The following is a 57302-nucleotide window of genomic DNA, read 5'->3' on the forward strand; positions in this document are numbered from 1 at the left end:
CCAGCGCGCAGGCGTTGCAGGAGGGCCTGAACGGCTTCGCGGGAACGGTGCTGGCGGTCACGCACGACCGCTGGTTCGCCGACGACCTGGACCGCCACCTGATCTTCGGCGCGGACGGCGTGGTGCGGGAGAGCCCCGAACCTCGCTGGGACCTCTAGCCGGCGCCGGCCAGGCCGCGCTCGCGGCGCAGCGTCGAGACCGTCATCGTCTCGTCGACCGCCTCGGGCGAGAGCACGTGGTCGAGCACCATCACCGCGCAGCCGCTGATGCCCGCGCCCGCGCCGAGCCGGCTCGGCTCGATGCGCAGCCGCCGGGTGGCCAGGGCGGTGGAGCGGCGGTAGACGACCTCGCGGATGCTCGACACCAGCGGGCCGAACGCCTCGGCCATGTCGCCGCCGAGCACCACGACCGAGGGGTTGAGGATGTTGACCGCCCCGGCCAACACCTCGCCGATGCGGCGGCCGGCCGTGCGCACGATGGCCATCGTCTCGGCGTCGCCCGCGCGGACCAGGGCGGTCACGTCGGCGATGGTGCCGACGTCCTTGCCCGCCTCGCGCAGGTCACGCAGCAGCGCGGTGCCGCTGGCGACGGAGTCGACGCAGTCGGTGTTGCCGCAGCGGCACAACACGCCGCCGCCGTCGAGCACGGGGATGTGGCCGATCTCGCCGGCCGCGCCGAGCGCGCCGCGCAGGATCTCGCCGCCGGCGATCACGCCCGCGCCGATGCGGGTGGAGACCTTCACGAACATCAGGTCGCCGAGGTCGGGGTAGGCGCCGCGGTGCTCGCCGATGGCCAGCACGTTGACGTCGTTGTCGACGAGCACCGGCACGGGGAACCGCTCGCGGATGATCGGCGGGATGACCACGCCGGTCCAGGAGGCCATCACCCGGGCGCTCTCGGTGCGGCCCTGGGCGAACTCGACGGTGGCGGGCACGCCCATGCCGACCCCCCTGACGCAGGAGCCGGGGCGGTCGCCGAGCAGCTCGTCCCAGGTGTCCATGAGCAGCGGGAGCACGACGTCGGGGCCCTGCTCGACGTCGATGAAGAAGTCGCGGCCGGCCAGCTCGCGCCCGGCCAGGTCGCACACCGCGACCCGGGTGCGGCTCGCGCCCAGCGCGGCGACCAGGACGACGCCGCCCCCGGCGTTGAACTCCAGCCGGACCGGCGGCCGCCCGCCGGTCGAGGGGGCGTCGGTGCGCTCGACGACCAGGCCGCGGTCGAGCAGCTCGCCGACGCGCAGTTGCACCGCCGGGCGCGACAGACCGGTCACCCGGCCGAGGTCGGCGCGCGTGACGGCCTCACCCGTGCGGATGAGGCGGAGCACCTCGCCACTCGTGGCGAGGGTCGCGGCGGTACGTCGAGGCATCGGCCAAGTGAATCACATGGGCTTCGGTAATGAAAAGTGAAGACTTTTTCATCTCAGATGCCAAAACCCTGCTTGTGCACGACCCAAACTCTCGTTAGTGTCCGTTCTGTCCTTGCTTGGTAGATCAACGGAGCTTCGCCTTGTCCCCCCTCTCGACCGCCAGCCCCGCCCATACCGCCGATCTCGTCGTCTTCGGCGGCACCGGCGACCTGTCCATGCGCAAGCTGATCCCGGCGCTCTACCACAGCGACAGGGACGGCCGGCTGTCCCCCGAGACCCGCGTCATCGCCATGTCCCGGGGCGGGCTGACCGACGCCGACTTCCGCGGCAAGGTGGACGCCGAGGTACGCGACCAGGTCCCCGTGGACGACCCCGCCGTCTGGCAGCGCTTCCTGGGCCGCCTGCACCACGTCTCGGTGGACGTCGGCGGCGAGGACAAGTCGGGCTGGGGCGCGCTGACCAGGCTGCTGGCCGGTCACGAGCAGCGCGACCGGGTGTTCTACCTGGCCAGCCCGCCGATGACGTTCGGCCCCTTCTGCCGCGAGCTGGAGGAGGCCGGCCTGGTCACCCCGCTGTCGCGGGTGGTGCTGGAGAAGCCGCTCGGCCGCGACCTGCCCAGCGCCCAGCGGATCAACGACGAGGTCGGCGCCATCTTCGACGAGCGCCAGATCTTCCGCATCGACCACTACCTGGGCAAGGAGACGGTGCAGAACCTGCTGGTGCTGCGCTTCGCCAACGCCTTCCTTGAGCCGATCTGGAACTCGTTGTGGATCGACCACGTCCAGATCACCGCCGCCGAGACCGTCGGCACGCCGGGACGGCGCGGCTACTACGACCACGCGGGCGCGCTGCGCGACATGGTGCAGAACCACCTGCTCCAGCTGCTCACGCTGACCGCGATGGAGCCGCCGTCGCGCAACGACCGCGAGTCCATCCGGGACGAGAAGGTCAAGGTGCTGCAGTCGCTGCGGCCGATCGTGGGGACCGAGGTGGACCGGTTCACCGTGCGCGGCCAGTACACCGAGGCCGGCGGCATGCCGTCCTACCTGGACGAGCCCGCCTCCACGCCGACGACCGAGGCCTCGCGGCGGGTGGAGACGTTCACCGCGATCCGGGCCGAGATCAAGAACTGGCGCTGGGCGGGGGTGCCGTTCTACCTGCGGACCGGCAAACGCATGCCGTACCGGCGGTCGGAGATCGTGGTGCAGTTCAAGGACGTGCCGCACTCCATCTTCCCCGGCGGCACGCCGAACCGCCTGGTGCTGCGGCTGCAGCCCGAGGAGGGCATCGAGCTGCACATCATGGCCAAGGAGCCGGGCGCGGGCGAGGTGACGCTGAAGCCGGTGCCGCTGTCGCTCAGCTTCGGCAAGACGTTCACCGCGCGGGTGCCGGAGGCCTACGAGCGGCTGCTGACCGACGTGCTGGCGGGCAACCCGACGCTGTTCATGCGGCGTGACGAGGTGGAGGCGGCCTGGCGCTGGATCGATCCGATCCTGGCGGCCTGGGAGTCCTCCGCCGACCTGCCCGAGCCCTACCCCGCAGGAACCACCGGCCCCGCCGGGGCCCACGAACTGCTCGGCCGCAGCGGTCGCGCCTGGCACGAGGAGGAAGACCTGTGAATTCCGTCATCCAGGAGATCACCGATCGGATCGCCGAGCGCAGCGCGGCCAGCCGTACCGCCTACCTGGCGCGCATCCGGCGCGACGGCGAGGCGGCGCGGGCGAAGGGCCCGGCGCGCGCCCACCTGGGCTGCGCGAACCTGGCGCACGGCTTCGCCGCCGCCTCCGACGAGGACAAGCTGATCTTGCGCGGTGCCGGGAGCGCCGCCAAGCCCGGCGTGGCGATCGTGACGAGCTACAACGACATGCTCTCCGCTCACCAGCCGTACGAGACCTACCCGCCCGAGCTGAAGGCGGCGGTGCGCAGGGCGGGCGGCGTGGCGCAGGTCGCCGGCGGCGTGCCCGCGATGTGCGACGGCATCACGCAGGGCCGCGCCGGCATGGAGTTGTCCCTCTACAGCCGCGACGTGATCGCCATGGCGGCCGCCATCGCGCTGTCGCACGACATGTTCGACTCGTCGCTGCTGCTGGGCGTCTGCGACAAGATCGTGCCGGGCCTGTTCATCGGGGCGCTGCACTTCGGGCACCTGCCGGCGATCTTCGTGCCGGCCGGGCCGATGACCTCCGGCCTACCGAACAAGGTCAAGGCACGCACCCGCCAGCTCTTCGCCGAGGGCAAGGTCGGACGGGCGGAGCTGCTGGACGCCGAGGCCAAGTCCTACCACTCCCCCGGCACCTGCACCTTCTACGGCACCGCCAACTCCAACCAGGCGCTGATGGAGGTCATGGGCCTGCACCTGCCCGGCTCGACGTTCGTCAACCCGCACACCGAGCTGCGGCACGCCCTGACCGAGGCGGCCGGCCGCCGCGCGGTGGAGATCACCGCCCACGGTCCGGAGTACACGCCGATCGGCGAGCTGGTGGACGAGAAGTCGATCGTGAACGCCTGCGTGGCGCTGCTGGCCACCGGTGGCTCCACCAACCACACGCTGCACCTGGTCGCCATGGCCGCCGCCGCGGGCATCGTGCTGACCTGGGACGACCTGGCCTGCCTGTCGCGCGTCGTGCCGTCGCTGACCAAGATCTACCCCAACGGCCAGGCGGACGTGAACCACTTCCGCGACGCCGGCGGCATGCAGGTGCTCATCGGCGACCTGCTGGACGAGGGCCTGCTTCACGGCGACGTGCTGACCGTCGCCGGCCCCGGCCTCGACCGCTACCGCGAGGCGCCGTCGCTGGTGGACGGCGAGCTGGTCTGGGAGCCGGTCACGGGCGGCAGCAAGGACCGCGACGTGCTGCGCCCGGTCGCCGAGCCGTTCTCGGCCGACGGCGGGATCCACATGGTCGAGGGCAACCTCGGCCGGGCCGTCAGCAAGGTGTCGGCGGTCAAGGCCGAGCACCTGGTGATCGAGGCCCCGGCCAAGGTCTTCGACGACCAGCTCGACCTGCTGCGCGCCTTCGAGGCCGGCGAGCTGGACGGGCAGGACTTCGTGGCCGTCATCCGCTACCAGGGGCCCAGCGCCAACGGCATGCCCGAGCTGCACAAGCTCACGCCGCCGATGGCGGTGCTGCTCGACCGCGGGCAGCGGGTGGCGATCGTCACCGACGGCCGCATGTCGGGCGCGTCGGGCAAGGTGCCCGCGGCCATCCACCTGTCGCCCGAGGCCGCCGACGGCGGGCCGATCGCGATCGTCCGCGAGGGCGACGTGATCAGGCTCGACTCGGCCGCCGGGACGCTGGAGCTGCTGGTGCCCGCCGAGGAGCTGGCCCGGCGCACGCCCGAGGGCCGGCCGCTGAGCGACGCGGAGTGGGTCGGCACGGGACGCGAGCTGTTCGCCACGTTCCGCCGCATGGCCGGGCACGCCGAGCAGGGCGCCGGGATCTTCGGGGTGAGCGGCGCCGAGTCGCCGCACCACGGCCCCGGGCTGGGCTTCCCCGCCGAGGCGGGCGCCTCGCACCTGGAGAGCGGCGCGCCCGTGGGCACGCGGGCCGCCGGGCTGGGCCGGTGAGCGTCCGTGGCATCCTTCCGGTGGCGACGGCGTGCGATCTCGGCCCTGTCGTCGTGGGCATCGGAGGCGTGAGCATCGGAGGTGTGGGATGAGTGCCTTTGACCTTCCCTGGCTGGTCGCCGACATCGGGGGGACCAACGCCCGGTTCGGGCTGGTCACCTCGCCGCAGGCCCGGCCGTCGAACGTCGCGGTGCTGGCCGGCTCCGCCTACCCCACGCTGCCCGACGCCGTCGACGCCTATCTCGCCGAACACGCGGGCGGGGCGCGGCCGGGCGCGGCGTGCCTGGCGCTGGCCGGGCCGATCGACGGCGACCGCTACCGGCTGACGAACTCGGCGTGGGCCGGGTCCGTACGCGACCTGGGCATCCCGTACGCGGTGCTGCTCAACGACTTCGAGGCGCTGGCCGTGTCGCTGCCCCACCTGGAGGGCCCCGACCTGGTGTCCCTGGGCGGTCCCGAGCCCTCCCACGGCGTCAAGGCCGTGCTGGGCCCCGGGACCGGGCTCGGCGTCGGCGGGCTCGTGCCCACGGACCGGGGCTGGACGCCCGTCCCGGGCGAGGGCGGGCACGTCACGGTACCGGTGATCGACCGGCGCGAGCTGGAGATCGTCCGGGTGCTGCAGGCCGAGGGGCTGCCGCACGTCGTGGCCGAGCACCTGCTGTCCGGCCCCGGCCTGGTACGCCTGCACCGGGCGCTGACCAAGGTCAACGGCGTGACCGCGCCCGACCTGACCGCCTCCGACATCGTGGCCCGGCTCGACGACTCGCTCTGCGCGGAGACCGTCGAGGTGTTCTGCGAGATGCTGGGCAGCTTCGCCGGGAACGTGGCGCTCACCCTGGGCGCCAGGGGTGGGGTCTACCTGGGCGGCGGAGTGCTGCCCCGTATCGTGGAACGGGTGCGCACCAGCGGCTTCCGTGCCCGGTTCGTCGGCAACCCCGACATGCCCGGATATCTGGAGGCGATCGCCACCACGCTGATCGTCGCGCCCCAGCCGGCGCTCGCCGGCGCGGCCGCCTGGCTGCGCGCGCGGGCCACCACCGAACTCGTGGGCTGAGGCCCACCCTGATCACCACTAGACGGCCGTGACCCCGGCCGATGAGGAGAAGACTCTGATGAGCTTGCTCGACCTCGCCCCCGTGATCCCCGTCGTGGTGATCGACGACGTGGCGACCGCCGTGCCGATGGCCGAGGCTCTTGTGGCGGGCGGGCTGCCCGTCATCGAGGTGACGCTGCGCACGCCGGCCGCGCTCGGAGCGATCGAGCGGATCGCCGCGGAGGTGCCGGGGGCCACGGTCGGCGCGGGCACGATCCGCACCACCGCTGACATCTCGGCGGCCGTGGCGGCCGGTTCCCGGTTCCTGGTCTCGCCGGGCACGACGTTGTCGCTGGTGGAGGCGCTGGAGTCCAGCGGCGTGCCGTACCTGCCGGGCGCGGCCACCGTCTCGGAGGTGATGGCGCTGGCCGAGCGCGGCATCAAGGAGCTGAAGTTCTTCCCGGCCGAGGCGGCGGGCGGCGTCGCGTACCTGAAGTCGCTGGCCGGGCCGCTGCCGGACGTGCGTTTCTGCCCGACCGGCGGGATCCGGGCCGAGAGCGCCGCCGACTACCTGCGGCTGCCGAACGTGGGCTGCGTGGGCGGAAGCTGGCTCACCCCCGCCGACGCGCTGGCCGCGGGCGACTGGGCCCGCGTGGAGAAGCTCGCCGCCGCCGCAGCGACTCTGCCCCGGTAGCTTCCAGGGCCGCCTCGGCGGCCCTGTGCTTTCTGGCGTTCGTTCACGCGTGACGCGCCTTGGCGTCGCTGTGGCTTCTCGCGCTCGGGGACGGGCGTGCGCGTGTTGCAGCCCGCGTGGACGGGTGCGCGCGTGCAGCAGCCCTTGCGGCGGGCGATCTCGGCACCTCCGGCCGTCCGCGTCCGGCAGGCGTCGCAGCCGGGGGCGGCGTCGCGACAGAACGCCCCGCCGCCCCGCTGGACGCAGGCGCTGCACACCGCCGGGCGCTCGCACCGGCGGTCCGTCCCGCCGATGCACCGGCGCGCCCGTACGACCGTCGCGGACGACGGCATCCGCGACGGTCCACCAGGATGGCCACCGCGGCGACGGCGTGGATCACCAGCGTCATCCTGGCGCCCTCCTCCGCGATGCCCTCGAAGCCGCCGACGTGCGGCTGGTGGGCGCATATGCCGCAAGTCTGGACTTATATCCCAGAACCCCCGCCGAACTGCCCCTTTCCGGGCGCTCGGAGATCATCAGCCTGCGCCGAACCGGGTATTCGGACGCGTGACGGCGGGGTAGGGCAAGGAATGCCAAGCCGTAGCCCCGGGAAGCCCCATCCGCTCCTCGGAGAGCGAAAGGGAGCACCATGCCGCTGGAAACGGCCCGTCAGGAACACCTCACGCGTCCGGTGACGCCGATCGGGAGCCTGGAGCGGGGCATCGACATCCTCCTCGCACTGAGCGCCGCGCCCCGGCCGGTCACCCTGGCCCAGCTCAGCCGGAGCACGGGCCTGCCCAAGTCCACGGCCCACCGGATCCTGGGCGTGTTGTGCGCACGCGAGCTGGCCCGGCGGGTGGGCACCGGCTACCTGCCCGGCCGGCAGCTGGAGACGATGGCCGGCATCGCCCGCAACCGCATCCCCGGGTCGCGGCGGGTGGTGCTGCCGTACCTGCTCTGCCTGCAGGAGACCACCCGCCAGACCGTCAACCTGGCCGTGACCGCCGGCCTGGAGGCCCGCTACGTCGAGCGCCTGTACGGCCACGACCGCGTCCGGTCCCGCTCCGACGGCACCGACCTGGCGCCGCTGCACTGCACGGCGACCGGCAAGGCGCTGCTGGCCTTCGACACCGGGCTGCGCGAGGAGGTGCTCGGGCGGGGTGGCTTCGAGCGGCTGACCAGCCGCACGATCACCGGCGTGGCCACGCTGGAGCGGGAGCTGGCCCAGGTCCGCCGGTACGGCGTGGCCTACGCCCAGGAGGAGTACACCGAGGGCGTGTCGTGCGTGGCCGCGCCGGTCTTCGGGCCGGGCGGCGGCGTGTGCATGTCGGTGGGGGTGGCGGCGCCGGGCCCGTCCGCGCCACTGGCCCGGCTGGGCCTGACCGTACGCGGCGCGGCGCAGGCGATCTCGGCCGCGCTGGTGGTGGCCTGAGGTGTTCCGAATCATGGAACGCTCCACGGGGCGCGTCCCGAAAACGTTCCGCCCAGCGAGACCCCCGCTTGCGCACCCGGCAGACGGGCGATCGCATGACCCCATGGATTTCCTTCCCGTCCCGGCCACTGAGAAGGCGCCCGCGACCCGGCCAGATCAGGCCCGGACGACCCCAGGCGCGCGGGCGCCGGCCGAAGACGGGAAGACCGGGACGACCCCGATCACGCGGAAGCCGACCCAGCCCATCCCAATCACGCGAAAGCCGACCAGAGACGGGGAAACCCGGACCATCCCGGACACCCGAAGGCCGACCGGAGACGGGGAGGCCACGCGTGCCTAGAGGCCTGCACAGGGCCACCGTGCTGGAGACCCTGCGCCTGGCCGGCGCCCTCCTGCCGCCGGGCACGCCGCACGCGACCGCCGGCCTCGACCTGCTGCGCTCCCGCTCCCTGCTGACCGGCCTGCACGTCCGGTACGGCGGCCGTCCGGTGCTCGTCCGCGGCCCGCACCGCACGGCGCTGGTGGTGCTGTCCCAGCGGGACGCCGAACGCGTGTTGTCCGAGCCCGCCTTCGTCCCCACCGTGCGCGAACGGGCCGCCGGCCTGCCCTACGACGTGCTGCGGCCGGCGTTCGCGGAGGTGGCCCGGCAGGAGGCGGCCGCGCTGACGGACGGCGTCATCGACTACGCCCGGCTGGAGTCGTGCTGGCAGCGGGTGGCGCGGCGGTGCGTCTACGGCGCGGGCGCGGCCGGCGACGAGGAGCTGAGCGCCCTGCTCGCCCAGGTCAGACGGGCAGGCAGGGGGCGGGCCAGACGCCGTCAGGAGATCCTGTCCGGCCGCTACGACGCCCGCATCCTCGACCACCTGCGCCGCGCCGAGCCCGGCACCCTCGCCGGTCTGCTCGCCGAGACCAGCGGCCCGGAGGCGCGCGGCCTGCGGCAGGCGGCGTTCTGGCTGCTCGGCTTCAGCGTGACCGCCGCCAGCCTCATGCGCACCCTCGCCCTGCTGGCCACCTACCCCGTCCAGCGCAAGTGCGCCCGCGCCGACCCCGACTACCTGCGCGCCTGCCTGCGCGAGGGCCTGCGCCTGTGGCCGCCGGTCCCGGCCCTGTCCCGCCTCACCACCGAGGAGACCGACTGGTACGGCGTCCCGGTGCCCGCCGGCACCCACGTGATCCTCCCGTTCGCCCCCCACCAGCGCAGCCCCCGCCTGCACTACGCCGACTCCTTCTCCCCCGAGATCTGGCTCGACGGCACCGCCGCCGGCGAATGGTGGGCCCTGCCGCGCTGCGACGGCGTGCACCTGATGCTCGGCGTCGGCACCGCCTTCCTGGGCGGGATCCTGGCCTCGGCCCGCCCGAAGGCGACCGGCCGGCCGCTGTCCCCGCACCGCCCGCTGCCCCAGACGCTCAACGCGGCCCGCCTGCGGGTGACGATGCGCCCGCTGAAGCGGCGTCCAGGCCAGAGCTGACCGGGCTTCGTCGCCACCGGGCGGCGGCTTCTCCGTTAGAGTCTGGGGTGGAAAAAGGCGTACCGGCGGAAGAAACGGTTCGGTTTGCGACGGGATGACGACGGCGAGAGGACGGCGACCGTGGGGCGCTCGGCAGGCACTCCGCTGAAGCCTGAGGATCCGCCGGCGATCGGCCCCTACGAGCTGTTGAGCCGTCTCGGCTCGGGGGGCATGGGCACCGTCTACCTCGCCAGGGGCGCCGACGGGGTCAAGGTGGCGCTCAAGGCCATCAGGCGTGACTTCACGGCCGACCCGGTCTACCGGGCGCGTTTCCACGAAGAGGTGTCCAACGCGCGCAAGGTGGCCTCGTTCTGCACCGCGCGAGTGCTCGACCACGGCGAGGACCGCGGGGTGCTCTACCTGGTCACCGAGTACATCGACGGCATCTCGCTGGAAGACCAGCTGATCGAGCACGGCGCGCTGCCGCCGTCGGTGCTGCACTCGGCGGCCGTGGGCGTGGCGGCGGCGCTGACCGCCATCCACGCCGCGGGGCTGGTCCACCGCGACCTCAAGCCGGCCAACGTCATGCTGACGCTGGCCGGGCCGCGGGTGATCGACTTCGGCTTGGCGCGCTCCACGCACGTCGAGTCCCGGCACACGAACGCCGGCATGGTGATGGGCACGCCCGGCTGGATCGCTCCCGAGCAGGTCTTCGAGGGGCACACCAGCCCGGCCGGCGACGTGTTCGCCTGGGGCTCGCTGATCGCGTACGCGGGGCTCGGCGGGCATCCGTTCGGCGAGGGGGACGCGTACGTGATGGCGGCGCGGGCCCGTACCGCGCCACCGGACCTGCGCGGCCTGCCCGCCCCCCTGGACCGGCTGGTCGCCGCAGCCATCCACCCCGACCCCGCGCGCCGGCCCGCGGCCAAGCAGCTCCTGCTGGAACTGGTCGGCGCGGCCGACGAGCCCGCAGCCCAGCTGGCGGCCACCGAACACCTGACGAACGCCTGGAACCCCTCGGAGTTCCGCCCCCTCGGCCACATGCCCCCACCCGCCGAACGCACCGGCCCCCCGCACCCGCCCCCACCCGCCGAACGCACCGGCCCCCCGCACCCGCCCTCACCCGCGGAACGTACGGGCTCCCCCCATCTGCTTCCTCCTGCGGAACGCACGGGTCCCCGCCCTCCGATGCCCTCCGCGTCGGGCTCCCGCCCCCCGGTGCCCCCGTCCCCCGACCGGACGGGGTCCCGCTCCCCCATGCCGCCCGCTGCCGAACGCACGGGATCCGCCGTTCCGATGCCACCCGCACCCGAACGCACGGGGGCGGGCTCCGCGATGCCGCCTTCCGCCGAGCGCACGGGCCCGCGTCCACCGCACGCGCCCTCCCCGGCCGAACGCACCGGCCCCCGCCCGCCCATGCCCGCCGCCGCAGAGCACCTGGACCAACGCTCCTCCATGTCTGCCGGCCCGGACCATGCCGACCCACGTCGCCCCATGCCTTCTGGCCCGGACCACATGGACCAGCGGCCACACATGCCCTCCGGCGCGGAGCACATGGGGCACCGGCCCCCGATGCCTTCGGGCATGGAGCACCCCGGGCAGCAGTCCCCCATGCCGTCGCCCGCCGAGCGCACCGGACCGCGTCCGCCGCAGATGCCCTCCCCGGCCGAACGCACGGGCCCCCGCCCGCCCATGCCCGCCCCCACGGAGCACCCGGCACCTCGCGCACCGCAGATGCCGCCCCCCGTGGACCGGACCGGGAACATCCCGCTCCCCCACCACCAGACCACCGGCCAGGGCCCCCTTCCACCGCACACCACGGGCCAGGGACCGCTGCCCGGGTACCCGCCTCCGCGCCGCAAGCGCGGCGTGTTCACCGGCTGCATGACCGCGCTGGTGATCGTGATCGTCCTGTTCGTGGTGGTCCTGGCCACCCTGGCCTGGATCTTCCGCTCCCCCGCCATAGGCGAGGAGGGCCCGGTGCAGGACGGAAAGCTGAAGTTCGCGGTAACCGGCACAAAGTGCCCCAAGCCTGCGAAGTCCGCCTCCCGTCGCACCTGCCAGGTCACGGTGAAGGTGAACAACGTCGGCCCCGACGCCCGCGTCCTCTACCCCGGCCAGCAGAAGCTGATCGACGAGGACGAGGCCCTGCACGGCGGCAGCAAGCTCCTGGACAAGAGCGGCACGGAGATCACCCCGGTCCGCATCGCCCCCAGCCAGTCCTTCACCGGCACGCTGGTGTTCGACCTGCCCAAAAGCGCCGAGCCGGCGGGCCTCGAAGTACACGACTCAGGCCTGAGCGCCGGAGCCCGAGTAGCCCTGAGCTGACCAGCGACTCAGGCCTGACCGCCAGAACACAAGCAGCCCCGGGCTCACCAGCGACTCCGCATGAGTGGCTGCGCGGATGGGGGAGGTTGGGGAGACTGGTGGCGGAGCGGGTACGAGTCCTGGCGATCATGGAGTGGCGACACTGTGTGATCGTTGGGGAGACTTGTGCCTGTTCTGCCGTCCTGGCTGACCGAACCGCTGCGGGCGCAGTTCGCGGCCCTGTTGTCAATGCGGCCGGAGTTCCACCCGGGCCATCCGTTGGGCTGTCATCGCAGGCGTACCGGTGACTGGGTCGTCTTCGACAAGCTGCTGCAGCTGCTGCGTTTCGGCTGTTCCTACGAGGCGATCGTGGATGCGACGTGCTCGGCCACGACGATCCGCAGCCGTCGTGACGAGTGGATACGTCTGGGTGTCTTCGCGCAGTTCAAGCGGATCGCGCTGGAGTCCTACGACCGGATCGTCGGCCTGGTCCTGGACCGGATTGCTGTGGACGGCTGCATCACCAAGGCGCCTGGTGGCGGTGAGGTGGCGGGGCGTTCCCCGGTCGACCGCGGCAAGCAGGGCTTGAAGCGTTCCGGGATGACGGACGATTACGGCATTCCGCTGGGCCGTGTCCTGGCCGAGCGAACCTTCACGACTCCCCGCTGCTCGCCGCGACCCTGAACCTGCTGGACGACCTCCGGCCCCTGCCCGACGACATCACCGTGCACCTGGACGCCGGCTACGACTCCGACAAGACCCGCGCCCTGCTTGCCGAACGTGGCCTGGACGGCCGGATCGCGCACAAGGGCGAGAAGGCACCGGTCCAGGCAAGCGACAGGTGGCATGTGGAGCGTACCCATGCCTGGCAGAACGCCTTCCAGCGCCTCGCCCGCTGCCACGAACACCACGCAACGGTCATTAACGCGTTCTTCGATCTCGCCGACACCGTCATCGCCGTACGCAGCCTGATCTCCGGGCCTGGACAACCCACCGCTGGGACAACCGACCCAACCGCCCCCCCATGAACACACGCCCGATGGCGCGTCGAGCGGTTCATTGCTCGTCGTCGAGGCCCTCAACGTCGACAGGCTGCCTTCCGTTGAACGTCACGAGGATTCCGCAGGGGTCCGCCAGCCGGAGCCTGCTCTCCGTGAAACGGATTGCCCAGGTTTGGTCGGCCCACACGGTTACTTCGGGAACTGCCAGTGGCAACTCCGGAAGGTCGAGCCAGCTCAGTTCCTCAGTTGAGAGTTCGAAGTGCGATTCCCGGAGGCGGGTGCGGCAGTACTCCAAAGCTTGGTCGACGAAGACATCGAAGTGGCTCACGACGTCGTGAGCGAAATGGAGGGTGGCCTTTTCTGGCGGGGCGGCCGGCTCGATCACCAGACTCATCCCGGTCTCGACCGCGCCTGTCGGCTCCGGGAAGTAACCGGTCCAGCAGGCCAGCGATGGAGGGCTCTCCATCCTTCTCAACACCACCCCGGCGATACGCACGGTCGCGGGCAGTTTCGCGTCAACGCCAGACTCTTCAGCGCCCGAGCTTCTCGTGGGGGCGCCGTTGTCGGTCATTGGCTCAGCATAGGCCAAGCCCGGTCACGATGATGATCGACAGCCGAGGCACGTAGCCCCTTGTGCCCTCCGCCCCAAGCCCTGTTCGCGCGATCTGTAAGCCCGGACTCCGACCAGTTCTGAGGTAACCACCGACTAGCAGCTCACACATAAGCCCCAGAGCCCAAGTAGCGGTGGGCTAACCAAGAACCAACCCCTCACATCCCAGCAAAACGCCCCTCTCTGGACTGCCGCCCCAGCACCACCCCGCACAGACCGGCAGCCCCACGCCAAGCCCTCTCCACCGGGCCTGCGTCCATTGGCGGCGTGATGGCGACGTCAGTCGAAAAGGCAGGTCTCCGGACACAAGGCACGGCTCACGACAAGGGCACTGCCCCGTTCCGATACCCAGGGCTCTGCCCCCTCAGAACCCCTGCTCCGGCGACACCACCCCTTCCATCGGGGCGCCGTCGGCGAAGTGGCGCACGTTCGCGGCCACGCGTTCGGCCAGGCCGCGCCAGTAGGACGACGGCGGATTCGCCGTGTGCGGCGTGATCAGGACGTTGTCCATGTGCCACAACGGGTGCCCGGACGGCAGCGGCTCCGGATCGGTGACGTCCAGCGCGGCACCACCGATCCGGCCCTCGCGCAGCGCCGTCACCAGGTCATCGGTCACGACGAGCGCACCCCGGGCGATGTTGACCAGCCACGCGTCCGTACGCATCAGGTCAAGCTCGGGAGCACCGATCATGCCCTTGGTGCTCGGCGTGGTCGCAGCGGCGAGGACGACGTACGCGGCCTCCGGCAGCGCCTCCCGATAACGGGCACGAGGCAGTATCCGGTGCGCCCCGGGCGCCCGGCCACTGTCGGTGACCGCGATCACCGGACAGCCGAACGGCTCCAGCATCCTGATGAGCGCCCGCCCGATGCCCCCGCAGCCGATGATCGCGACCGTCGAGCCGGCGAACTCCCTCGACTCGTTACTCCCCCACTCAGTGGCCCTGGCCAGCCGGGGCAGGTTGCGGGCCGCGGCCAGCATGAGCGCGAGCGCGTGCTCGGCGACGGGCACACCGTAGGAGCCTGTGGCGGCGGTGAAGACGGGCTCCTCGGTGATCACTCCGGCCTCGGCGTACCGCTCGACTCCCGCCGCGGGCAGCTGCACCCACCGGATGCCGTCATGGATCATGGACCGCAGCTCCTCGGGGCCGCCGCGCCCGTAGTAGACGATCGCCTCGGCCTCCTCCAGCGGCACGACGCTGCCGCCCGACCGCCGTACGGCGTCGACCAGCATGGGGACCGGTTCAGGGCCGACGTGGACGGCGACGCTCATCGGGGTACCTCCGTGACGTGCTCTCGGCTGTCTGCCAGGATCTGCTCGACCTCGTCGCGGGCCCGTCCGACGATGTCCGCGGCGGCCTGTGCCGCCTCGGCAGCCCGCCCGGCGGCAACCGCTTCGGCGATCTCGTGGTGGAGTCCGATGGCGGTCGTCTCCAGGCGTTCGGGCAGGAGCAGCAGCTCGCGTCTGGCTTCGAGCAGCACTTCGGTCACCTCGGCGAGCTGGGCGAACATGCCGTTGCACGACGCGGTCAGCAGCACCCGGTGGAAAGCGGCGTCTGCCGTGACGTAGGCCTGGCTGTCACCCTCACGAGCGGCGGCGTCCATGGCACGAGCGTGGGTGGCGAGCTCGTCCGGCACGCGGAGGTCGGGCCTGGATGCGGCGAGCGCGGCGGCGGCAGGCTCGACCGCGGCCCGCAGCTCGGCCAGCTCACGCAACTGCGCCTCACGCCCCGGCGAGGCCAGCCGCCAGCGGATCACCTGGGGATCATAGAGGTTCCAGGCGCTCATCGGCCGTACGGTGACCCCGACACGAGGACGGCTGGTGACCACGCGCTTCGACTCCAGCACGCGGACGACCTCGCGCGCGACGGTCCGGGAAACCCCGTACCGCTCCTGGACGTCCTCCAGGCGCAACACCTGCCCCGCACGGATCTCCCCGCCCGCCAGCGACCTGCCGACCGCGTCGAGCACCTGCCCATGCAGGCCCCGTAGTGTCTCCACACTCATCGGGCCCCCGCCAGCCCGGCCAGCAACGCCGCAACCCGTTCAACCGCGGCACCCGGGCCGCCCGAAGTCAGCGCCGATCCCATGCCGCAGGCCACGGCGCCGGCCGCGATCCACTCGGGCGCATCGTCCACGGTCACACCGCCGGTGGGGATCGCGGGCGCCTGCGGAAGGGCAGCCCGCACGTCGCGCAGCCAGGCGGGGGAAACGCCCGACGCCGGAAAGATCTTGACCGCGTCCGCCCCCTCTTCCAGGGCACGAACGATCTCGGTCGGGGTCGCCACCCCCGGGAAGACCGGGACGCCGTAGCGGTGCCCGGCGCGGATCACCTCAGGGTGCAGGCTGGGTGAGACCAGGAAGCGCGCGCCGGCCTCCACGGCGGCCCTGGCGGCGGCCGCGTCGAGGACGGTCCCCGCCCCGACCATCGCGTCGGGCCGCTGCTCGGTGAGCCTCGCCACGGCGCTGAGGGCGCGGGGCGTGGTGAGCGCGACCTCGACGGCACGCAACCCGGCATCCAGCACGGCCTCGGCCGACGTCAGCGCCGCCTCGGGCGTGGCGGCCCTGACGATGCCGAACACGCGTTGCTCTGTGACAGCCTGGACGATCTCCCAGCGGTACATGACTTCCTTCCTTGGTTTCCTCACCAGCGAACAGCTACGGCGAGCCGCCCTCAGTGGCGACGCACCATCCCCGCCTGACCACCCAACGCCCTGCCCGCCTCCTCCCGAACCGCCTTCACCCCGACCTCGTCAGCTAATGGACGGACTCGTATCTCGCCTGCCCATCACAGCTCCGACCTCGTGAACCCACGAACGGACCGCCTCACGCATGCCCACCTCCGCCCGAAATCGTCGGCTCCCGGACGGACCGCCTCTCACCTGCCCACCCCAGCCCCGACCTCGTCAACCCATGAACGGACCGCCTCACGCATGCCCACCTCCGCCCGAAATCGTCGGCTCCCGGACGGACCGCCTCTCACCTGCCCGCCCCAGCCCCGACCTCGTCAACCCATGAACGGACCGCCTCTCGCATGGCCACCTTCAGGCGAACCCGCTTCCACCGCACTTGCCGGTCTACCGTCGAAATGTCCTTCAGTCGCCTCAACCTGGAACAGGTCCCTTCGCCCGAGGCCCGCATCCTTCGATGGCCGCTCTCGCATGCACCCTCTTCGAACCAGCAGCCCTCCACGGGCTTGCCGTCTTCGGCATACCGTCTTCGGATCCCCGGGTTCGTCGAGGAGACCGACATGGCCGCCTGCACCATCCGGACCAACCCCCACCAGCAGACTCGCAATTCACGTTCGCTCGTCCTCAACGGGCTCATACTGCGCGAGAGGCCAGTTAGCGCAGGCCCCTCGTCGCCATGCACATCATCAGCAGACCGGCATCAGCGTCACGAACCTCCGGCGGCGACGGACTCAAGGCCCGTACTCGGCCGCCCTCGACAGGCTCCTACTTGGTAGCAAAACGACTTCGATGAATCAGTGATCGGCAGTGGCGGTTCGTCGGCAGCGATCGCGCTCTTGGCGGCGGAGAATCTTCGGGTGGTTCGCGGGCTATCGATGGACCGTTTCGGCGTGCCCCGTGAAGGCGGCCAAGGCACGATCCAGGCCCGGCCGGTCCGGAAGGCCGTCGGTGTCGGCGGCGCACTGGACGACGAGTGCCGCCACCGCCGCCGCCTCGCGCAGGCACACCTCGTACGACTCACCGCGCAACATCCCCGACAGGAACCCGGCGGCGAAGCCGTCCCCTGCTCCCACGGGATCGGTCACCGGCACCGTGAACGCCTCCTGCCGCAGCCCTGCGCACGTGGCGGACTTGTCCCGGTGCCTGACCACGGTGAGGCCGGGCAGCGTCGCCGGGTCGAGGTGAAGCAGGTCGAGTTCGTCCTCGCCGGCCAGCACCACGTCCGCCCTGGACAGGAGCGGCGCCACCCGCTCGCGCCACGCCGCGGGTTCGCCCAGCTTGTATCGGATGTTCGGGTCGATGGAGACGAGCGCTCCGGCCTGCCCGGCCAGCTCCAGCAGCCGCAGGGTCGCCAGGTGCGCGGAATCCGACAACATCGGAGTGATGCCCGTGACGTGGACGATCTTCGCACCGTTCACCATCTCCGGCGTCAGCTCGTCCGGCCTCAACCTGGACGCGGCAGCCCCGGAACGGTAGTACTGCACGTCGATGGCCCGGAAGGGATGACTGTCGCGGACCAGCAGGCCGGTCGGCGCACCGGGGTCGATGACCGCGTGCCGGGTGTCGACCCCCTCAGCTCTGAGCATGGACAGGACCGCCCGGCCCGCCGGGTCAGCGCCGACCCGGCCGAGCCAGCGCACGTCATGGCCCAGTCTGGCAAGCCCAGCGGCCACGTTCGACTCCGCGCCCGCGATGGAGCGACGGAACACCGTGGCACGCTCCAACGGGATACCGGGCTCGGCCAGCATCAGAAGCATGGCCTCACCGCACACCACGACGCTCATGACTCGCCCATCTCCTGTCGTTCCCGATCCGTCAACGGTGCTATCACGTCATGAAGGACAAGAGAAGGATCACTCAGGTCGTCTTGTAGGCGGAGGGCTGAGAGATGTCGATCCTGGATCGGTCGGGCAGAGCCAGCGCGGCGGCGAACCCTACCACCGCACCGACGATCATGAAGATCGCTATCGCCTGCCAGCCGTAGTCGTGCAACAACCATGTCGCAATCAGCGGCGCGGGGCCGCCGGCGATGATCGAGGCGAGCTGATAGCCGAGACCCGCGCCGCCGTACCTGAGGCTGGTCGGGAAGCTCTCGGCGATGAGCGAGGCCTGCGGGCCGTACTCCATGGCGTGCTGGATCTGCGTGATCATGATCGTCAGGAAGACCACCAGCACGACGCCGGTGTTGAGCAGCACGAAGTACGGGAACGCCACCACCGCCAGCAGCGCCGCGCCGGTCGCGTAGACGAGCCGGCGGCCGACACGGTCGCTCAGGTGCCCGAAGAACGGGATCGCGACCAACTCCACCGCCGCCGCGCACGTCACCGCCGACAGCGCGACCGTCCGGGACAGGCCGAGCTGCTGGGTCGCGTACGTGATGGCGAACGTCGTGTAGAGGTAGAACGGCATCTGCTCCGACACCCGCAGCAACGCGCTGAGCACCACCTCCTTCGGATGCCGGCGCAGCACCTCGATGACCGGGAGCCTGACCACCTGCCGCCGTTCCAGCACCCGCGCGAACATCGGAGTCTCCAGCACCTTCAGCCGCACCCACAGCCCGACCGCCACCAGCGCCAAACTGGCCAGGAACGGCACCCGCCAACCCCAGTCCTTGAAGGTGTCGCCCGTCGTGGCGGCCAGCAGCGACATCGCGCCGGTGCCGAGGATCAGCCCGATGGGCACGCCCACTTGCGGCCAGCTCGCCATGAGCCCGCGCCTGCGCTGGTCGCCCCACTCCATCGACAGCAGCACCGACCCGCTCCATTCGCCGCCCACCGCGATGCCCTGCAGGACGCGCAGGACCACCAGGATGATCGGCGCGGCGATGCCGATGCTGTCGGTGCCCGGCAGCACGCCGATGAGCGCACTGGCCACGCCCATCGTCAGAAGGGTGACGATGAGTGTCGCCTTCCTGCCGATGCGGTCGCCCCAATGCCCGAAGATCGCCGCACCCACGGGCCGGGCCGCGAAGCCCACGGCGTTGGTCGCGAAGGCCGCGAGCGTGCCCGCGTACGGCGTGGACTTCGGGAAGAAGACCTCGGCGAAGACCACAGCGGCGGCCGTGTTGTAGAGGAAGAAGTCGTACCACTCGATGGCGGTGCCGACCACGCTGGCCGTCGCGGCCTTGCGCACCTGGGCTCTGTGCTCGGCGGTCGTTAATCCGCTGCTGCTCTCGGTCACGCTGCACCTCGAAGGCGTTCCTGGGCCGCGTCCGCGCCAACGGTTGCCTTACCCCGCGCCCGCGCCTCGAACCACCTCCGGCCTCCTCCCCCGGCGGGAAACCTCCGGCCATGGTCACGCCTCCTCTCATCGGGACGCCCCCTCCCCCTGACTCCGCCCGGGCTGGATGCGGAGCCGAGCAGAACTCTAACACTCGTTAACTCGTGCGGCTACCGGCTTCCCAGAGCGGCCACATCGCGTGAGGGCATGCCCCAAAGGCCGTCAAGCAGGGGATTCACCTTCATCGCTCGGGTCGGGCAACCCGGCGAGGACGGCGTCGAGCGCGAACTTGAAGTGTTCGACCTGATCGGCCCGCAGGCGGGCGGCCTCGACCGCGTGATAGTGCGGATACCTGTCGGCGGGCAGCTCGGTCCAGTCCCGCGCGGCGGCCTCGTGCAGGACGAGATGCCCGACGCACACGCGCAGCACCGCCCCCTTCACGTGATCCGCCTGGTCAGGAGGGAAGCCCGCATCCAAGAGGATCCCGAAGATGGCCTCGTGAAGGCTCATCACGGGCGCGCGCCGGGCGTACGTGGTGATGGACCAGACCGACGCTCTGGGATGCTCCAGCGACTGCCTGACCATCGAGGCCATGAGCCCGCGCAGCTGATCCTTCCACCCCCCTTCACGAGGGGCCTGAGAGACGATCTTGCTGCACACCTCGTCCACGATGGCCTCCAGCAGCGACTCGCGCCCGTCGAAGTAGTGATAGATCGCCGTCGCCGTCACATCGAGACGTTTGGCCAGCTTACGCATGCTGATCCCGTGAGCGCCGTCCGCCTCGAGGACCTCCAGGCCGGCTTCCAGGATCTTGTGACGGGTGAGCATCAGAATTGACCTCGCGCTTAACACATGTTAGAAATCTAACGGCCGTTAACTCCGGACAGCTTATCCGAGGGGAGAGGGATCCTTGGCTGCCGTTCTTACGTGCCGTCCAGTCATCCATCAACGATCAGCCGCTCACCGGGAGACACCCCCGTGTCCACGACCTCCGAAGTGACAGCGCCGGCGACGGCCCCGCGCCGCCCAAGACGCCGGATCCTGATGCGAGCCCTGCTTGTGCTGCTCCTGCTCATGGTCCTCGCGGTGGCCGGCGCGGCCTACGCGGTGAACCGGGGCGGAGCCCCGCAGACAGCCGCCCACTTGGGCGCTGAGCCCCAGCTCGGGGAACGCGAGACGTTCCCCATCCCCAAGGTCAACGCCCCCGACGTGGTCGGCTGGCCCTCCGGCAGAGCGCCGAAGGCACCGGCCGGGTTCATGGTCACGCGGTTCGCGGGCGAGTTGGAGCATCCCCGCTGGCTCTACGAGTTGCCCAACGGCGATGTGCTCGTGGCCGAGTCGGCCACTCTGCCCAAGGCCCCGGAGTCCCCCGTCATGGGGCTGTTCTACTGGCTGCGCCGCAACGACGGCTCGACCAACGAACGCAGCGCCAACCGGATCACGCTGCTGCGCGACACCGACGGCGACGGCGTGGCCGACTTCCGCAGCGTGTTCCTGGAGAACCTCAACCAGCCGTTCGGGATGGCGCTGCTGGCCGTGTCCGCGCCGTACTCGCTCGGCCCGGCGGCCCCGAACGGCACCCAGGCGGCCTTCTACGTCGCGGGGACGGACGGCGTCTGGCGATATCCGTACAAGCTGGGTGAAACCCGGGTCACCGCCCCCGGGAAGAAGATCCTCGACCTGCCGGCCGGCGGCTACAACAACCACTGGACCCGTAACCTCTTCGCCGCTCCTGACGGCAGCAAGCTTTACGTGACGGTCGGCTCGTCCAGCAATGCGGGCGAACATGGCCTGGATGCCGAACGACGGCGCGCCGCCATCCTGGAGATCAACCCTGACGGCAGCAGCGAGCGCATCCTGGCCTCCGGCCTCAGAAACCCCAATGGCCTGGCCCTCGAACCGCAGTCCAGGACACTCTGGACAGTCGTCAACGAACGCGATCTTCTGGGCGACGATGCCGCACCTGATTACCTCACACGTGTGCGCCCGGGTGACTTCTACGGCTGGCCGTGGAGTTATTGGGGGCAGCACGTAGACGAGCGGGTCCAGCCACGGCGTCCCGAGATGGTGGCTCGTGCGCTCCGCCCCGACTACGCCCTCGGCGCTCACACGGCTCCCCTCGGTTTGGCCTTCTCCGAGAGCCTCACGTTCCCCGAGGCCTACCGTGGCGGCGCCTTCATCACCGAACACGGCTCCTGGAACCGCGGCGATCCGGTTGGCTACAAAGTCGTGTACGTCCCCTTCAAGAACGGCATGCCGAGCGCCAAGCCCCAGGACTTCCTGACCGGCTTCAAACCGGCCCCCGACGAGAGCACCACGTACGGCCGGCCGGTCGGCGTGATCACGGGCAAGAACGGCCGCCTACTGGTCGCAGACGACGCAGGAAACACGATCTGGCACATCACGCCCCGATCGTGACCTCAGGCCAGGCCAGACCGGAAGACGGGAGGGGTGGTGGGTTCACGTCGGGGGAAGGAGAGCGCGTTGCCAGCACTTCGCTGTGAGGCCGAGTTCTGTGAAGAGCTCCGTCGCTCTGCGCGCGTCGCAGGCGTCGTCGCTGATGCGGGCCCGCAGGGACGATGCCGGGCCCTCGTGCAGGCGATACCCGGCGGCACGGGCCAGTGCCAGGGCCAGCCCGGCGTGGCGGAGCGCTGGTTCGCGTGCGCCGCGCACGCTCTCGCCGGCGACGAGGCCGAGCAAGGCCTTCGTCTCCGAGTGGCCATTGCCCGCCGCCCTGGTCAGCTCTAACGCCCGCATGTGGTGGTCGAGCGCGGCGTCCACGTCGCCGACCGCGAGGCGCACGAGGCCGAGGGTGTGCAAGGCGTCGGCGACGAGCCTGCGGTGTCCGGCCTGGTGGGAGGCATCGAGTGCCGTGACAACCAGATTGAGCGCCCAGTCGAGACTGCCGGCGTCACGCTCGACCGCAACCAACTTCAGCGCCCAGTCGAGATTGCCGGCGTCACGTTCGACCGCGGCCAGGTTACGCACGTGTCCGCCTCGTTGCCGCGGTTGTCCACCTGGCGGTGCAGGTGCAGCGCGGACAGGAGAGTGTCGCGGGCCTCGGGCAGCCGGTCCCGGCCGTGCAGGACCTCGCCCATGATCACCAGGCCGTTCGCCTCGCTGGCTCGGTGTTCCAGCTCGCGGCACAGGGCCAGCGAGCGGTCCAAACTGGCCTCGGCGTCGTGGAGGCGTCCCACCTCCAGGTAGAGGCAGCTGAGGTTGCCCAGGTTGACGGCCTGGGCTGGGGTGCGGGCGATGGCCTCGTTCAGCATGAGGGCGCGTTCGAGGTGATCGACGGCCTCGCAAAGCATGCCCAGGTCGGCGTACGTGGCGCCGGCGTTGCACAGGGCCGTGGTGAGCGCCTCGTGCCAGCCGGTCTCCTCCGCCAGACGCAGGGCCTCCGCCAGCCCCAGGGCCAGGCGCACGACCTCCGCCAGACGCACGACCTCCGCCAAGCGCACGACCTCCGCGTGGTGGTGGAGGCCGTGCGGCGGCCCGCCGCCGCACGGCCTCAGGCCGTTCGAGCAGGCCGTTCGAGCAGGCCGGTCGAGCAGGCCGGTCGAGCAGGCCGTTCGAGCAGGCCGGTCGAGCAGGCCGGTCGAGCAGGCCGGTCGAGCAGGCCGTTCGAGCAGGCCGGTCGATCAGGCAGCCGAGGACCCCGAGGGCGTCGAAGGCGTCGAGGACAGGCGTTCCTCGCCAGGAGCGTCCCCCAGCGGGATCCCGCGGACGCTGAGCAGGAACAGCAGCGCGCACCCGCCCGTCAGGGCGATGTCGGCGACGTTGCCGACGAACAACCCGCCGTAGTCGATGAAGTCCACCACGTGTCCCTGGGCGAACGCGGGCGGGCGGAAGAGGCGGTCGAGCAGGTGGGAGGTGGCCCCGCCGAGCAGCGCGCCCAGCCCCACCCCCCAGGCCGGCGAACGCAGCCGCCGGGACGCGTACAGGATGCCGGCCACCGCCCCGGCGGCGGCCAGCGCGAACACCCAGGTCACGCCCTCACCCAGGGAGAACGCGGCGCCGGAGTTGAGCAGCAGCCGCAACGAGAGCAGCCGCGGGATCACCGTGATCTCCTCGCCGCTGGACAAAGCCGACACCGCCCAGAACTTGGACGCCTGATCGACCAGGAGCACCACCGCGGCCAGCACGATCATCCATGCGCGAGGCCGCCTTCCCCGGCTGGTCTCCTGCGGGCCGCGTTCTTCCGACACTCTTGCCTCACAATCCATGGCTTCTCGCCCCGAATCTACCGAACCTTGGTCGCGGCCACGCTCGCTCAGAGCTGGGACGCCCTGCTGAGCAACAGTTTCTCGGTGATCGGGGATTCGTGGGTGCCCTCGACCGTGCACGCGTGCGCCCCGGCGACCGCGCCCAGTGCGACGCACTCGGGGATGGTCCGGCCGTTCAGGAGGCCGTACAGGAAGCCGGAGACGAAGGCGTCGCCCGCGCCGTTGCTGTCGGCCACCGGGCCGGGCAGGGGCGCGGCGGGAAAGGCGCGTACGTCGGCCGAGTCGCGGGTCAGGACGAGGCAGCCGTCCGCGCCCCGCGTGCAGACGACCGTGTGGGCGCGGCCCTCGGCGAGGATGTCGCGCATCGTGGCCGCCGGGTCGGCCAGCGCGGTGGCCGACAGGAACACCAGGTCGGAGCCGTAGGCGAAGTCCTTCTGGTAGTCGGCGACGCCGTCCCAGTCGTGCAGGTCGGTGGAGATGGGGACGCCGTCGAGGTCGGGGTAGACGTGGCGGCAGAAGTCCATGATCGAGATGTGCGCGTGCCTGGGGCGCGGACCGGCGTACAGCTCGGAGGGCAGCCGCTCCCCCGGCGTGACCTTGGGATCGTGCAGGGAGGTGCGCCGCCCGTCGGGGCCGACGAGCAGCACGCTGCGCCGGGTGCCCGCCTGCGCCATCCCCCACCTGCAGTCGATGTCGCGCAGGGCGTGCCTGATCAGCGCGCCCTGCGGGTCGTCGCCGACGAGGTCGGCGAAGGCGACGCCGAGCCCGAGCGCGTGGCAGCCGAGGGCGACCCCGGCCCCGGTGTTCCCGACGCGGTCGACGACGGGCGGCACGTGGTAGGTGTCCTGGTACGGCAGAGGCAGCGCGGGCACGTAGACAGTGGTGTCCACCCCGGCGCCGCCGAGGACCAGCACGTCAGGCGTCATCGGTCGGTCGGCCTTTCACAGAGAGCGTCCGGGATCAGCGGTTGACCAGCGGACCGGAACCGGTGGAGCCGCGCACGACCAGCTCCGGCTGGAAGATCAGCTCGACGTGCTTGGCCGGCGCGCCGCTGACCTCCTCCAGCAGCGTCTGCACGGCGGCCGAGGCCATCGCCCCGATCGGCTTGCGCACGGTGGTGAGCGGCGGGTCGGTGAACGCGATCAGCGGCGAGTCGTCGAACCCGACCACCGACACGTCGCCCGGCACCGCCAGCCCCTTCTGCCGGCAGGCGCGGATCGCCCCGAGCGCCATCAGGTCGCTCGCGCACACGATCCCGGTGCAGCCGCGGGCCAGCAGCTGCGCGGCGGCGGCCTGCCCGCCCTCGACCGAGAACAGCGAGTGGGAGATCAGGTCGTCGACGTCGGTGGCGCCGAGCAGGTGGGCCATCGCCTGCTTGTAGCCCTCGATCTTCCTGATCACCGGCACGAACCGGCGCGGCCCGAGCGCGAGCCCGACGCGTTCGTGGCCGAGGTCGACCAGGTGCTGGACGGCCAGCCGCGCCGCGAGGCGGTCGTCGGGCGAGATGAAGGGCGCGTCGATGTGCTCGCTGTAGCCGTCGACCAGCACGATCGGCAGGCCGCGGTCGATCAGGCGGGTGTAGCGGTCCATCCGGGCGGTGGTGTCGGCGTGCAGGCCGGAGACGAAGACGATGCCGCTGACACCGCGGTCGACCAGCAGCTCGGTGAACTCGTCCTCGGGGGCGCCGCCGGGCAGCTGGGTGCACAGGACGGGCGTGTAGCCGTGCTGGGTCAGCGCCTTCTCGATGGCCTGCGCGAACGCCGGGAAGATCGGGTTGTCCAGCTCGGGCGTGACGAGCCCGATGAGCCCGTTGCTGCGCTGCCTGAGCCGGGGCGGCCGCTCGTAACCCATGAGGTCGAGGGCCGTCATCACCGCCTGCCGGGTGCCTGCCGAGACGCCGGGCTTGCCGTTGAGCACCCGGCTGACCGTGGCCTCACTCACCCCGGCCTGGGCGGCGATGTCGGCTAGGCGAGCGTGACCGTTCATGGAACACACTTTACTTTCCACCAGGCGGCCGAATCGGCTGCTCCGGGGACATCGGAGGCGAGCAGCAGCTCTCCCTCGACGCCGAAGTCGACGGGCGCGCCGGTCAGGTTGACGGTGCACAGCACGTCGCCGCGGGAGAAGACCAGTGTGCCCTCGGGCGAGTCGTGCCAGGTCAGGTCGCCGTCCAGGGTGCGGCGCAGGCGCAGCGCGGCGCGGTAGAGCTCCAGGGTGGAGCCCGTGACGCCGTCCTGGGCCTGGACGCTGAGGTCCGCCCAGTCGGCCGGGATCGGCAGCCACGGATCGCGCCAGCCGAGCTCGCGGGTCCACGGCAGCGGTACGCGGCAGCCGTCCCGCCCGCTGTCGGGGTCGCGCAGCCGCTGCGGGTCCTGGCACACCTCGTCCGGCAGGTCGAGCACCTCGGGAAGGCCCAGCTCCTCGCCCTGGTAGACGTAGGCCGAGCCGGGCAGCGCGAGGGTGAGCAGCGCGGCGGCGCGGGCTCTGGCCAGGCTGCCGTAGCGGGTGACGTGCCGCTTGACGTCGTGGTTCGACAACACCCAGGTGGTCGGCGCGCCCACGGAGCCGGCCGTGGCGAGCGAGGAGTCGATCACCGCGCGCAGCTCGGCGGCGTCCCACGGGGTGAACAGGTAGTGGAAGTTGAAGGCCTGGTGGAGCTCGTCGGGCCGGACGTACATGGCCAGGCGTTCGGCGGTGGGCGCCCACGCCTCGGCGACGCCGATGCGCTCGCCGGGGTAGGAGTCGAGCACCCGCCGCCAGGCCCGGTGGATCTCGTGCACGCCGTCGTTGTCGAAGTACGGCACCGGCTCGCGGCCGATCATCCTGGTCTGGTTCGGGTGGCCGATGTCTGGCAGGCCGGCCGGTTTGACCATGCCGTGCGCCACGTCCACGCGGAAGCCGTCCACGCCCAGGTCGAGCCAGAAGCGCAGGATCGACTCGAACTCGCCGCGCACCTCGTCGTCGTCCCAGTTGAGGTCGGGCTGGGCGGGGTCGAACAGGTGCAGGTACCACTGGCCGTCCTCGACCTGCGTCCAGGCCGGGCCGCCGAAGATCGACTCCCAGTCGTTGGGCCGGTCGCGGAAGATGTACCGATCGCGTCGCTCGCCGCGCAGCGCGGCCTGGAACCAGGCGTGCGCCGACGAGGTGTGGTTCGGCACGACGTCCACGATGACGCGCAGGCCGTGGCCGTGGGCCTCGTCGATGAGCGCCTTGGCGTCGGCCAGGGAGCCGAACAGCGGGTCGACGTCCCGGTAGTCGGCCACGTCGTAGCCGAAGTCGGCCATCGGCGAGGTGTAGAAGGGCGTCAGCCAGACGGCGTCCACCCCCAGCTCGACCAGGTACGGCAGGCGATCGCGCACGCCGATCAGGTCGCCGACGCCGTCGCCGTTGCCGTCGGCGAAACTGCGCACGTAGACCTGGTAGATCACGGCGTCACGCCACCACATGTTCATGGATCTCCCCCCGGGTTGCCCGCACCATGAAAGCCCTTGCCGCAAGTTTACGCAAGCCCTTCCATGCACCTCGTATCCGGATTTATGGGTATACGGCCGCCTAAAACCCCTGGCCGAAACCCCTGCGGATGAGATTCTTTATGTCAAGGGTGGACATCCAGCGTTAAGGCGCGATGTACTACCTCTTCAATCAGCCTCGTCACAGGTGACACGCGCGCAAGGTGTGAGCCCATGAGCTCGGTCGTTCTCGACAAAGTGACCAAGGTGTATCCGGGCGACTACCTGGCAGTCGACCGGCTGAGCCTGCAGGCCGAGGATGGCGAGTTCCTCGTCCTCCTCGGTCCTTCCGGTTGCGGCAAGTCCACGCTGTTGCGGATGATCGCCGGCCTGGAGGAGATCACGGAAGGCGATCTCTGGCTGGACGGCCAGCTGGCCAACCACCTGCCGCCGCGCGACCGCGACGTGGCCATGGTGTTCCAGAACGGCGCCCTCTACCCGCACCGGACCGTGCGCGGGAACATCGCCTTCCCCCTGGAGATCGCCAAGTCGGACCCGGCGATGGTGCGCGACCGCGTCACCGAGCTGTCGAAGGCGCTGCACATCGACGAGACGCTCGACCGCCGCCCCGGCACCCTGTCGGGCGGCCAGCGGCAGCGCGTGGCGATGGGCCGGGCGATCGTCCGGCAGCCGAAGTTGTTCCTCATGGACGAGCCGCTGTCCAACCTCGACGCCGGCATGCGCACCGAACTGCGGATGGAGATCTCCGCACTGGTCAGGTCGCTCGGCGTCACCACGATCTACGTCACGCACGACCAGGTCGAGGCGCTCACCCTGGCCGACCGGATCGCGATCCTGAATCGCGGCGTCCTGCAGGACGTCGGCACTCCGGCCCAGATTTACAACGATCCAGCGACGGCGTTCGTGGCGGCCTTCCTCAACTCCCAGCAGTTGAACCTGCTGTCGGCCGGCGTCAGAACGCCGCAGAACCAGTACGTCATGCTCGACTTCGGCCCGCACCGGCTCACGATGCCCTGGAGCGATCCCAGGGCGTACGCGATCTCTCAGCACACGGGCGGGCAGGTGCTGGTCGGCATGCGTCCCGACGGGCTGGCGCCGGTGCCGGAGTCCTATGACGGGCCGTCCTTCTACGGGCGGGTGCGGGCGCTGGAGTACCACGGGCACGAGTGGCTGGCGTACCTGGAGTGCGGCATGCCGGCGATGCCGGTGCCCGAGCCGCCGGACCCGCGCGCCCGCCTCAACGGCGAGCGCAACGGCGCGGGCGGGCTGACCGGGATGGTGCGGCGGCTGTTCTCGCAGCGCGCGCCGGAGCACGAGGAGCAGGAGCAGGTCGGCCAGAACGTGGGCAGCGGCTTCCACCGCCGCTCCGACCTGATCGTCCGGCTGGGCAACCGGCCGATGTGGCGGGCGGGGGACGCGGCGAAGGTCGCGGTGGACCTGTCCCGTCTCATGATCTTCACCCTGGACGGCGCCCGCATCGACCCGCCGCGCCGCTGACCCCTGGCGCGCCTCGAAAGCACAGTGAGATCGACGCCGCCACCAGCGTCGAACATCCGACCTGACGCCCCGCCGGACTCGCCCCGCACCCAGCGTGCCGCGCGGGCCCGGCCTTCGCCATGCCCCGGCACAACCGCACCCTTGACCCAAGCGGACCTCGGTCCGTATCGTTGGCGACACTAAACGGACCACAGTCCAGAAAGGTGTCCGCCATGTCCAGGTTGCTGCACATCTCCGCCTCACCCCGCGGCACGGAGTCGATCTCCGCCGCCATCGCCGAGACGTTCGTCCAGGAGTACCTCGCCACCCACCCCGCCCACACCGTGGACCGCTTCGACCTCTGGGACGGCACCCTGCCCGAGTTCGGCCCCGCCGCCGCCCGCGCCAAGATGACGGTGTTCGGCGGCGGCACGCCCGCGGGCGAGGAGGCCGAGGCCTGGGCCGCGGCGGTCAGGACGTTCGAGCGCTTCGACGCCTACGACCGCTACCTGGTCAGCGTGCCGATGTGGAACGCGGGCGTGCCGTACAAGCTCAAGCAGTTCATCGACGTGGTCAGCCAGCCCGCGAAGATCTTCGACGTGCATCCGGAGACGGGGTACCGCGCGCTGCTGACCGGCAAGCGGGCGGCCGTCGTCTACACCAGCGCGGTGTGGGGGCCGCGGCTCGGCCCGGAGTTCGGCGCCGACTTCCAGTCCACGTTCTTCGGCGACTGGCTGCGCTGGACGGGCATCGCCGACGTGCAGGAGATCCGCCACCACCCCACGCTCACCGGCTCCTACGACGCCGAGCGCAAGCAGGCCGACGAGCACGCCCGCCGCGTCGCCAGAACCTTCTAGACCGTCGCCGGGCTCCAGCGCGGACCGGCCGGGGTGTCCTCCACGGTCACGCCGCCGCGCGCCATCGCCGCGCGCAGCGCGTCCGCGATCTCGTACCGCCCCTCCCCCCGCAGCCGCGCGCGCAGGTCGAGCAATGGTTCGACCAGGGGGCGCAGGCCGGCGGCCGGCGCGGCCTCGCCCAGCCGGGCGATCAGCAGCCGCATCAGTTCCCGGGCCTGGTCGACGCCGCCGGCGTCCTCCTCGGTGTCGGCCGCCCACGTGACGATCTCCGCCTCCAGGTCGAGCACCAGCCGCGCCGCCGCCGCCAGGTCCGGCTTGCCGACCGCGTCCTCGAACGACTGCTCGCAGGAGCGGATCGTCTCCTCCAGCGTGACGGCGGGCTCCGCGGCGGCGCGGGCGGCGGGCGGTAACGGCGGGACCACCCCGGACGTGGCACCAGCCGCCAGGTCACGGACGGCGGCCAGGCTCGTCCGCGTCCCGGCCGGCAGGACGCTCACCGCCCCCGGACGCCGTACGGTCAGGCCGCCGCGCCCCGCAACCTCCACCGCCTCCGACTCCAGGTCGATGATCAGCGCCGTGTGCTCGTCGAGCCCCAGGACGGCGGTCTCCGGCGGCAGCTCCCGCTCCATCCGCGACAGCCGCCGCTCGCCCAGGTAGCAGTAGCGGGTGTCGTGGGTGCCGCCCTCGGCGTTGTCGAAGTGCGGGATCAGCACGGCCCGCAGGCCCAGCGGCTCCAGCAGGCCGATTCCCTCGCGCCAGTGAGGCTCGGCGCCCACCTTGTAGATCTCGTAGACGGGCACGGTGGCCAGGCCCGCGGTGCAGGCGGCGGCCGAGGCGAGCACGGTCACCCCCTGCCGGGAGCGCACCCGGGCACGCAGGTCGCCGGCCACGCCGGAGGCGGCCCACCGGTCGAGCGCGTACGTGGGGCTGCCCGGCCCGGAGAACACCCAGTCAGCGCCCGTGACCCCGGTGGCCGGCTCGACGTCCAGCCCGACGCTGCGGGCGAAGTAGCGGCGGGCGCGGGCGGAGATGTCGGCGGCGTTCTCCTGGAAGGCGTAGGGCGTGTCGAGCAGCACAGCACGGGCCCCAGCGCGCAGCCCGCGGGCCACCGCCCGGTGGACCTCGACCATGGTCGGGCTCGTCTCCCCCGACCCCATGAGCACCAGCGAACCCGGCATGACCTCGGCCCCTTCCCCACCCGCCGGCGACCGCGGGGCCCCGGCACGCGCCCTGACCAGCCCAAGCCCGGCGGGAGCCCCGAGGAGGCCGCGTGACGGCCCGGCGGGGTCCGCGCCGATGACCCGCCCCCATCTTGCACTCCACGAGCCGGCGGCACGAGCCCGGCGACCGGATCGTGCGGCCTACGCGGTGTGCCCCGAGCCGTCGCCCTGGCCGCCCGCGGCCGAGGCGCCCGTGACGGGGACCGCGCGCGGCGCGGTGCCCGCGGCGGCGGACCGCCGGGAGACCCGCCGGCCCAGCGCCTGCATGGGGCGTTCGACGTAACGGTAGGAGAGCGCGCTGACGGCCAGGATCAGCGCCAGGGCCAGCCCGGCCATCGCGAGCTGGTACGGCAGCGGCGCCCGCCGCAGGTCGCCGGTGACCTCCACGAAGTACTTCAGCAGCGGATGATGCACCAGGTAGAGCGAGTAGCTGATCAGCCCGAGCCAGGTGAGCACGGCGGGCAGCCGCCGCCCGCGCAGCGCCATCGCGCCCGCGAAGGTGGCCGCCGCCAGCGCGATCGTGGTCAGCCACACGTCGGCCTCGACCCACCACCAGCCGCTCTCGATCGCCCACACCGGAGCCACGACGACCAAGGCCGCCGTCACCGCGACCGGCCAGAGGCCGCCGCGCCCGCGCTCCCAGCGGTGGATCGCCGTGCCGGCGAACATGACCGCGACCACGGCCGCGCCCAGCCACGGCACCCGGCTGCTCAGCAGCAGCAACGCCAGCGCCATCAGCCCGAGCAGGCACGCCGCGGTCCGGCGGAACCAGCCGCCGACCACGCAGGCGAGCCCGGCGGCGAACACCGCGCACGACACGTACGCCGGCCATCCGCCCCGCAGCACCGCCCCCGACACCACCAGTCCCACCGCCACGGACGCCCCGGCGAACAGGACGGACACCAGCCCGCTGCGCTCGTGCGCCCCGATCAGGAACAGCGCCGTGACCAGCAGGTAGAACACCATCTCGTACGACAGCGTCCACATCGTGTCGGCCACGCCGCCCACGCTCACGACGTCGAGCAGCATGGTCGCGTGGGCCGCCACCGCGCTCCCGTCGCGCGGCACGCCCTCGCGCACCGGCACCCACCAGGACGCGGCCAGCACCAGCGCGATCACGGCCAGGTAGAGGGGGTAGAGGCGGAAGGCGCGGCCGGCCCAGAAAGCCCGCACGTCGCCGTGGCGTTCCAGCGAGGCCGGGATGATGTACCCGCTGACCAGGAAGAACACCATGATGCCGTAGACGCCGAGGCTGAACCAGTAGGGGCGCAGCGCGGGCAGGAACCACGGCAGCAGGTGCTCGGCGACCACCGCGAGCGCGCCGATGCCGCGCAGGGCGTCGAGCCAGGCGAGCCTGGACGGCGCGCCTGGCGTGGTCGTGTGGGGGGTCGCGGCGGTCGGCACCCGCCCCAACTTACCCGCAGCGGGCTAGGTGATGCGGTGGGTCGCCAGGGACGCGTGGTGGTCGGCTCCGTCGGGGCCGCAGGGGTCGGTGTGGACGGTGGCGGCGCGCAGGCGCGGCAGGTCGTGGATCAGGCGGTGCTCGGCCTCGACCGCCACGGCGTGGGCGTCCACGACCGACATGGCGTGGTCGACCAGGATCTCGACCTCGGCGTGCAGGGCGTGGCCGAGCCAGCGCAGGCGCACCGAGCCGACGCGCTCGACGCCGGGGACGCCGGCCAGGATGCGTTCTGCCTCGTCCAGCAGGGCGGGGTCGACGGCGTCCATGAGGCGGTGGTAGATCTCGCGGGCCGCGTCGCGCAGGACGAAGCAGATGGCGACCGTGATCAGCAGGCCCACGACCGGGTCGGCGATCGGGAACCCGAGCGCCGCGCCGCCCGCGCCGAGGAGCACGGCGAGGGAGGTGAAGCCGTCGGTCCTGGCGTGCAGGCCGTCGGCCACGAGCGCGGCCGAGCCGATCTGGCGGCCCACGGTGATGCGGTAGCGCGCCACCCACTCGTTGCCGACGAACCCGGCCAGCGCGGCGGCGGCGACCCAGCCGAGCGCCCGGACGTCCTGGGGCTCGACGAGCCGCCGGACGGCCTCGTACCCGGCGAGCGCGGCCGAGGCGGCGATGAGCACGACGATGACGATGCCCGCGAGGTCCTCGGCCCTGCCGTAGCCGTAGGTGAAGCGGCGGGTGGCGGCCCGGCGGCCGAGCGAGAACGCGATGGCCAGCGGGACGGCGGTCAGCGCGTCGGCCAGGTTGTGCAGGGTGTCGCCGAGCAGCGCGACCGACCCCGACGCCACGACGATCACGGCCTGGACCACGGCGGTGAGCATGAGGACCGCGAAGGACACGGCCAGCACGCGCATGCCCCGGCTGCTGGACTCCAGGGCGCTGTCGGTTCTGGCGGCGCTGTCGTGGCTGTGCGGCGTTAACACGTGCGCGGCCTTGGCGGCCAGCGCCCTGAAGCCGCGCCGCTCCCCCGGCCCGTGCCCGTGGCCATGCCCATGGCCGTGCCCGTGCCCGTGCGGATGGGTATCGGAGTCAGACATGAGCACCCCTTCGCTTGCGCGTCTCGTCCGCTCCGACCAGGATATGTAGTCATGTACGCACGCGACAACGTCTCAGGTGCGGACCACTCGCAGGAGCAACCCACTCCCGCCCAGGTCAACGCCGCCGTGGACGCCTTCCGCATGCTCAGCGACGCCACCCGGCTCCGGCTGATGTGGGAACTGTCCGCCGGCGAGCTGGACGTGAACTCCCTGGCCGAGGCGGTCGGCGCGGCGCGCCCGTCGGTGTCGCAGCACCTGGCCAAGCTCCGGCTGGCCGGTCTGGTGGACACCCGCAGGGACGGCCGCCGGGTGCTCTACCGCGCCCGCGACGGGCACGTGCGGGCGCTCATCGCCGAGGCGCTGTCCCATGCCGACCACGAGGTCTCGGGGCTGCCCCGGCACGACTAGCTACCAGCCGACCCGGCCCTTGCCGGAGACGAGGGCGCGGGCGATCACCAGCCGCTGCACGTCGTTGGTGCCCTCGCCGATCGCCATCAGCGGCGCGTCCCGGTAGAGCCGTTCGACCACGAACTCCTGGGAGTAGCCGTAGCCGCCGTGGATGCGCATCGCCTCCAGCGACGCCTTCAGCGCCACCTCGGAGGCGAAGTACTTGGCCATGCCCGCCTCCATGTCCACCCGCTTGCCGCCGTCGGCCTGGGCGGCGGCCCAGTACGTGAGCAGCCGGGCGGCCTGGATCTCGGTGGCCAGGTCGGCGAGCTTGAGCTGGACGGCCTGGAAGTCGGCGATGGGCTGCCCGAACGCGGTGCGCTCGCGCGCGTACTCCAGGGCGGCGTCGTAGGCCGCCTGCGCGACGCCGACGGCGCGGGCGGCGATGTTGACCCGGCCGATCTCCAGCCCGCCCAGCACCTGCTGCATGCCGCGTCCCTCGACGCCCCCGAGCAGCGCCGAGACCGGCACGCGCACCTCGTCGAGCACGACCTCGCAGGTCTCGGTGCCCTTGTAGCCGAGCTTGGGCAGGTCGCGGCTGACGCCGAAGCCGGGCGAGGCCGGATCGACGAGCAGCACCGACATGCCCTTGTGGGCGGGCTCGGTGACCGAGGTCTTGACCAGGACAGGCAGCGGGTCGGCGTGCCGGGCGTTGGTGATCCACGTCTTGGTGCCGGTCACCACGTAGTGGTCGCCGTCGCGGACCGCGCGGGTCTGGATGCCCTGCAGGTCGGTGCCGGCGCCGGGCTCGGTGAGCGCGATGGCGGTACGCCGGACGCCCGCGGCCAGGTCGGCGAGGTGCAGGCGTTTCTGCTCGTCGGTGCCGTGTCTGGCGATCATCCAGCAGGCCAGCGAGTGGGAGCCGATCGTGCCGGCCACGCCCATCCAGCCGCGCGCGATCTCCTCGAAGACCAGCGCGAAGGAGACCATGTCGGCGCCGAGGCCGCCGTACTCCTCCGGGACGGTCAGCCCGAACAGCCCCATCTGCTTCATCTTCTCGACGATCTCGGTGGGGTAGCGGCCCGAGTGCTCCCACTCGGTGGCCACGGGCAGGATCTCCTTCTCCACGAAGGCGCGCAGGGTCTCGCGGAAGGCCTTCTGCTCGTCGGTCAGCTCGAAATCCATGGCCTCAGGTCCTCTGCGCGGGAGGGACGGTCGAGGCTCACGTTATTCGTCTGATGTTTGGCTGGTCAATCGTCCGGGCGCGCGGGCGGCCAGCTTGGCGACGACGTCCACGATGCGGACCGCGCGCTCCAGCTCGGCCCGGTGGAAGACGGGCCCGCCGGCGCGGGCGACGACGACGTGCATGCCCTGCGGGACGAGGGGCAGCAACATCAGCCGCAGGTCCGCCGAGTCCAGCGTGATCGCGCGCGGCGGCGGGTCGGGCAGGTTCAGCACCTCCGGCGCGGCCATCGAGGCGTGCCGGACGGCTCCGTCCTCGACCGCGACCGACCACTCGGCGCCGCACAGCGCGGGCAGGGCGTCCACCAGCGTGGCCAGCCCGCGCGCCGGTTCCGTCGCCACGTGCATGAGCAGGTCGTAGTCGGGGGCAGAGCCGGGCACGTCGCGGGTGGGCCAGACGCCCTCGACGCGCACGCCCGGCGTCGCCGACAGCCGCTCGCAGACCTCCGTCGCGCTGATCGGGCCCGGCCAGGACACGATGAAGTCGTCCACCGCCCGGCCGGTCTCCCGTTCCAGCACGGTGACCTGCAGGATGTCGGCGCCGAGCGTCCCGAGCGCCTTCGCGACCTGGCCAAGGCCGCCCGGCCGGTCCGGCAGGGACACCCTCAGTCGCAGCAGCATTGGCCGCCCCCTTTCCCAGAGGCTCTCACAGTGCCGTGGACAGGTTTCGCATATGTTCCACGGATATGTCGCGCATGCTGCGCTTATATCCCAGGATCCGGCGCTAAGTCCGGATTGTCGAACCTGGGTGGCGGTTTGAGCAGGTGTTTTCCCAAAAACGACCAAGGATCGTTCAAGGATCAGGCAGACCGATCCCCGCGCGTGGGGATCAGGCGCGGCATCAGGCCCGGGATCAGGCGGTGGATCAGGCGGTGGATCAGGCGAACACGTCCTGCTGGTAGCGGCCGTCCGCCTCCAGGGCGGCCAGCCAGGCCGTGCCGTCCTCGCCGCCTTCTCCGTCCTCGCCGGTGTGCCGCCGGTGGACGTCCAGCAGCGCCTGGCGCACCGCCGGGGCCATGCGCAGGCCGTCGCCGCAGACGTACACGTACGCGCCCTGCTCCAGCAGCTCCCACACCTCCTCGGCGTGATCGGCCACGGCGTCCTGGACGTACCGGTACGGATGCCCGGCCACGGCCGAGAACGCGGTGTGCACGTTCACCTCCGCGCGGGCGGCCCAGGCGGTCACCTCGTCCCGGTACAGCCAGTCGTGGTCGGGGTGGCGGCAGCCGGTGAACACCTCGGCCCGGCCGCCCGCCCCGCTCAGCGCCCGCTCCTCCAGGAAGCCGCGCAGCGGCGCGAACCCCGTGCCGGGGCCGACCAGGATCACCGGGGTGGCCGGATCGGCGGGCAGCCGGAACGGCGGCGCGGGCACGCGTACGTACCCGTAGAACACCTCACCGGGCCGCAGCCCGGCCAGGTACGCCGAGCACATGCCCTGGTAGGTGCCGCTGCCGGACCAGGCGGGCCCCTCGACCAGCCCGACGGTGAGCCGCACCAGTCCCGGGCCGGCCAGCGGCGAGGAGGACACCGAGTAGTAGCGCGGCCGGATCGGCCCGGCCATCTCCAGGAACACCGGCAGCGGCAGCTCGACGGCCGGGAAGCGCTCCAGCAGGGCCAGCGGCGAGACCCGCTTGGCCAGGATCTCGTCGGCGTAGTTCGCGGTCAGCTCGGCGAGCTGGCCACGCGTCCAGGGGCAGCCGGTGTGCGCGGCCAGGGCCTCCAGGTCGGCCCTGGTGGCCACCTCCTGCAGCTCGGCGAACTCGGTCAGCAGCAAGCCGGCCGTCACCGGCGTGTCCACGGGCAGGTGGGTGGCGCCGGCGGCGCGCAACCGCACCACCTGCTCGCGCGGCACCCGCAGGCAGCGCAGGGCCCACTCGACCAGCTCGGGGTCGTTCTTGGCGAAGACGGCGACGTGGTCGCCCGCCGTGTAGGTGACGCCCTCGGGCAGGCGGGCCACGATGGAGCGCACGCCGGGCCTCGGGGCCTCGGCCGAGAAGTCCCACAGCCCGGTGGGGTCGCCGGTCAGCTCCTCGTTGGACACGACGGTCATCGGCACGGCCCGCTCGGACACGACGGCCGGCCTGACCTCGCTCTCGCCGAGCACCTCCATCTCGTAGCGCGGCCCGGCCGCGCCCGCCGGGGCGCTGTACTCGTCGGCAAGGGCCGCCCACAGCCGGGCCGTCCACGCCGAGACGTCGCCGTCGAAGTCGCCGTCGGCGTCGGCCTCGCCGCGCTCGACGAGCGGCACCGCCCCGGCGGCGGTCAGCTTCTCACCGGCCCGGCGCGGGAAGTCCTGGTACGTCGGCCACTGGGAGTTGCCGCAGCCGAGCACCGCCAGGCGCACGCCCGACAGGTCGGGCAGCTCCTCCAGGGCGTCGAAGCGCTGGGCGTTGTCGGGCGCCTTGCCGTTGTAGGAGGAGGCGACCACGACGAGCAGGCCCTGCGACGGCGGCGTCAGGTCGTCCAGGGTGGTCAGGGTGGTGGCGAAGCCGGACCGGCCGGCCCGCTCGGCCAGCCGCTCGGCGATGTCGGCGGCGGTGCCCAGGTTGGAGCCGTAGGCGACGGTGAGCGGCACGCCGGTGACCGCGAGGTCGTGCCGCTCCCCCTCACCGGCGGCCTGGACATCGGCGGCGGGGGCGGTGCGCTCGTGGGCGCGGCGCTCGCGCACCCGCAGGGTGAACCCGTCGGGCTTGATGGTCAGCGTCTGCTTGATCTTCATCCGGTAGGCGTCGGGGTCGGAGACGGCGAAGCGGCGCAGGATCATGGCCAGGGCGAGCCGGGCCTCGGTCAGCGCGAACTGGCGGCCGATGCAGGCCCGCTCGCCGTTGCCGAACGGCTTGTACGCCGCCGGGTGGTGGGCCTTCTTGTGCTCCGGAAGCCAGCGGTCGATGTCGAACTCCGCCGGCCGCTCCCACGCCTTGGGGTGGCGGTGCAGCGCCGGCAGCAGCACGGCGACGCTCTGGTCGGCCTCGATCTCGTACCCGCCGATGGTGGTGGCCTCGACGGCGCTGACGGTGAAGGCGGGGATCGGCGACCAGATCCGCAGCGTCTCCTCCAGGATCCGGGGGATGACGTCGAGCTTCATGATCGTCTCGTAGCTGGGCGGCTCGTCGCCGGGCAGCAGGCGGTCGACCTCGTCGTAGGCCCTGGCCAGGGTGTGCGGGTCGCGCAGCAGGTTGTGCAGGGCGAAGGAGAGCAGGCCACTGGTGGTCTCGTGCCCGGCGATGAGGAAGGTGAGCACCTGGTTGCGGATGTTCTCGTCGGACAGGCGGCCGCCGGTCTGCGGGTCGGCGGCCGCCAGCATGAGGCCGAGCAGGTCCTTGGCGTCGCCGGCGCCCGCTCCGGGCAGCTCTGCGCGGCGCTGCTTGATCACGTCGTCCACCAGGGCGCGCATGGTCTCGATGTCGCGGCGGTAGGCGTCCTCGTGGCCGCGCTTCAGCTTGGTGACGAACGGGAGCTGCTGGTTGCGCAGCATGGCCTCGGTCAGCGCGCCGCCCATGGCCTTCAGGAACGGGTGCAGCTCGGGAGAGGCGAAGGAGTCGAACCGGAAGCCGAAGCCGGTCAGCGAGATCGTGTCCAGCGTGAGCCGGGTCATGTCGTCGGCCACGGGCAGGTCCTGCCCCTGGCGGCCGGCCCACGAGGCGACGAGCTGCTCGGCGACCTCCAGCATCTGCGGGTAGTACGCCTTCATCGAGCGCTGGCTGAAGGCGGGCAGCAGGATGCGGTGCGCCTGCCCCCACACCGGCTCGTGCGGCTCGGCGGTGAACAGGCCGTCGCCGCCGAAGTCGCGCACGATCGACAGCGGCGGCTTGATGCGCTTGACGAACCTGCTCTCGTCGCACACCTCCGCGACCAGGTCGGGGTCGTAGACCAGCACGATCGTGCGGCCGGCGACCTCCAGCCGGAAGATGCCCTCCTCGTACCGCTCGGCGACCTTGACGAAGTGCTCCACCGGCGAGTGGGCCGGGATCTGCAGCGTGTTGCCCAGGATTGGCAGGCCCTGCGGGGCGGGGATACGCCTCATGAGTGCTCCCTTCGGGTAGCCATACACCGTATGGCAGACGCTACCATACGCTGTATGGCAGTGAGCGCACGCAGGGGAGCTCCCCTGAGTCTTGACGAGATCTGTTCCACGGCGCTTCGCCTGATCGACGAGGCCGGCGTCGAGGGGTTGTCGATGCGGAAACTGGCCGCCGAGCTCGACGTCAACCCCATGTCGGTCTACCACCACGTCGCGAGCAAGGAGGCGCTGCTGGCGCGCATCTGCGAGACGGTCAGCGTCCGGCTGCCGCTGCCGCCCGACGACGGCACCCCGTGGCAGGACCAGCTCCGCGCCCTGGCCCTGGCCTACCACCGGCACGCCCGGCAACATCCGGCCATGTGGAACTACCTGCACAACCACCCCGAGTTCAGCGAGGACCGGCGACTGCCGCTGTGGCAGGCGCTCTACCGCATCCTGCGCGCCTCCGGGGTGCCCGAGGAGGAGCTGCGGCGGACGAGCGAGGTGCTGCACGCGTTCGTCTCGGGGTTCGTCTTCGCCGAGACGCGGGGGCACCTGAGCGGCGAGCCCGAGGAGGTCGAGCGCAGCTTCGACGTCGCCCTGCACATGATCATCAACGGCCTGGCCGCCCGGTGACGCCTGCGTTGGAAAGTCCAACCCGCTCGCGTTAGAGTGAGTTGGAATTTCCAACGGACAGGAGGCCGCGATGCGCGACGCCGTCATCGTGCAAGCCGTACGCACCCCCATCGGCAAGGGCAAACCCGGCGGCGGGCTGCACGGGACGCACCCCGTCGACCTGCTCGCCCACGCCCTGCGCGCCCTGATCGAGCGCAGCGGCGTGGACCCGTCGCTGGTCGACGACGTGATCGGCGGCTGCGTCGACCAGGTGGGCGAGCAGGCCATGAACACCACCCGCTACGCCTGGCTGGCCGCCGGCTTCCCCGACTCGGTGCCCGCGGTCACGGTCGACCGGCAGTGCGGCTCGTCCCAGCAGGCCGTGCACTTCGCCGCGCAGGGCGTCATGTCCGGCGCGTACGACCTGGTCGTGGCCTGCGGCGTGGAGTCGATGAGCCGGGTGCCCATGTGGTCGAACGTCCCGCCGGGCGCCGACCCGTTCGGGCCCTCGGTGGCCGCGCGCTTCCCCGGCGGGCTGGTCCCGCAGGGCGTCAGCGCCGAGCTGATCGCCGCCAAATGGTCGCTGAGCCGCGAGCAGATGGACGTCTTCGCCGCCGCCTCCCACGCCAAGGCCGCCGCCGCGGACTTCGGCGCCGAGCTCGCCCCGATCGCCGGCCTGGACCGCGACGAGTCGATCCGGCCCGCCACCACGCCGGAGATCCTGGCCGGGCTGCGGCCCGCCTACGCCGACCCCGGCTACGCCGGGCGTTTCCCGCAGATCGCCTGGTCGGTCACCGCGGGCAACGCCAGCCCGATCAACGACGGCGCGGCGGCCGTCCTGATCACCAGCTCCGAGACCGCCGCCCGGCTCGGCCTGCGCCCGCTGGCCCGGCTGCACAGCTTCGCCGTCACGGGGTCCGACCCGCTGCTCATGCTCACCGGCGTGATCCCGGCCACGGAGAAGGTGCTGCGCCGCGCCGGGCTCGCGCTGTCCGACATCGACCTGTTCGAGGTGAACGAGGCCTTCGCCAGCGTCGTGCTGGCCTGGTTGCAGGAGACGGGGGCCGACCCGGCGAAGGTCAACGTCAACGGCGGCGCCATCGCCCTCGGCCATCCGCTCGGCGCCAGCGGCGCCCGCATCACCACCACGCTCGTGCACGCCATGCGCACGCGCGGCGCCCGTTACGCCCTGCAGACCATGTGCGAGGCGGGCGGCCTGGCCAACGCGCTCGTCCTGGAGAACGCCGGCTGAGGCTCAGGCGGCGGCCCAGACGGCCTCGAACGCCGCCTGGGTGATCTCGGTCAGCTCCCAGATCTCCAGCGGCTGGTCGGTGAGGAAGCCGTGATCGTCCTGGAGCCGGCCCCACCAGTAGCGGTGGGCGACGCGGTCGGTGTCGACCTCGATCTGCCTGATCGCCCAGTGTTCGCCGTCGCCCTCGACGCTCTCGAACAGCCAGACGCGCCCGCCGGGGCCGGCGGTGTGCCAGAAGCGGTGGGGCACGTCGGCCTCGGCGAGCTGCTTGACCAGCGGCAGGCGAAGATCCGGGACCATGCCCCGTAGGTTACACCGCTACCGCTGGTAGGCCCCGGCGTCCGGCGACCCGGACAGCGGCCGGCCCAGCATGTCCTTGCCGAAGGCGGCGCCGCCGTACCAGGTGGGCGACAGCGGCAGGCCGCGGCCCAGCGCCGGCGAGCCCGGACGCAGGCGCAGGTCGGTGCGGGAGACGAACAGCGGGTCGGCCCTGACCGACTTCGGCCCCAGCTTGAAGGTGAGCTTGCGGCCGTAGTAGACGCTGCCGCCGTCGTCGACGCCCTTGCCGTCGGCCCAGCCCGCCTCGCCGCCGACCGCGATCACGTTGTTGCGCAGCCTGAGGATGGAGGGGCTGCAGCCGTCGTGGCAGGACCAGCCGATGGTGTCCTTGGCCGGCAGGTAGACCGAATTCTGGACGGCGATCGTGCCCTTGACCGGGCCCACGACGTGGCCGGGCCCGCGGGTGATGAGGAAGGAGCCGCGGCTGCGGCCGGAGGTGACGACGTTGAAGGCGAAGACGTTGCCGGTGGCGGTCTTGCCCTTCTGGGCGCCGAGCTCGGTGAAGGTCTCGTTGTCGCGCGCGTGGTTGTGGGTGACGCGGTTGCGGTCGCCGTTGAAGATCTCGACGGCGGCGCCGTCGGTGCCGTAGTCGTGGCTCTTGGCGTAGCTGCCGGTGATGGTGTTGCGGGTCACCAGGTTGTCGTCGCCGTTGAGCAGCACGCCGAAGGCGCCGGAGTCGTTGTCGCCGCCCTCGTCGTCGACGCTCATGCGGTTGTTGCCGGTGAGCGTGCTGTCGCGGACGGTGTTGTGCGAGCCGGACGGCGTGACCCACACGCCCGCGACGTTGCCGTCGGCCGCGACGCCGGTCAGCTCGATGTGGTGGCCGCCGAGCTGGAACCCGGCGAACCGGCAGCCGGTGGCGCGCAGGCCGCTGATCTGCCAGTAGGCGCCCTTGACGACCACGCAGTCGCGCTCGTCGCCGCTGATGCGGGGCAGGGCGCCGGTGCCGTGGGAGCGGATGACGATGGGCCGGGCGGCGGTGCCGCTGGCGGTGAGCCGGAGCGGGCCGGTGAAGCTGCCGCCCCGCTTGAAGCTGACGATGTCGCCCGGCTTGAGCTCGGCGGAGCTGACCTTCTCCAGCGACTTCCACGGCTTGTCGGGGCTGGTGCCGGCGGCATCGTCGTCGCCGGCCCTGGAGTCGACGTAGTAGGTGGTGGCCGCCCTGGCTTCCGCGGCGGTCGGTACGGCGGTAAGAAGCGAAGCTGCGACGGCTACGGAGAGCAACCTCATGCGGGCACACCACTATCCAGTTGAAGACGGTACGGGGCCAGGCCATACCGTAGCGTGATCAGCGTGTGATGCGCCACACACTCACCGAAGGACCGTCCCCCGGGATCATGTCTCCGTCCTGCGCATTGTGGACGCCCTGGGCCTGCGCCCCGATGGCCAGCGCGGCGCCGGGCGCCCGGCGGACGGCCACCAGCAGCGACTCCTCGAACGTCTCGCGCGCGAAGACCAGGCAGTCGGCGTCGGAGTGCAGCCAGCGCAACCCTCCGTGACGCAGCGCGGGCTCGGCGCGGCGCAGCCCGAGCAGCTCGCGGTAGGCCGACAGGGTCGCCGGGTCCTGGTCGTGCGGCCGGTTCCAGGGCATGGGGGTGCGCGAGTGCTCCCCGTTGATCCCGGTCAGGCCGAACTCGCTGCCGGCGAAGACCATGGGCGTGCCGGGCAGCGTGGCCTGCAGGCCGAGGGCCAGCAGGTGGCGTTCGCGCGAGCCGGTCACCGTGCGGATGCGCGGCGAGTCGTGGGAGTCCAGGAGCTGCCAGGAGTGCGTGAGCGAGCGCCAGGACATGTGCGAGGCGAAGGACCTGAACGTGGCCAGGGTGTCGGTGCCGTCGCGCTCGGGCACGCCGCCCGGCACGCCGAGGAAGTGCGGCAGGTCCAGGTCGGGGCCGCGCAGCCAGGCCCAGACCGGACGGGTGAAGCCGCCGTAGTTCATGGTGCCGTGCCAGCCGTCGCGGTCGAGGTCGAGCGAGGCGTCGTGGTTGTGCTCGGCGATGAAGGCGGCCTCGGGGCCGAGCTGCCGGCGCAGCATGGCGGCGACCTCGTGGTTGCGGTCGTCGGCGCCGAGCCTGGCGGTCATGTTGGCGACGTCCACGCGCCAGCCGTCCAGCGGGCCGAGCCACTTCTTCAGCACCGCGCGCATGCTGGAGCGCACCAGCTCGCTGCCCCAGTTGAGCTTGGGCAGCGACTTGACGCCCCACCACGACTCGTAGTCGCCGGTGTCGGGGTCGAAGTAGAACATCTCCCGTTCGAGGGCGTTGACGTCGGAGACGGCGGCGGTGAACCATTCGTGGGCGTCGCCGCAGTGGTTGGTGGTGATGTCGCCGAGCAGGCGCATGCCGCGGGCGTGCAGCGCGCCGGACAGCCGGTGCAGGGCCTCGTCGCCGCCGAGCAGCGGGTCGACGTGCTCGAAGCTCGCGGCGTCGTAGCGGTGGTTGGAGCGGGCCGGGAAGATCGGCGTCAGGTAGACGGTGTCGGCGCCGAGCCCCTGGATGTGGTCCAGGCGGCGGGTGATGCCGTCGAGGTCGCCGCCGTAGAACTGCTGGGCGGTGCCGGGGCCGCTGGGGATCACCGGGTCGCGGTCCCAGTCGCGCGGCAGCGCCCAGTCGGGCAGGTCCGGCATCGGGCCGGAGCGGTCGAAGCGGTCGGGGAAGATCTGGTAGACGATCGCGTCCGACATCCACGAGGGCGGCGCCTGGTGGCAGACCAGGCGGAAGTCGCTCGCGTCGGTCACGTCGTGGGCGACCGGGCCGGCCGCGGTCAGCCACAATTGGCCGCGGCGGGTGTGCAGCAGGAAGCGGTACGGGGTGACCGGGTTGACGGCGGTGATCTCCGCCTGCCACCACACGTCGTCCGCGCCGTAGCCGGCGACCGGCGTGCCGGTCCTGGAGTCGTCGACGCGGGCCTCGGCGTAGCGGGGCTCGCCGTCGCAGACGGCACGCACGTGCACCCCGGTGATCCCGGCGGCGCGCGGGGCGCGCAGCCAGAGGATCACCCGCGAGCCGAGCGCCGGTTCCCGGCTGGAGACGTAGAGAGCTGAGCCGTCGTGGTGCGGCTCGCCGACATGACGCAATGGACCTATCCCTTGACAGCCCCGGCCGTCAGGCCGGAGACGATGTACTTCTGCAGCCATAGGAACACGCTCACCGTGGGTACGGCGGTGAGCAACGTCGCGGCGGCGAACATGCCGAAGTTGGCGTTGCGGTGGTCGCCGGCGATCATGCCGTACATGCCGACGGCCAGGGTCTTGCTCTCGGGGTCGCGCAGGAACACGTTGGCCATGAGGAACTCGCTCATGATGCCGATGAAGGCCAGCAGCGCGGTGACCGCCAGGATCGGCGTGACCAGCGGCATGATGATCCGCCAGAAGATCTGCGCGTGGGTGGCGCCGTCCACGGTGGCGGCCTCGTCGAGCTCCTTGGGCACGGTGTCGAGGAAGCCCTTCATCAGCCAGGTGTTCACGCCGAGCGCGCCGCCCAGGTAGAGCAGCAGCAGGCCCCAGACGGTGTTGAAGCCGAACGCCGGGTACAGCTCGGTCACCCTGGTGAAGATCATGAAGATCGTCACGATGGCCAGGAACTGCGGGAACATCTGGATGAGCAGCAGCGCCAGCAGCCCGACCCGGCGGCCGGTGAAGCGCATGCGGCTGAAGGCGTAGGCGGCCAGCATCGACAGCAGCAGGCTCGCGAACGACGAGACCAGCGCGATGAACACCGAGTTGAAGAACCACCGGCCGAACGGATAGTCGTCGGAGGTGAGCAGGTTGGCGAAGTTGTTCAGGCTCGCCCCCGACGGCAGCAGGTCGGTGGAGGCCAGCGTGCCCATCGGGTTGATCGCGGCCGAGACCACGAACAGGATCGGGAACAGCGCGAACGCGCACACCGCCAGCACGAACACGTGCCTGAGCGCGATCCTCATGCGTAGACCTCCTCCTGCTTGCGGGTACGGCGGAAGGCCACGGCCGAGATGACCGCCACGATCGCGAAGATGAACACCGAGATCGCCGCCGCGAACCCGAACTGCGCCCCGCCCGCGCCGAACGCCAGCCGGAAGGTGTAGGTGATCAGCAGGTCGGTGGCCCCCACCTGCGGGCTCTCGGCCGGGAACGGCCCGCCGTCGGTGGTGAGCGCGATGGCGTTGAAGTTGTTGAAGTTGAACGCGAACGACGAGATCAGCAGCGGCGTCAGCGCGACCAGCAGCAGCGGCAGCGTCACCCGGCGGAACGCCTTCCACGGCGTGGCGCCGTCGATGGAGGCCGCCTCGGTCAGCTCGCGCGGGATCGCCTGGAGCGCGCCGGTGGTGACCAGGAACATGTACGGGAAGCCGAGCCACAGGTTGACCAGGATGACCGCGAAGCGGGCGGTGACGGGCTCGCCGAGCCAGTCGACGCTCAGCCCGAAGAACTGGTTGATCAGGCCGAAGTCGCGGTTGAACATGTCCCGCCAGACCAGCAGCATGGCGAAGGCCGGCATCGCGTACGGCAGGATCAGCGCGATCCGGTAGATCTTCGTGCCGCGCATGCGCGGGTGGTGCAGCGCCAGCGCCACGGCCATGCCGAGCCCGAACGTGCCGGCCACGGAGGCCAGCGCGAACACCAGGTTCCAACCCAGCACGCCGACGAAGTAGCCGGAGATGGTGGGGTTGGTCAGCACCCGGGCGAAGTTGTCCAGGCCGACGTTCGCCTGCCAGCCCTGTGCCAGGTGCTCGCCCTCGGCGTTGACGAAGTAGCCCTGGGCCTCGTCGGCCGTCCAGGTGTCGCCGTTGCCCTTGACGCAGTCGCAGGCGGCGTCGTAGACCAGCGCGGCCTTGCCCTCCACGGCCCGGCTGAGGCCGTTGGCCTTGATCGCGCCGCCGGGCGTCGGCACGGACAGCGCCGAGATCTCCTGGCCGCGGGCGGCCGCCTCGGGCGCCTTCAGCACGGTCACGCCGGGGGCCGACAGGACCTTGCCGGTGAGGCCGACCTGGGCGCCCGTGAGCGGGGTCAGCCCTTCGGCGGTGCCCAGCCGGACCTGCTTGGTCGTGGGGTCGACCAGCAGGAACACCAGCTCGTCGCCGCGCAGGGCGGCGGTCAGGCCGTACTCGGGCGAGCCGGGGGCCTGGCGCACCGAGCCGGTCTCGATGGCGGTGACCGCGTCGGCCTTGTCGCCGCGGTGCCCGTCGCCGAAGTTCGTGAACGCCGTGGTCACCGTGTAGAGCACGGGCAGCACCTGGAAGGCGATCAGGAAGACGGTGCCGGGGACGAGGTACTTGGCCGGGATGAAGCGGCGGGTCAGGTACAGGGAGGAGATGGCCGCGGCGGCCAGCCCCAGCAGCGTGAGCGAGACCCACGACTCCGCGGCGACCAGCGGCGGCACGGCGTAGAGCAGGATCGCCGCGGCCACGGCCAGCACCGCGATCCTGCTCACCACGAACGCCGTGGTGAGCTCCCGGCGAGGCCGCGGGGACGCGGTGGTCCCCACGGCCTCGTGCACGTCCTGGGCCATGTCAGTTCTTGAGCGCGCCGTCGATGGCCTTCTGCGCGGCCGCGGCGGCCTTGGCGGCGTCGCCGCCCTTGACCACGGCGGTCTCCGCGATGCCGAACGGCTCCCAGATCGCGGCCATCTCGGGGATGGCGGGCATCGGCATGCCGCTCTTGCCGGCGTCCATGAACTTGGCGGCGTCGGGGTCGGCGGCCTGGACCTCCTGGAGGGCGGCGGTCAGCGCCGGGGGACGCGGGTCGGCCTCGTACAGGGCCTTGGCGACGTCCTTGTTGGTGACGTAGTTGGCGACGAACTCCTGGGCCAGGGCCTTGCTCTTGCCCTTGGCGGCCACGAAGAACGACTGGACGCCGACGAACGGCGTGGCCGGCTTGCCGTCCTTGAACGCCGGGACGGGCGTGATGTCGTAGGAGATGCCGCCCTTCTTGACCTCGCTCATGGCCCACGGGCCGGAGATCAGGTAGGCGCACTTGCCGGCGGCGAAGTTGACGATGTAGTTCTCGTTGGTGACCGACGTCTTGAGCGCGCCGTCACCCTTCTCGCCGAGCTCCTTCAGCTTGCCGAACGCCTTGACCGAGCCCTCGGAGCCGAGCAGCACCTGCTTGGGGTCGGGGTCGCCGGAGGCGGTCTGGCCGAACAGCGCGCCGCCCGCGGAGGCGAACAGCGGGTAGGCGTGGAAGGCGTCGCCCTTGACGCCGACGGGCAGGCAGAGCACCTCCTTGACCTTGCCGGCCTTCTTCAGCTCCTTGCCCTTGTCGATCATCTCGTCGAGCGTGGCGGGGGCGTCGGGGGCGAGCTTGGTGTTGCGGATCAGGGCGATGTTCTCCACCGCGTACGGGGCGCCGTACACCTGGCCGTTGAAGGTGACCGCCTTCATGGCGATCTCCGAGAAGGCCGCCTTCTGCTCGTCGGTCAGCGTGACGGGGTCGATGGCGCCGTTCTGGACGAGGTTGCCGATCCAGTCGTGCGCGCCGATCATGATGTCCGGGCCGCTGCCCTGCTGGGAGGCGGTCAGGAAGGTCATCTGGTTGTCCTTGCTGATCTCCTTCACCTCGACGGTCACGCCGTTCTCGGTGCCGAACTGGTCGGCGAAGGGCTTGAGCGGCTTGACCCGGCTCGGGTCGGCCCAGATGACCAGCGTGCCGCCCGCCGCGGCGGCCGGGGCCGAGGCCGAGGCCGAGCCGCTGGGCTGCGCCGACGGGGCGGTCGAGCCGGAGTCACCACAAGCCGTAGCGGCGAATGCGAGGGTGGAGAGGGCGGCCACTCCCAGGACCCGAACACGCATGAGACCTCCCGAGGTCATGGAGGAGCGGCGACGCCTGCGTGCGCCGCCGCCGAAGATCGTTTTCCGCCGCTGTTCACGGCTTACGTTTCCGGGACGTTAGCGGCTCTTTGCAAGAATTGGAAGAACTTGCGAAAGAGCGTTACCGGAACCACATCCGACCCACGCCCCGCTGACCTCGCCGCACCTCAGATAACGGGCGTACTGGGAATCTGTAACTTTCCGAAACTTGCACTTGACCTGTCGCAAGGACGCGCGACATCCTGCACCAGACATCACGGACATCGGGGGAAGGAAAGCCATGCTCGGCAACGACGACTGGTGGCGGGACGCCGTCGTGTACCAGGTCTACCCCCGAAGCTTCGCCGACGCCGACGGCGACGGCACCGGCGACCTGAAGGGCGTGCGGGAACGCCTGGGCCACCTCGCGCGGCTGGGCGTGGACGCGATCTGGCTGAGCCCCTTCTACACCTCGCCCATGGCCGACGGCGGCTACGACGTGGCCGACTACCGGGACGTGGACCCGATGTTCGGCACGCTGGCCGACTTCGACGCCCTGATCGCCGAGGCCCACGACCGCGGCATCCGGGTGATCGTGGACCTGGTCCCCAACCACTCCTCCGACCGGCACCCCTGGTTCCAGGCCGGCCTGCGCGACCGTTACATCTTCCGCGACCGGCCCAACGACTGGGAGTCGATCTTCGGGGGCCCGGCCTGGACGCAGGTCGAGGACGGTCAGTGGTACCTGCACCTGTTCGCGCCCGAGCAGCCCGACCTCAACTGGGACAACCCCGAGGTGCGCGCCGAGTTCCGCGACGTCCTGCGCTTCTGGCTGGACCGGGGCGTGGACGGCTTCCGCGTGGACGTGGCCCACGGCATGGTCAAGGCCGCGGGCCTGCCCGACGTGGGCCCGAAGGAGGGCCGCCAGGCCGAGATGCTGGGCGACGAGCAGGTGCCCTACTTCGACCAGGACGGCGTGCACGACATCTACCGGGAGTGGCGGCCGATCCTCGACTCCTACCCCGGCGGGCGGATGGCCGTCGCCGAGGCGTGGGTGTCCTCGCCCGAGCGGCTGGCCCGCTACGTCGGGCCCGACGAGCTGCACCAGGCGTTCAACTTCGAGTTCATGATGGCCGACTTCCACGCCAAGTCGTTCCGTACGGTGATCGAGAAGTCGCTCGCGGAGGCCGAGCTGGTCGGCGCGCCCACCACCTGGGTGCTGTCCAACCACGACAAGCCGCGCCACGTCACCCGGCACGGCGGCCTGGCCCGCGCCCGCGCGGCGACGCTGCTCATGCTGGCCCTGCCCGGCTCGGCCTACCTCTACAACGGCGAGGAGCTGGGCCTGCCCGAGGTCCTCGACCTGCCCGACGAGCTGCGCCAGGACCCGGCCTTCCGGCGCACCGGCGAGAGCCGCGACGGCTGCCGGGTGCCGATCCCGTGGACGAGCGAGCCGGGCTGCGGCTGGCGCGACCCGTGGCTGCCGATCCCGCCGTCGTGGACGCAGCTGTCGGCCGAGGCCCAGGAGCACGACCCGGACTCCACGCTGAACCTCTACCGGGCCGCTCTCCGGCTGCGCAAGCAGCACCCGGCGCTCGGCGGCGGCACGCTGCGGTGGCTGGAGGCCCCCGAGGACGTGCTGGCCGTCCAGCGTGACCCGGGCCTGGTCGTGATGCTGAACACCGGCGAGCGCCCGGTCGCCCCGGTCGTGCCCGGCACGGTGCTGCTGGCCAGCGGCCCGCTGGCGGCCGACGGCGCGGTCCCGCCGGACACCACCGTGTGGATCCAGCGTTGAGGTTGGGGGAACCTTTCCCTTGACGCGGCATTTGGCGGCAATGACGGTTAGTAGTCTCGGGGAGTGCCACCCCTGTGGGCCCGCTCCCTGCGCGGACGCGTCACCCTCATCGCGACGGCCGTAGCCGCCCTCGTGCTGATCCCCGTGGGCGTCGCCGGGTGCATCGTCTCGCGTTCGCTGGTGACGGCCGGCGTCTACCGGGACACGCGGGACACCGCCGAGCGGGTGGCCTCGGAGATGCGCGCGGGCGGGCTGCCGCAGGGCGCCACGATCCCGGTGCCCAACCCGTCCATCGACCTGATCCAGATCGTCGGCACCGACGGCCGCGTCCTGGCCAGCAGCGACGCGGCCAGGAACCTGCCGCCGCTCAGCGACGTGCGGCCCACCGCCGAGAGCCGGGTGGTCAACACCACCAACTGCCTGCCCACCGAGTGCGTGCACCTGTCGGCGGTCAAGGCCGGCATGTCGGAGGACTCCCCCATCGTCTACGCCGGCCGCAGCACCCCGGAGGTGCTGGCCTCGGAGACGCTGGAGGTGATCGTGTTCTCCCAGGTGGCGGTGCTGATCGCGCTCACCGCCTGGGCGACCTGGCTGGTCACCGGCCGCGCGCTGCGCCCGGTGGCGACCATGCGCGCCGAGCTGGACGCGGTCAGCGCCGGCGACCTGAGCCACCGGGTCACCCAGCCGGGCGGCGAGGACGAGGTCGCCATGCTGGCCAAGGCCGTCAACAACACGCTGGCCCGGTTGGAACGTTCCGCGCTCCAGCAGCGCCAGTTCGCCTCCGACGCCTCCCACGAGCTGCGCACCCCGATCGCCGGGCTGCGCGCCCAGCTGGAGAGCGCCCAGCTCTACCCGGAGGACACCGACGTCGAGGCGCTGGTGGACAGCGCCCTGCGGGACACCGACCGGCTGGAGGCGATCATCACCGACCTGCTCCTGCTGGCCAGGATCGGCTCCCGGGTGGACGTGGCCAGGGAGCCGGTGGACCTGGCCCAGCTGGTCCGGCAGGAGCTGGCCGTGCGCAGCGACAAGCTGCCCACCCGGCTCGAGCTGACCGAGGGCGTGGTGGTCGAGGGCGTGCGCCTGCAACTGGCCAGGGTGCTGACGAACCTGCTGGACAATGCCCAGCGGCACGCCGAGACCATGGTGCGGGTCGTGGTCTCCAGGGAGGCGGGCCCGGCCAGGGGCGGCACCGCCGTGCTGGCGGTGGAGAACGACGGCCTGGAGATCCGCGAGGCCGACCGCGAGCGCATCTTCGAGCGGTTCACCCGTCTCGACGCCGCCCGCAGCCGCGACTCCGGCGGCACCGGGCTCGGCCTGGCCATCGCCAGGGACGTGGCGATGGCCCACCGGGGCAGCGTGCGGGTGGAGGACCGTCCGGGCGGGGCGCGGTTCGTCCTGCGGCTTCCGGCCATCTGATGTCGAAAGCGTAGATTTCCGGCAGCCGGTTAGTGGATCATGCCCTCATGACGCAAGAAGTCCCCCAGGGCGTGGATCCTCACATCCCCAACACCGCGCGCATGTACGACTACTTCCTGGGCGGAAAGAACAATTTCCCGGCCGATCGTGAGCTGGCCGAGCTGGTGCTGAGCGCGATGCCGGAGGTCAGGGACGGCACGCGGGAGAACCGGCTGCTGATCGGCCGGGTGGTGCGGTACCTGTGCGAGCAGGGTGTCACCCAGTTCCTCGACCTGGGCTCCGGCCTGCCGGCCGCCGAGAACGTGCACGAGGTGGCGCTGCGGTACGCGCCGCAGGCCCGCGTGGTCTACGTGGACAGCGATCCGGTGGTGGCCGCCCACGGGCGGGCCCTGCTGGCCGGCCCCGAGCAGGTGGCCATGCTGCACGGCGACGTCCGGCGCCCGCGGGAGGTGCTGGACAGCCCCGAGGTGCGCGGGCTGCTGGACTTCGGCAGGCCCGTCGCCGTGCTCATGATGTTCCTGTTGCACCTGATCCCCGACACCGACCACCCGCAGGACTTCGTGGCCGCCTACCGCGACGCGCTCGCGCCCGGCAGCTACCTGGCCCTGTCGCACGTCGGCACCGACCACGCGCCCGAACGCGTGGCCCGCGTCAGCCAGTTCTACCGGCGGGCCAACGCGCCGTTCTGCCCGCGGCCGGGCAAGGAGATCGCCGCCTTCTTCGGCGACTTCGAGCTGATCCCGCCCGGCCTGGCCACGGGCAAGGGGCCGGAGCTCGGTTTCCCGTTCACCGACCCCGAGAGCCCGCCCTTCTACGACGACGACTTCGCCCGCATGGGGTACGCGGGCATCGGCCGCAAACCCTAGACGCGCACGGCCTGCCGATCCGGCTCCGGCTCGGGGCGGTCGTCCTCGTCGTCGATCAGCGTGGACTCGTCGAACGGCGCCCGCCCGGCCAGCACCTCGGCGGCCCGCTCCCGGTCGAAGTCGCCGGTCCAGGTGCCGACCACGACGGTGGCCACGGCGTTGCCCGCGAAGTTGGTCAGCGCCCTGGCCTCGGACATGAACCGGTCGATGCCGACGATGAGGCCGACGCCGTCCACCAGCTCGGGGCGGTGCGACTGCAGGCCGCCGGCGAGCGTGGCCAGGCCCGCCCCGGTCACGCCCGCGGCGCCCTTGGAGGCGACCATCATGAACAGCAGCAGCGAGACCTGCTCGCCGACCTGCAGCGGCGCGCCGGTGGCCGAGGCGATGAACAGCGTGGCCATGGTGAGGTAGATGGCGGTGCCGTCGAGGTTGAAGGAGTAGCCGGTCGGCACGGTGATGCCGGCCACCGTCCGGCTCACGCCGAGGTGCTCCATCTTCGCGATCAGCCGCGGCAGCGCCGTCTCCGACGACGACGTGGACAGGATCAGCAGGAACTCCCGGCCGAGGTAGCGCAGCAGCGACCACAGGTTGACCCGGGCCACCAGCCACAGCAGCGCGCCCAGCACCACGCCCACGAACAGCAGGCAGGTGACGTAGAAGGCGATCATGATGATGGCCAGGCTCTTGAGCGCCTCGATCCCGGTGGCGCCGACCACGGCCGCGATGGCCCCGAACGCGCCGACCGGCGCGGCCCACATGACCATGGCCAGGATGCGGAACACCAGCCGCTGGACGTGCTCGACGCCGCGCAGGATCGGCGCGCCCCGCTCGCCCATGGCCTGCAGCGCGAACCCGGCCAGCAGCGCCACCAGCAGCGTCTGCAGGACCGAGCCCTCGGTGAAGGCCGACACCAGCGTGACGGGGATGACGCCGAGCAGGAAGTCCACCCCGCCGGTGGCCTCGCCCTTGGCCGCCTCGGCCTCGGCGGCCTGCCGGGCGGCGTCGGTCAGGTGCAGCCCGGAGCCGGGGTCGATGACGTTGCCGACCAGCAGGCCGATGACCAGGGCCACGGTGGACATCACCATGAAGTAGCCGAGCGCGAGGCCGCCCACCTTGCCGACCTTGGCGGCCTGGCGTACCGAGCCGATGCCGAGCACGATCGTGCAGAAGATGATGGGGCTGATCAGCATCTTGATCAGCGCCACGAACCCGGTGCCGAGGGGTTTGAGCTCCTTGCCCGCCTCCGGCCAGACGAACCCGACCAGGATGCCGAGCAGGACCGCCACGATGACGGCCAGGTACAGATATCGCGTGCGATCGCGCATGAGGGGTCTCCACCGCTTGGGAAAAAGGGGCTGGTCGTGCGACTATGCGGCTCGCTGTGACCCACGTCACGATTGAGTAAGTTTCGTTCACGCGAGGGGGGCTCATGCGCCGCTGGAGCCTGGCGGGCCAGATGCTGGTCCTGCAGCTGGTCGTGGTCGCGGTCGCCGTGACGGGCTGCGCGGTGCTCGCGCTGGTGCAGGCCCACCGCCTGCTCACCGAGGAGGCGGGCGCCACGGCCAGGGCCGTGGCGGTCAGCGTGGCCGCCGCGCCGGGCGTGGCCGCCGCACTCGACGACCCGGAGCCGACCCTGGCCCTGCAGCCGTACGCCGAACGGGTGCGCAAGGAGACCGGCGTCGACTTCGTCACCATCATGAAGCCGGACGGCACCCGCTACACCCATCCGAACCCGGCCGAGATCGGCCGGCGCTTCCTCGGCCACACCGGGCGGGCCCTGGACGGCCGGACGTTCGTCGAGACCTACACCGGCACGCTCGGCCCCTCCAAGCGGGCCGTGACGCCCGTGTGGTCCGGCGGCCGGGTCCGGGCCCTGGTCAGCGCGGGCATCACGATCGACCGGATCAGCGCCCGGCTGCGCGACCAGGTCGCCTGGAGCGGCCTGGTCGCCGCCCTCGCGCTCGGCCTCGGCGCGGCCGGGACGTGGCTGGTCACCGTACGGCTGCGCCGCCAGACCCACGGGCTCGGCCCGGTGGAGCTGGGCCGCATCCACGACCACCACGACGCCGTCCTGCACGCCGTGCGGGAGGGCCTGCTGCTGGTCGGCGGCGACGGCACGCTGACGCTCTGCAACGACGCCGCCAGGCAGCTCCTGGACCTGCCGCCGGACGCCGAGGGCCGGCACCTGGCCGAGCTGGGCCTGCCGGCGCTGCTGGAGGGCCACGAGGAACGCGTGCACCTGGCCGGCGACCGGGTGCTGGCCGTCAACGGCGCGGCCAGCAGGCTCGGCACGGTGGTGACCGTACGCGACCACACCGAGCTGCAGGCGCTGGCCGGGCAGCTCGACGCCGAACGCGGATTCGCCGACTCGCTGCGCTCGGCCGCGCACGAGGCCGCCAACCGGCTGCACACCGTGATCACGCTGGTCGAGCTGGGACGCGCCGAGCAGGCCGTCGCGCTGGGCACGGCCGAGCTGCGCGCGGCGCAGGAGCTGACCGACCGGGTGGTGGGCGCGGTGCGCGAGCCGGTGCTGGCCGCGCTGCTGCTCGGCAAGAGCGCCGAGGCGGCCGAACGCGGCGGCGAGCTGGTGCTCACGCCCGACAGCGACCTCGACGACCAGGGCCTGGACCCGCGCGACCTGGTGACGATCGTCGGCAACCTCGTCGACAACGCCCTCGACGCGGCCACCAGGGTCGAGGTGCACCTGAGCGCGGACCTGGACGGGGTGGTGATCAGGGTGGCCGACGACGGGCCGGGGCTGACCGCGCCGGAGGCGTTCGCGAAGGGCTGGACCACCAAGGGGGACGGCCACGGGCTCGGGCTGGCGCTGGTCGGGCAGGCGGTGCGGCGGCTGGGCGGCACGATCGAGGTGGCCGGGTCGGCGTTCACGGTGCGGCTGCCGGTCCCGGAGCGGGTCCGATGAACCGGCAAGGCGCGGCGGTGTCCGTGCTGATCGTGGAGGACGAGGAGATCACGGCCGAGGCCAACCGGGTCTACGTCGAGCGGGTGGCCGGGTTCGAGGTGGCCGGGGTGGCGCGTTCGGGCGGCGAGGCGCTGCGGTTCCTGCGCGGCCGGCCGGTCGACCTCATCCTGCTCGACCTGTACCTGCCCGACATGCACGGCCTGGAGGTGTGCCGCGCGGTGCGGGCCGGCGGGCTGCTGTGCGACGTCATCGCCGTCACCTCGGCGCGCGACCTGGCGACGGTGCGCTCGGCGGTGTCGCTGGGCGTCTCCCAGTACCTTCTCAAGCCGTTCACCTACGCGACCCTGGCCGAGAAGCTGGCGCGTTACGCCCGGTTCAGGCAGGACACCGGCGTGATCGTCGCCCAGGGCGACGTCGACCGGGTGCTCGGCACCCTGCGCGGCAGCTCCGAGCTGCCCAAAGGGCTGGCCCGCGACACCCTGGACGCCGTGTCGGCGCGGCTGCGCGAGCGGCCCGGCGGCAGCACCGCGCAGAGCGTGGCGCAGGCCGTCGGGGTGTCGCGGGTGACCGCCCGCCGCTACCTGGAACACCTGGTCGAGGTGGGGACGGCGGTGCGCGTGCCGCAGTACGGCGGGGTGGGCCGGCCAGAGTTGCTCTACCGGATCCCCATGGAAAGTTAATGGCGGTGACGCTGCCCGTTCAATCCGGGCCCTTAGCTTCTGGGTGCGATCCGATGCACTGAGGAGAAGTCACTTGCGAGTCCTGGCCGTTGTTCCCGCCCGCGGAGGTTCGGCGGGCGTTCCCCTGAAGAACCTCGCCCTGGTCGGGGGCGTCCCGCTGGTCACCCGCGCGGTACGGGCGTGCCTGCGGGCCGAGCTCGTCGACCAGGTCGTGGTCAGCACCGACCACCCGCAGATCGCCGAGACCGCCCGCGCGGCGGGGGCGACCGTGGTGGAGCGGCCCGAGGAGCTGAGCGGCGCGACCGCCTCCAGCGAGTCGGCCGTGCTGCACGCCCTGGACGCGCTCGGCGCGGACCCGGACGTGGTCGTCCTGGTGCAGTGCACCAGCGCGTTCATCGACCCCGAGGACCTGTCGGCGGCCGTGCGCAAGGTCCTGGACGGCGAGGCCGACTCGGTCGTGTCCGGGCTGCCCACGCACGAGTTCCTGTGGACGGCCGCGGGCGCGGGCGTCAACCACGACCCCGCCGTGCGGCCGCGCAGGCAGGACCGCGAGCCGCAGTTCCGCGAGAACGGCGCCTTCTACGTCATGCGCACCGCCGGCCTGCGCGAGCACGGCCACCGCTTCTTCGGCGAGGTCGCCGTGCAGCCGGTGCCGCCGCAGCACGCCATCGAGGTCGACGACCCCGAGGACCTGGAGCTGGTGCGCGCCCTGGCGCCGTTCATCGACAGGCCCGAGCCGATCGACGTGGACGCGGTCATCACCGACTTCGACGGCGTGCACACCGACGACCGCGCCTACATCGACTCCGACGGCCGGGAGATGGTCCTGGTCAGCCGCTCGGACGGGATGGGCGTCTCGCTGCTGCGCCGCTCCGGGGTCAAGGTGCTGGTGATGTCCACCGAGCAGAACCCGGTCGTGGCCGCCCGTGCCCGCAAGCTGGGCGTGCCCGTGCTGCAGGGCCTGGCCGAGAAGCGCATCGTGCTGCGCGACTGGCTGGCCATCGAGGGCCTGGACCCGGCGCGCGTGGCCTACGTCGGCAACGACGTCAACGACCTGGGCCCGATGGCCGAGGTCGGCTGGCCGATCGCCACCCCCGACGCGCACCCGCGCGTGCGCGCCGCCGCCCGCGTGGTGCTGACCAGGCCCGGCGGCTCCGGCGCGGTGCGCGAGCTGTGCGACCTGGTGGTGGCCGCCCGGCCCGAGCCGCCCGTCGCCGAGGCCAAGGCCCGGCCGCGGCTCGGCCCGGTCGCGATCGGTGACGTGATGGTCGGCGACGGCGAGCCGGTGTACATGATCGGCGAGATCGGCATCAACCACAACGGCGACCTCGACCTCGCCCGCCGGCTCATCGACGTGGCGGCCGACGCGGGCTGCCAGGCGGTCAAGTTCCAGAAGCGCACCCCCGCGATCTGCGTGCCCGAGGAGCAGAAGGGCCAGATCAGGCAGACGCCGTGGGGCGAGATGACGTACCTGGAGTACAAGGAGCGCACCGAGTTCGGTCACGACGAGTACCGGCAGATCGCGAAGTACTGCGACGAGCGCGGCCTGCACTGGTTCGCCTCGCCGTGGGACGTGCCGTCCGTGGAGTTCCTCGAGGACATGGACGTGCTGACGCACAAGATCGCCTCGGCCAGCGTCGCCGACCACGAGCTGCTGCGCGCCCTGGCAGCCACCGGCAAGCCGCTCATCCTGTCCACCGGCATGTCCACGCTGTCGGAGATCGACCAGGCGGTCGAGATCCTCGGCACCGACCGGCTGATCATGATGCACGCCACCTCCACGTACCCGCTGCCGCCGGAGGAGGCCAACCTGCGCACGATCACCACGCTCAAGGAGCGCTACGGCGTGCCGGTCGGCTACTCCGGGCACGAGCGCGGCCTGCAGATCTCGCTGGCGGCGGTCACCCTGGGCGCGGTCTGCGTCGAGCGGCAC

The 57302-nt window shown here is 71.8% G+C and carries 47 protein-coding genes and 1 pseudogene (2 of these 48 only partly in view); 21 read left to right on the top strand and 27 right to left on the bottom strand.

Features of this window, described 5'->3' with window-relative positions:
• A protein-coding gene (locus tag AB0J46_RS19795; protein ID WP_364333601.1) for an ATP-binding cassette domain-containing protein crosses the window boundary here: on the top strand, positions 1-158 show its 3' portion. Its footprint begins 1417 nt before the window's first position; 158 of the gene's 1575 nt are visible here — the last part of the coding sequence; its start codon lies off the left edge, out of view; it ends in the stop codon at positions 156-158.
• Here AB0J46_RS19795 and AB0J46_RS19800 read toward each other — a convergent pair.
• The gene (locus AB0J46_RS19800) at positions 155-1366 is read right to left on the bottom strand and encodes an ROK family transcriptional regulator (protein WP_364333604.1); all 1212 of its coding nucleotides are present in this window, start codon (positions 1364-1366) and stop codon (positions 155-157) included. The genes AB0J46_RS19795 and AB0J46_RS19800 overlap by 4 nt on opposite strands.
• 140 nt (positions 1367-1506) lie before the next feature.
• Between AB0J46_RS19800 and zwf the strand changes: the two genes are divergently transcribed.
• The 8 genes and pseudogenes from zwf to AB0J46_RS19840 all read left to right on the top strand — a co-directional run.
• A complete protein-coding gene (zwf, locus tag AB0J46_RS19805) occupies positions 1507-2985 on the top strand; it encodes a glucose-6-phosphate dehydrogenase (protein ID WP_358009482.1) in 1479 nt (492 codons plus the stop codon).
• Positions 2982-4934 carry a phosphogluconate dehydratase gene (gene edd, locus AB0J46_RS19810; RefSeq protein ID WP_364333607.1) on the top strand — a complete coding sequence of 651 codons (1953 nt, stop codon included), beginning with the start codon at positions 2982-2984 and terminating at the stop codon, positions 4932-4934. Before zwf ends, edd begins: the two co-directional genes overlap by 4 nt.
• Before the next feature lie 88 nt (positions 4935-5022).
• The gene (gene glk / locus AB0J46_RS19815) at positions 5023-5988 is read left to right on the top strand and encodes a glucokinase (RefSeq protein WP_364333610.1); all 966 of its coding nucleotides are present in this window, start codon (positions 5023-5025) and stop codon (positions 5986-5988) included.
• Between the two features lie 58 nt (positions 5989-6046).
• Positions 6047-6661 (top strand): bifunctional 4-hydroxy-2-oxoglutarate aldolase/2-dehydro-3-deoxy-phosphogluconate aldolase, encoded by a 615-nt coding sequence (gene eda, locus AB0J46_RS19820; protein ID WP_364333613.1) that lies wholly within the window; start codon positions 6047-6049, stop codon positions 6659-6661.
• A 628-nt stretch (positions 6662-7289) separates the two neighbouring features.
• Positions 7290-8072, top strand: coding sequence for an IclR family transcriptional regulator (locus AB0J46_RS19825; protein WP_364333616.1), 783 nt, complete (start codon positions 7290-7292; stop codon positions 8070-8072).
• 332 nt (positions 8073-8404) lie between these two features.
• Complete coding sequence (locus tag AB0J46_RS19830) at positions 8405-9541, top strand: cytochrome P450 (RefSeq protein ID WP_364333619.1); 1137 nt, start codon at positions 8405-8407, stop codon at positions 9539-9541.
• Between the two features lie 120 nt (positions 9542-9661).
• A complete protein-coding gene (locus AB0J46_RS19835; RefSeq protein ID WP_364333622.1) occupies positions 9662-11848 on the top strand; it encodes a protein kinase in 2187 nt (728 codons plus the stop codon).
• 165 nt (positions 11849-12013) lie between these two features.
• Positions 12014-12851: pseudogene (locus tag AB0J46_RS19840) on the top strand (IS5 family transposase); the annotation flags it as partial.
• A gap of 32 nt (positions 12852-12883) precedes the next feature.
• Here AB0J46_RS19840 and AB0J46_RS19845 read toward each other — a convergent pair.
• The 7 genes from AB0J46_RS19845 to AB0J46_RS19875 all read right to left on the bottom strand — a co-directional run bounded on the left by AB0J46_RS19845 (position 12884) and on the right by AB0J46_RS19875 (position 20172).
• Positions 12884-13399, bottom strand: a complete 516-nt coding sequence (locus tag AB0J46_RS19845) for a hypothetical protein (protein WP_364334679.1) — start codon at positions 13397-13399, stop codon at positions 12884-12886.
• 403 nt (positions 13400-13802) lie between these two features.
• On the bottom strand, positions 13803-14708 hold the full coding sequence (locus AB0J46_RS19850; RefSeq protein WP_364333624.1) for a D-isomer specific 2-hydroxyacid dehydrogenase family protein: 906 nt from the start codon (positions 14706-14708) through the stop codon (positions 13803-13805).
• Positions 14705-15442 (bottom strand): FCD domain-containing protein, encoded by a 738-nt coding sequence (locus AB0J46_RS19855; protein WP_364333626.1) that lies wholly within the window; start codon positions 15440-15442, stop codon positions 14705-14707. The genes AB0J46_RS19850 and AB0J46_RS19855 overlap by 4 nt, the downstream gene beginning before the upstream one ends.
• Positions 15439-16059, bottom strand: a complete 621-nt coding sequence (locus AB0J46_RS19860) for a bifunctional 4-hydroxy-2-oxoglutarate aldolase/2-dehydro-3-deoxy-phosphogluconate aldolase (RefSeq protein ID WP_364333629.1) — start codon at positions 16057-16059, stop codon at positions 15439-15441. Before AB0J46_RS19860 ends, AB0J46_RS19855 begins: the two co-directional genes overlap by 4 nt.
• Positions 16060-16994: 935 nt before the next feature.
• Positions 16995-17909 (bottom strand): sugar kinase, encoded by a 915-nt coding sequence (locus AB0J46_RS19865; RefSeq protein ID WP_364333632.1) that lies wholly within the window; start codon positions 17907-17909, stop codon positions 16995-16997.
• A gap of 73 nt (positions 17910-17982) precedes the next feature.
• The gene (locus AB0J46_RS19870) at positions 17983-19305 is read right to left on the bottom strand and encodes an MFS transporter (protein WP_364333635.1); all 1323 of its coding nucleotides are present in this window, start codon (positions 19303-19305) and stop codon (positions 17983-17985) included.
• 261 nt (positions 19306-19566) lie between these two features.
• Positions 19567-20172 carry a TetR/AcrR family transcriptional regulator gene (locus AB0J46_RS19875; RefSeq protein ID WP_364333638.1) on the bottom strand — a complete coding sequence of 202 codons (606 nt, stop codon included), beginning with the start codon at positions 20170-20172 and terminating at the stop codon, positions 19567-19569.
• A 150-nt stretch (positions 20173-20322) separates the two neighbouring features.
• On the opposite strand from AB0J46_RS19875, the gene AB0J46_RS19880 reads away from it, so the two are divergent.
• Positions 20323-21762, top strand: a complete 1440-nt coding sequence (locus tag AB0J46_RS19880; RefSeq protein ID WP_364333641.1) for a sorbosone dehydrogenase family protein — start codon at positions 20323-20325, stop codon at positions 21760-21762.
• A 42-nt stretch (positions 21763-21804) separates the two neighbouring features.
• On the opposite strand, the gene AB0J46_RS19885 is transcribed toward AB0J46_RS19880, so the two are convergent.
• The 6 genes from AB0J46_RS19885 to AB0J46_RS19910 form a co-directional block, all read right to left on the bottom strand.
• On the bottom strand, positions 21805-22332 hold the full coding sequence (locus AB0J46_RS19885; protein ID WP_364333644.1) for a tetratricopeptide repeat protein: 528 nt from the start codon (positions 22330-22332) through the stop codon (positions 21805-21807).
• Positions 22278-22799: a tetratricopeptide repeat protein gene (locus AB0J46_RS19890; RefSeq protein WP_364333647.1), complete on the bottom strand. Its 522-nt coding sequence runs from the start codon at positions 22797-22799 to the stop codon at positions 22278-22280. The genes AB0J46_RS19885 and AB0J46_RS19890 overlap by 55 nt, the downstream gene beginning before the upstream one ends.
• A 186-nt stretch (positions 22800-22985) precedes the next feature.
• Positions 22986-23495, bottom strand: a complete 510-nt coding sequence (locus AB0J46_RS19895) for a signal peptidase II (protein WP_364333650.1) — start codon at positions 23493-23495, stop codon at positions 22986-22988.
• Positions 23496-23617: 122 nt separating this feature from the next.
• Positions 23618-24496, bottom strand: coding sequence for a PfkB family carbohydrate kinase (locus AB0J46_RS19900; protein WP_364333653.1), 879 nt, complete (start codon positions 24494-24496; stop codon positions 23618-23620).
• A gap of 34 nt (positions 24497-24530) precedes the next feature.
• Positions 24531-25556 (bottom strand): LacI family DNA-binding transcriptional regulator, encoded by a 1026-nt coding sequence (locus AB0J46_RS19905; RefSeq protein ID WP_352328468.1) that lies wholly within the window; start codon positions 25554-25556, stop codon positions 24531-24533.
• Positions 25553-27022 (bottom strand): glycoside hydrolase family 13 protein, encoded by a 1470-nt coding sequence (locus tag AB0J46_RS19910; RefSeq protein ID WP_364333657.1) that lies wholly within the window; start codon positions 27020-27022, stop codon positions 25553-25555. Before AB0J46_RS19910 ends, AB0J46_RS19905 begins: the two co-directional genes overlap by 4 nt.
• Before the next feature lie 231 nt (positions 27023-27253).
• Here AB0J46_RS19910 and AB0J46_RS19915 point away from each other — a divergent pair, with 231 nt between their 5' ends.
• Together AB0J46_RS19915 and AB0J46_RS19920 are read left to right on the top strand one after the other, a co-directional pair.
• Positions 27254-28537, top strand: a complete 1284-nt coding sequence (locus AB0J46_RS19915; RefSeq protein WP_364333660.1) for an ATP-binding cassette domain-containing protein — start codon at positions 27254-27256, stop codon at positions 28535-28537.
• 212 nt (positions 28538-28749) lie between these two features.
• On the top strand, positions 28750-29373 hold the full coding sequence (locus tag AB0J46_RS19920) for an NAD(P)H-dependent oxidoreductase (protein WP_364333663.1): 624 nt from the start codon (positions 28750-28752) through the stop codon (positions 29371-29373).
• On the opposite strand, the gene AB0J46_RS19925 is transcribed toward AB0J46_RS19920, so the two are convergent.
• From AB0J46_RS19925 to AB0J46_RS19935, 3 genes are all read right to left on the bottom strand, one after another.
• Entirely contained in the window at positions 29370-30551 is a 1182-nt protein-coding gene (locus AB0J46_RS19925; RefSeq protein ID WP_364333666.1) for a hypothetical protein, read from the bottom strand. The two genes, AB0J46_RS19920 and AB0J46_RS19925, sit on opposite strands and share 4 nt — an antisense overlap.
• Before the next feature lie 183 nt (positions 30552-30734).
• The gene (locus AB0J46_RS19930; RefSeq protein WP_364333669.1) at positions 30735-31997 is read right to left on the bottom strand and encodes an acyltransferase; all 1263 of its coding nucleotides are present in this window, start codon (positions 31995-31997) and stop codon (positions 30735-30737) included.
• Between the two features lie 24 nt (positions 31998-32021).
• Positions 32022-33092: a cation diffusion facilitator family transporter gene (locus AB0J46_RS19935; RefSeq protein ID WP_364333672.1), complete on the bottom strand. Its 1071-nt coding sequence runs from the start codon at positions 33090-33092 to the stop codon at positions 32022-32024.
• Positions 33093-33143: 51 nt separating this feature from the next.
• Here AB0J46_RS19935 and AB0J46_RS19940 point away from each other — a divergent pair, with 51 nt between their 5' ends.
• Positions 33144-33500, top strand: a complete 357-nt coding sequence (locus tag AB0J46_RS19940; protein ID WP_357969218.1) for a metalloregulator ArsR/SmtB family transcription factor — start codon at positions 33144-33146, stop codon at positions 33498-33500.
• On the opposite strand, the gene AB0J46_RS19945 is transcribed toward AB0J46_RS19940, so the two are convergent.
• The 3 genes from AB0J46_RS19945 to AB0J46_RS19955 form a co-directional block, all read right to left on the bottom strand.
• The gene (locus tag AB0J46_RS19945) at positions 33501-34664 is read right to left on the bottom strand and encodes an acyl-CoA dehydrogenase family protein (protein ID WP_352351655.1); all 1164 of its coding nucleotides are present in this window, start codon (positions 34662-34664) and stop codon (positions 33501-33503) included.
• Positions 34665-34706: 42 nt separating this feature from the next.
• Positions 34707-35342 (bottom strand): amino acid-binding protein, encoded by a 636-nt coding sequence (locus AB0J46_RS19950; protein ID WP_364333676.1) that lies wholly within the window; start codon positions 35340-35342, stop codon positions 34707-34709.
• Between the two features lie 256 nt (positions 35343-35598).
• Positions 35599-38745, bottom strand: a complete 3147-nt coding sequence (locus tag AB0J46_RS19955) for a cytochrome P450 (RefSeq protein WP_364333679.1) — start codon at positions 38743-38745, stop codon at positions 35599-35601.
• Between the two features lie 54 nt (positions 38746-38799).
• Between AB0J46_RS19955 and AB0J46_RS19960 the strand changes: the two genes are divergently transcribed.
• Together AB0J46_RS19960 and AB0J46_RS19965 are read left to right on the top strand one after the other, a co-directional pair.
• A complete protein-coding gene (locus AB0J46_RS19960) occupies positions 38800-39357 on the top strand; it encodes a WHG domain-containing protein (protein WP_364333682.1) in 558 nt (185 codons plus the stop codon).
• 70 nt (positions 39358-39427) lie between these two features.
• Positions 39428-40588 (top strand): thiolase family protein, encoded by a 1161-nt coding sequence (locus tag AB0J46_RS19965; RefSeq protein ID WP_364333685.1) that lies wholly within the window; start codon positions 39428-39430, stop codon positions 40586-40588.
• 3 nt (positions 40589-40591) lie between these two features.
• Here AB0J46_RS19965 and AB0J46_RS19970 read toward each other — a convergent pair whose 3' ends face one another.
• From AB0J46_RS19970 to AB0J46_RS19995, 6 genes are read right to left on the bottom strand one after another with little or no spacing between them, the layout of a single operon-like run.
• Complete coding sequence (locus AB0J46_RS19970) at positions 40592-40888, bottom strand: hypothetical protein (RefSeq protein ID WP_364333688.1); 297 nt, start codon at positions 40886-40888, stop codon at positions 40592-40594.
• Positions 40889-40906: 18 nt separating this feature from the next.
• Positions 40907-42157: a right-handed parallel beta-helix repeat-containing protein gene (locus AB0J46_RS19975; protein WP_364333691.1), complete on the bottom strand. Its 1251-nt coding sequence runs from the start codon at positions 42155-42157 to the stop codon at positions 40907-40909.
• 58 nt (positions 42158-42215) lie between these two features.
• Positions 42216-44000 carry a glycoside hydrolase family 13 protein gene (locus AB0J46_RS19980; protein WP_364333694.1) on the bottom strand — a complete coding sequence of 595 codons (1785 nt, stop codon included), beginning with the start codon at positions 43998-44000 and terminating at the stop codon, positions 42216-42218.
• A gap of 5 nt (positions 44001-44005) precedes the next feature.
• The gene (locus AB0J46_RS19985; protein WP_358292982.1) at positions 44006-44845 is read right to left on the bottom strand and encodes a sugar ABC transporter permease; all 840 of its coding nucleotides are present in this window, start codon (positions 44843-44845) and stop codon (positions 44006-44008) included.
• Positions 44842-46410: an ABC transporter permease subunit gene (locus AB0J46_RS19990; RefSeq protein ID WP_364333697.1), complete on the bottom strand. Its 1569-nt coding sequence runs from the start codon at positions 46408-46410 to the stop codon at positions 44842-44844. Before AB0J46_RS19990 ends, AB0J46_RS19985 begins: the two co-directional genes overlap by 4 nt.
• A gap of 1 nt (position 46411) precedes the next feature.
• Positions 46412-47689 (bottom strand): maltose ABC transporter substrate-binding protein, encoded by a 1278-nt coding sequence (locus tag AB0J46_RS19995; protein WP_358292986.1) that lies wholly within the window; start codon positions 47687-47689, stop codon positions 46412-46414.
• Between the two features lie 298 nt (positions 47690-47987).
• On the opposite strand from AB0J46_RS19995, the gene AB0J46_RS20000 reads away from it, so the two are divergent.
• From AB0J46_RS20000 to AB0J46_RS20010, 3 genes are all read left to right on the top strand, one after another.
• Complete coding sequence (locus AB0J46_RS20000) at positions 47988-49481, top strand: glycoside hydrolase family 13 protein (protein WP_364333700.1); 1494 nt, start codon at positions 47988-47990, stop codon at positions 49479-49481.
• A 63-nt stretch (positions 49482-49544) separates the two neighbouring features.
• Positions 49545-50900 (top strand): ATP-binding protein, encoded by a 1356-nt coding sequence (locus AB0J46_RS20005; protein ID WP_364333703.1) that lies wholly within the window; start codon positions 49545-49547, stop codon positions 50898-50900.
• A gap of 47 nt (positions 50901-50947) precedes the next feature.
• The gene (locus tag AB0J46_RS20010; RefSeq protein WP_364333706.1) at positions 50948-51766 is read left to right on the top strand and encodes an SAM-dependent methyltransferase; all 819 of its coding nucleotides are present in this window, start codon (positions 50948-50950) and stop codon (positions 51764-51766) included.
• Here AB0J46_RS20010 and AB0J46_RS20015 read toward each other — a convergent pair.
• Positions 51763-53091, bottom strand: a complete 1329-nt coding sequence (locus AB0J46_RS20015; protein WP_364333709.1) for a cation:dicarboxylase symporter family transporter — start codon at positions 53089-53091, stop codon at positions 51763-51765. The two genes, AB0J46_RS20010 and AB0J46_RS20015, sit on opposite strands and share 4 nt — an antisense overlap.
• Positions 53092-53195: 104 nt before the next feature.
• Here AB0J46_RS20015 and AB0J46_RS20020 point away from each other — a divergent pair, with 104 nt between their 5' ends.
• The 3 genes from AB0J46_RS20020 to AB0J46_RS20030 all read left to right on the top strand — a co-directional run.
• Positions 53196-54689, top strand: a complete 1494-nt coding sequence (locus AB0J46_RS20020) for an ATP-binding protein (protein WP_364333712.1) — start codon at positions 53196-53198, stop codon at positions 54687-54689.
• Positions 54686-55369: a response regulator gene (locus AB0J46_RS20025; RefSeq protein ID WP_364333715.1), complete on the top strand. Its 684-nt coding sequence runs from the start codon at positions 54686-54688 to the stop codon at positions 55367-55369. The genes AB0J46_RS20020 and AB0J46_RS20025 overlap by 4 nt, the downstream gene beginning before the upstream one ends.
• A gap of 73 nt (positions 55370-55442) precedes the next feature.
• Positions 55443-57302: the 5' portion of an N-acetylneuraminate synthase family protein gene (locus tag AB0J46_RS20030; RefSeq protein ID WP_364333718.1), read on the top strand. 177 nt of this gene lie beyond the right edge of the window; the window shows 1860 of its 2037 coding nt (coding positions 1-1860); its start codon is at positions 55443-55445; its stop codon lies beyond the right edge, outside the window.

Origin of the sequence: Nonomuraea sp. NPDC049758, from assembly GCF_040674635.1 — a bacterium.
Taxonomy (GTDB): Bacteria; Actinomycetota; Actinomycetes; order Streptosporangiales; family Streptosporangiaceae; genus Nonomuraea.

What these genes read in the sequence shown, in the direction of transcription:
- AB0J46_RS19800 (WP_364333604.1), bottom strand. Translation starts at nt 1,366, where the DNA reads ATGCCTCGACGTACCGCCGCGACCCTCGCCACGAGTGGCGAGGTGCTC.
- glk (WP_364333610.1), top strand. Translation starts at nt 5,023, where the DNA reads ATGAGTGCCTTTGACCTTCCCTGGCTGGTCGCCGACATCGGGGGGACC.
- eda (WP_364333613.1), top strand. Translation starts at nt 6,047, where the DNA reads ATGAGCTTGCTCGACCTCGCCCCCGTGATCCCCGTCGTGGTGATCGAC.
- AB0J46_RS19825 (WP_364333616.1), top strand. Translation starts at nt 7,290, where the DNA reads ATGCCGCTGGAAACGGCCCGTCAGGAACACCTCACGCGTCCGGTGACG.
- AB0J46_RS19845 (WP_364334679.1), bottom strand. Translation starts at nt 13,399, where the DNA reads ATGACCGACAACGGCGCCCCCACGAGAAGCTCGGGCGCTGAAGAGTCT.
- AB0J46_RS19850 (WP_364333624.1), bottom strand. Translation starts at nt 14,708, where the DNA reads ATGAGCGTCGCCGTCCACGTCGGCCCTGAACCGGTCCCCATGCTGGTC.
- AB0J46_RS19855 (WP_364333626.1), bottom strand. Translation starts at nt 15,442, where the DNA reads ATGAGTGTGGAGACACTACGGGGCCTGCATGGGCAGGTGCTCGACGCG.
- AB0J46_RS19860 (WP_364333629.1), bottom strand. Translation starts at nt 16,059, where the DNA reads ATGTACCGCTGGGAGATCGTCCAGGCTGTCACAGAGCAACGCGTGTTC.
- AB0J46_RS19865 (WP_364333632.1), bottom strand. Translation starts at nt 17,909, where the DNA reads ATGAGCGTCGTGGTGTGCGGTGAGGCCATGCTTCTGATGCTGGCCGAG.
- AB0J46_RS19875 (WP_364333638.1), bottom strand. Translation starts at nt 20,172, where the DNA reads ATGCTCACCCGTCACAAGATCCTGGAAGCCGGCCTGGAGGTCCTCGAG.
- AB0J46_RS19895 (WP_364333650.1), bottom strand. Translation starts at nt 23,495, where the DNA reads ATGATCGTGCTGGCCGCGGTGGTGCTCCTGGTCGATCAGGCGTCCAAG.
- AB0J46_RS19900 (WP_364333653.1), bottom strand. Translation starts at nt 24,496, where the DNA reads ATGACGCCTGACGTGCTGGTCCTCGGCGGCGCCGGGGTGGACACCACT.
- AB0J46_RS19905 (WP_352328468.1), bottom strand. Translation starts at nt 25,556, where the DNA reads ATGAACGGTCACGCTCGCCTAGCCGACATCGCCGCCCAGGCCGGGGTG.
- AB0J46_RS19910 (WP_364333657.1), bottom strand. Translation starts at nt 27,022, where the DNA reads ATGAACATGTGGTGGCGTGACGCCGTGATCTACCAGGTCTACGTGCGC.
- AB0J46_RS19915 (WP_364333660.1), top strand. Translation starts at nt 27,254, where the DNA reads ATGAGCTCGGTCGTTCTCGACAAAGTGACCAAGGTGTATCCGGGCGAC.
- AB0J46_RS19920 (WP_364333663.1), top strand. Translation starts at nt 28,750, where the DNA reads ATGTCCAGGTTGCTGCACATCTCCGCCTCACCCCGCGGCACGGAGTCG.
- AB0J46_RS19925 (WP_364333666.1), bottom strand. Translation starts at nt 30,551, where the DNA reads ATGCCGGGTTCGCTGGTGCTCATGGGGTCGGGGGAGACGAGCCCGACC.
- AB0J46_RS19935 (WP_364333672.1), bottom strand. Translation starts at nt 33,092, where the DNA reads ATGTCTGACTCCGATACCCATCCGCACGGGCACGGGCACGGCCATGGG.
- AB0J46_RS19940 (WP_357969218.1), top strand. Translation starts at nt 33,144, where the DNA reads ATGTACGCACGCGACAACGTCTCAGGTGCGGACCACTCGCAGGAGCAA.
- AB0J46_RS19945 (WP_352351655.1), bottom strand. Translation starts at nt 34,664, where the DNA reads ATGGATTTCGAGCTGACCGACGAGCAGAAGGCCTTCCGCGAGACCCTG.
- AB0J46_RS19950 (WP_364333676.1), bottom strand. Translation starts at nt 35,342, where the DNA reads ATGCTGCTGCGACTGAGGGTGTCCCTGCCGGACCGGCCGGGCGGCCTT.
- AB0J46_RS19955 (WP_364333679.1), bottom strand. Translation starts at nt 38,745, where the DNA reads ATGAGGCGTATCCCCGCCCCGCAGGGCCTGCCAATCCTGGGCAACACG.
- AB0J46_RS19960 (WP_364333682.1), top strand. Translation starts at nt 38,800, where the DNA reads ATGGCAGTGAGCGCACGCAGGGGAGCTCCCCTGAGTCTTGACGAGATC.
- AB0J46_RS19965 (WP_364333685.1), top strand. Translation starts at nt 39,428, where the DNA reads ATGCGCGACGCCGTCATCGTGCAAGCCGTACGCACCCCCATCGGCAAG.
- AB0J46_RS19970 (WP_364333688.1), bottom strand. Translation starts at nt 40,888, where the DNA reads ATGGTCCCGGATCTTCGCCTGCCGCTGGTCAAGCAGCTCGCCGAGGCC.
- AB0J46_RS19975 (WP_364333691.1), bottom strand. Translation starts at nt 42,157, where the DNA reads ATGAGGTTGCTCTCCGTAGCCGTCGCAGCTTCGCTTCTTACCGCCGTA.
- AB0J46_RS19985 (WP_358292982.1), bottom strand. Translation starts at nt 44,845, where the DNA reads ATGAGGATCGCGCTCAGGCACGTGTTCGTGCTGGCGGTGTGCGCGTTC.
- AB0J46_RS19990 (WP_364333697.1), bottom strand. Translation starts at nt 46,410, where the DNA reads ATGGCCCAGGACGTGCACGAGGCCGTGGGGACCACCGCGTCCCCGCGG.
- AB0J46_RS19995 (WP_358292986.1), bottom strand. Translation starts at nt 47,689, where the DNA reads ATGCGTGTTCGGGTCCTGGGAGTGGCCGCCCTCTCCACCCTCGCATTC.
- AB0J46_RS20000 (WP_364333700.1), top strand. Translation starts at nt 47,988, where the DNA reads ATGCTCGGCAACGACGACTGGTGGCGGGACGCCGTCGTGTACCAGGTC.
- AB0J46_RS20010 (WP_364333706.1), top strand. Translation starts at nt 50,948, where the DNA reads ATGACGCAAGAAGTCCCCCAGGGCGTGGATCCTCACATCCCCAACACC.
- AB0J46_RS20015 (WP_364333709.1), bottom strand. Translation starts at nt 53,091, where the DNA reads ATGCGCGATCGCACGCGATATCTGTACCTGGCCGTCATCGTGGCGGTC.
- AB0J46_RS20020 (WP_364333712.1), top strand. Translation starts at nt 53,196, where the DNA reads ATGCGCCGCTGGAGCCTGGCGGGCCAGATGCTGGTCCTGCAGCTGGTC.
- AB0J46_RS20025 (WP_364333715.1), top strand. Translation starts at nt 54,686, where the DNA reads ATGAACCGGCAAGGCGCGGCGGTGTCCGTGCTGATCGTGGAGGACGAG.